The sequence below is a fragment of the Streptomyces sp. NPDC036822 genome, assembly GCF_055609145.1.
Genome location: NZ_JBVJPY010000017.1, coordinates 1 through 54,870, shown reverse-complemented (window position 1 = coordinate 54,870; position 54,870 = coordinate 1). Strand labels below are relative to the sequence as shown.

At 72.1% G+C, this 54,870-nt stretch carries 57 protein-coding genes, 1 rRNA gene, 1 pseudogene and 1 riboswitch (1 of these 60 only partly in view); of the genes and pseudogenes, 23 read left to right on the top strand and 36 right to left on the bottom strand.

The window, feature by feature from the left end; all coding sequences use genetic code 11:
- A protein-coding gene (locus tag ACZ68P_RS29405; RefSeq protein WP_365715033.1) for a DUF4442 domain-containing protein crosses the window boundary here: on the bottom strand, positions 1-92 show its beginning. It extends 361 nt beyond the left edge of the window; the window shows 92 of its 453 coding nt (coding positions 1-92); it begins with the start codon at positions 90-92; its stop codon lies beyond the left edge, outside the window.
- 106 nt (positions 93-198) lie between these two features.
- Here ACZ68P_RS29405 and ACZ68P_RS29400 point away from each other — a divergent pair, with 106 nt between their 5' ends.
- Both ACZ68P_RS29400 and ACZ68P_RS29395 read left to right on the top strand, forming a co-directional pair.
- Positions 199-1,260 (top strand): DUF8017 domain-containing protein, encoded by a 1,062-nt coding sequence (locus tag ACZ68P_RS29400; protein WP_471011496.1) that lies wholly within the window; start codon positions 199-201, stop codon positions 1,258-1,260.
- 87 nt (positions 1,261-1,347) lie between these two features.
- A complete protein-coding gene (locus ACZ68P_RS29395) occupies positions 1,348-2,736 on the top strand; it encodes an MFS transporter (protein WP_471011495.1) in 1,389 nt (462 codons plus the stop codon).
- A 49-nt stretch (positions 2,737-2,785) separates the two neighbouring features.
- On the opposite strand, the gene ACZ68P_RS29390 is transcribed toward ACZ68P_RS29395, so the two are convergent.
- The 4 genes from ACZ68P_RS29390 to ACZ68P_RS29375 form a co-directional block, all read right to left on the bottom strand.
- Positions 2,786-3,577, bottom strand: a complete 792-nt coding sequence (locus ACZ68P_RS29390; RefSeq protein ID WP_471011620.1) for a spermidine synthase — start codon at positions 3,575-3,577, stop codon at positions 2,786-2,788.
- 459 nt (positions 3,578-4,036) lie between these two features.
- Positions 4,037-5,215 (bottom strand): elongation factor Tu, encoded by a 1,179-nt coding sequence (tuf, locus tag ACZ68P_RS29385; RefSeq protein ID WP_471011494.1) that lies wholly within the window; start codon positions 5,213-5,215, stop codon positions 4,037-4,039.
- 93 nt (positions 5,216-5,308) lie between these two features.
- Entirely contained in the window at positions 5,309-5,455 is a 147-nt protein-coding gene (locus tag ACZ68P_RS29380; RefSeq protein ID WP_471011492.1) for a hypothetical protein, read from the bottom strand.
- A gap of 85 nt (positions 5,456-5,540) precedes the next feature.
- On the bottom strand, positions 5,541-6,239 hold the full coding sequence (locus ACZ68P_RS29375; protein WP_471011490.1) for a DNA alkylation repair protein: 699 nt from the start codon (positions 6,237-6,239) through the stop codon (positions 5,541-5,543).
- A gap of 68 nt (positions 6,240-6,307) precedes the next feature.
- Between ACZ68P_RS29375 and ACZ68P_RS29370 the strand changes: the two genes are divergently transcribed.
- Positions 6,308-7,078, top strand: a complete 771-nt coding sequence (locus ACZ68P_RS29370; RefSeq protein ID WP_471011489.1) for a TVP38/TMEM64 family protein — start codon at positions 6,308-6,310, stop codon at positions 7,076-7,078.
- A 57-nt stretch (positions 7,079-7,135) separates the two neighbouring features.
- Here the strand turns inward: ACZ68P_RS29370 and ACZ68P_RS29365 are convergent, their stop codons facing one another.
- On the bottom strand, positions 7,136-8,305 hold the full coding sequence (locus ACZ68P_RS29365; RefSeq protein ID WP_471011488.1) for a thiolase family protein: 1,170 nt from the start codon (positions 8,303-8,305) through the stop codon (positions 7,136-7,138).
- A gap of 118 nt (positions 8,306-8,423) precedes the next feature.
- Between ACZ68P_RS29365 and ACZ68P_RS29360 the strand changes: the two are divergent.
- The 3 genes and pseudogenes from ACZ68P_RS29360 to ACZ68P_RS29350 all read left to right on the top strand — a co-directional run.
- Positions 8,424-8,876 (top strand): annotated as a pseudogene (locus ACZ68P_RS29360) (winged helix-turn-helix transcriptional regulator); the annotation flags it as partial.
- 271 nt (positions 8,877-9,147) lie between these two features.
- Positions 9,148-10,020 carry an undecaprenyl-diphosphate phosphatase gene (locus ACZ68P_RS29355; protein ID WP_471011486.1) on the top strand — a complete coding sequence of 291 codons (873 nt, stop codon included), beginning with the start codon at positions 9,148-9,150 and terminating at the stop codon, positions 10,018-10,020.
- A gap of 281 nt (positions 10,021-10,301) precedes the next feature.
- On the top strand, positions 10,302-10,517 hold the full coding sequence (locus ACZ68P_RS29350) for a hypothetical protein (protein ID WP_471011483.1): 216 nt from the start codon (positions 10,302-10,304) through the stop codon (positions 10,515-10,517).
- Between the two features lie 64 nt (positions 10,518-10,581).
- On the opposite strand, the gene ACZ68P_RS29345 is transcribed toward ACZ68P_RS29350, so the two are convergent.
- Positions 10,582-11,175, bottom strand: a complete 594-nt coding sequence (locus tag ACZ68P_RS29345; RefSeq protein WP_471011481.1) for a flavin reductase family protein — start codon at positions 11,173-11,175, stop codon at positions 10,582-10,584.
- Positions 11,176-11,255: 80 nt separating this feature from the next.
- Here ACZ68P_RS29345 and ACZ68P_RS29340 point away from each other — a divergent pair, with 80 nt between their 5' ends.
- A complete protein-coding gene (locus ACZ68P_RS29340) occupies positions 11,256-11,693 on the top strand; it encodes a nuclear transport factor 2 family protein (RefSeq protein WP_471011478.1) in 438 nt (145 codons plus the stop codon).
- 56 nt (positions 11,694-11,749) lie between these two features.
- Positions 11,750-13,633 carry an apolipoprotein N-acyltransferase gene (lnt, locus tag ACZ68P_RS29335; protein WP_471011477.1) on the top strand — a complete coding sequence of 628 codons (1,884 nt, stop codon included), beginning with the start codon at positions 11,750-11,752 and terminating at the stop codon, positions 13,631-13,633.
- Here lnt and ACZ68P_RS29330 read toward each other — a convergent pair.
- Positions 13,557-14,462 carry a Gfo/Idh/MocA family protein gene (locus ACZ68P_RS29330; protein ID WP_471011475.1) on the bottom strand — a complete coding sequence of 302 codons (906 nt, stop codon included), beginning with the start codon at positions 14,460-14,462 and terminating at the stop codon, positions 13,557-13,559. The genes lnt and ACZ68P_RS29330 overlap by 77 nt on opposite strands.
- A 73-nt stretch (positions 14,463-14,535) precedes the next feature.
- Complete coding sequence (locus tag ACZ68P_RS29325; protein WP_471011473.1) at positions 14,536-15,732, bottom strand: FAD-dependent monooxygenase; 1,197 nt, start codon at positions 15,730-15,732, stop codon at positions 14,536-14,538.
- Positions 15,733-15,826: 94 nt separating this feature from the next.
- On the opposite strand from ACZ68P_RS29325, the gene ACZ68P_RS29320 reads away from it, so the two are divergent.
- The 3 genes from ACZ68P_RS29320 to ACZ68P_RS29310 all read left to right on the top strand — a co-directional run bounded on the left by ACZ68P_RS29320 (position 15,827) and on the right by ACZ68P_RS29310 (position 17,694).
- A complete protein-coding gene (locus ACZ68P_RS29320) occupies positions 15,827-16,438 on the top strand; it encodes a TetR/AcrR family transcriptional regulator (RefSeq protein WP_471011470.1) in 612 nt (203 codons plus the stop codon).
- A 211-nt stretch (positions 16,439-16,649) separates the two neighbouring features.
- On the top strand, positions 16,650-17,111 hold the full coding sequence (locus ACZ68P_RS29315) for a DinB family protein (RefSeq protein WP_471011618.1): 462 nt from the start codon (positions 16,650-16,652) through the stop codon (positions 17,109-17,111).
- Positions 17,112-17,223: 112 nt separating this feature from the next.
- Complete coding sequence (locus ACZ68P_RS29310; protein WP_471011468.1) at positions 17,224-17,694, top strand: hypothetical protein; 471 nt, start codon at positions 17,224-17,226, stop codon at positions 17,692-17,694.
- A gap of 28 nt (positions 17,695-17,722) precedes the next feature.
- Here ACZ68P_RS29310 and ACZ68P_RS29305 read toward each other — a convergent pair whose 3' ends face one another.
- From ACZ68P_RS29305 to ACZ68P_RS29275, 7 genes are all read right to left on the bottom strand, one after another.
- Positions 17,723-18,196: a hypothetical protein gene (locus ACZ68P_RS29305; RefSeq protein WP_365715051.1), complete on the bottom strand. Its 474-nt coding sequence runs from the start codon at positions 18,194-18,196 to the stop codon at positions 17,723-17,725.
- Between the two features lie 105 nt (positions 18,197-18,301).
- The gene (ung, locus tag ACZ68P_RS29300) at positions 18,302-18,985 is read right to left on the bottom strand and encodes a uracil-DNA glycosylase (protein ID WP_365715052.1); all 684 of its coding nucleotides are present in this window, start codon (positions 18,983-18,985) and stop codon (positions 18,302-18,304) included.
- A 128-nt stretch (positions 18,986-19,113) separates the two neighbouring features.
- Positions 19,114-20,691: an ABC transporter substrate-binding protein gene (locus ACZ68P_RS29295; RefSeq protein WP_471011466.1), complete on the bottom strand. Its 1,578-nt coding sequence runs from the start codon at positions 20,689-20,691 to the stop codon at positions 19,114-19,116.
- A 148-nt stretch (positions 20,692-20,839) separates the two neighbouring features.
- A complete protein-coding gene (locus tag ACZ68P_RS29290) occupies positions 20,840-21,607 on the bottom strand; it encodes an SDR family oxidoreductase (protein ID WP_471011464.1) in 768 nt (255 codons plus the stop codon).
- A 35-nt stretch (positions 21,608-21,642) separates the two neighbouring features.
- A complete protein-coding gene (gene fabG, locus ACZ68P_RS29285) occupies positions 21,643-22,404 on the bottom strand; it encodes a 3-oxoacyl-ACP reductase FabG (RefSeq protein WP_365721994.1) in 762 nt (253 codons plus the stop codon).
- Between the two features lie 168 nt (positions 22,405-22,572).
- Positions 22,573-22,956 carry a DUF3037 domain-containing protein gene (locus ACZ68P_RS29280; protein ID WP_471011461.1) on the bottom strand — a complete coding sequence of 128 codons (384 nt, stop codon included), beginning with the start codon at positions 22,954-22,956 and terminating at the stop codon, positions 22,573-22,575.
- A complete protein-coding gene (locus ACZ68P_RS29275) occupies positions 22,953-23,798 on the bottom strand; it encodes a HipA family kinase (protein ID WP_471011459.1) in 846 nt (281 codons plus the stop codon). Before ACZ68P_RS29275 ends, ACZ68P_RS29280 begins: the two co-directional genes overlap by 4 nt.
- A 114-nt stretch (positions 23,799-23,912) precedes the next feature.
- On the opposite strand from ACZ68P_RS29275, the gene ACZ68P_RS29270 reads away from it, so the two are divergent.
- The 3 genes from ACZ68P_RS29270 (at position 23,913) to ACZ68P_RS29260 (ending at position 26,117) form a co-directional block, all read left to right on the top strand.
- Positions 23,913-24,512: a CGNR zinc finger domain-containing protein gene (locus tag ACZ68P_RS29270; RefSeq protein WP_471011456.1), complete on the top strand. Its 600-nt coding sequence runs from the start codon at positions 23,913-23,915 to the stop codon at positions 24,510-24,512.
- 229 nt (positions 24,513-24,741) lie between these two features.
- Entirely contained in the window at positions 24,742-25,509 is a 768-nt protein-coding gene (locus tag ACZ68P_RS29265) for an MBL fold metallo-hydrolase (RefSeq protein WP_471011454.1), read from the top strand.
- 173 nt (positions 25,510-25,682) lie between these two features.
- Complete coding sequence (locus ACZ68P_RS29260) at positions 25,683-26,117, top strand: Rieske (2Fe-2S) protein (protein ID WP_471011451.1); 435 nt, start codon at positions 25,683-25,685, stop codon at positions 26,115-26,117.
- On the opposite strand, the gene ACZ68P_RS29255 is transcribed toward ACZ68P_RS29260, so the two are convergent.
- A complete protein-coding gene (locus tag ACZ68P_RS29255; RefSeq protein WP_471011448.1) occupies positions 26,104-26,763 on the bottom strand; it encodes a cysteine hydrolase family protein in 660 nt (219 codons plus the stop codon). The genes ACZ68P_RS29260 and ACZ68P_RS29255 overlap by 14 nt on opposite strands.
- A gap of 127 nt (positions 26,764-26,890) precedes the next feature.
- Here ACZ68P_RS29255 and ACZ68P_RS29250 point away from each other — a divergent pair, with 127 nt between their 5' ends.
- Complete coding sequence (locus ACZ68P_RS29250; RefSeq protein ID WP_471011445.1) at positions 26,891-27,358, top strand: pyridoxamine 5'-phosphate oxidase family protein; 468 nt, start codon at positions 26,891-26,893, stop codon at positions 27,356-27,358.
- 73 nt (positions 27,359-27,431) lie between these two features.
- Here the strand turns inward: ACZ68P_RS29250 and ACZ68P_RS29245 are convergent, their stop codons facing one another.
- Complete coding sequence (locus tag ACZ68P_RS29245; RefSeq protein WP_471011443.1) at positions 27,432-28,337, bottom strand: LysR family transcriptional regulator; 906 nt, start codon at positions 28,335-28,337, stop codon at positions 27,432-27,434.
- 74 nt (positions 28,338-28,411) lie between these two features.
- On the opposite strand from ACZ68P_RS29245, the gene ACZ68P_RS29240 reads away from it, so the two are divergent.
- On the top strand, positions 28,412-29,488 hold the full coding sequence (locus ACZ68P_RS29240) for a DMT family transporter (RefSeq protein WP_471011441.1): 1,077 nt from the start codon (positions 28,412-28,414) through the stop codon (positions 29,486-29,488).
- Positions 29,489-29,539: 51 nt separating this feature from the next.
- Here the strand turns inward: ACZ68P_RS29240 and ACZ68P_RS29235 are convergent, their stop codons facing one another.
- On the bottom strand, positions 29,540-30,871 hold the full coding sequence (locus ACZ68P_RS29235; protein WP_471011438.1) for an aminotransferase class I/II-fold pyridoxal phosphate-dependent enzyme: 1,332 nt from the start codon (positions 30,869-30,871) through the stop codon (positions 29,540-29,542).
- 35 nt (positions 30,872-30,906) lie between these two features.
- Between ACZ68P_RS29235 and ACZ68P_RS29230 the strand changes: the two genes are divergently transcribed.
- Positions 30,907-31,569 carry a pyridoxamine 5'-phosphate oxidase family protein gene (locus ACZ68P_RS29230; protein WP_471011436.1) on the top strand — a complete coding sequence of 221 codons (663 nt, stop codon included), beginning with the start codon at positions 30,907-30,909 and terminating at the stop codon, positions 31,567-31,569.
- Between the two features lie 121 nt (positions 31,570-31,690).
- On the opposite strand, the gene ACZ68P_RS29225 is transcribed toward ACZ68P_RS29230, so the two are convergent.
- Positions 31,691-32,701: an EamA family transporter gene (locus ACZ68P_RS29225; RefSeq protein WP_471011434.1), complete on the bottom strand. Its 1,011-nt coding sequence runs from the start codon at positions 32,699-32,701 to the stop codon at positions 31,691-31,693.
- Between the two features lie 41 nt (positions 32,702-32,742).
- Positions 32,743-33,378 carry a Clp protease N-terminal domain-containing protein gene (locus tag ACZ68P_RS29220; RefSeq protein WP_471011432.1) on the bottom strand — a complete coding sequence of 212 codons (636 nt, stop codon included), beginning with the start codon at positions 33,376-33,378 and terminating at the stop codon, positions 32,743-32,745.
- Positions 33,379-33,574: 196 nt separating this feature from the next.
- Between ACZ68P_RS29220 and ACZ68P_RS29215 the strand changes: the two genes are divergently transcribed.
- Positions 33,575-33,796 (top strand): hypothetical protein, encoded by a 222-nt coding sequence (locus ACZ68P_RS29215; RefSeq protein ID WP_471011429.1) that lies wholly within the window; start codon positions 33,575-33,577, stop codon positions 33,794-33,796.
- A 77-nt stretch (positions 33,797-33,873) separates the two neighbouring features.
- Entirely contained in the window at positions 33,874-34,302 is a 429-nt protein-coding gene (locus tag ACZ68P_RS29210) for a type II toxin-antitoxin system Rv0910 family toxin (protein ID WP_471011426.1), read from the top strand.
- A gap of 205 nt (positions 34,303-34,507) precedes the next feature.
- On the opposite strand, the gene ACZ68P_RS29205 is transcribed toward ACZ68P_RS29210, so the two are convergent.
- On the bottom strand, positions 34,508-35,179 hold the full coding sequence (locus ACZ68P_RS29205) for a PadR family transcriptional regulator (protein WP_471011424.1): 672 nt from the start codon (positions 35,177-35,179) through the stop codon (positions 34,508-34,510).
- A gap of 161 nt (positions 35,180-35,340) precedes the next feature.
- Between ACZ68P_RS29205 and ACZ68P_RS29200 the strand changes: the two genes are divergently transcribed.
- Entirely contained in the window at positions 35,341-36,150 is an 810-nt protein-coding gene (locus ACZ68P_RS29200) for a PhzF family phenazine biosynthesis protein (protein WP_471011421.1), read from the top strand.
- A gap of 128 nt (positions 36,151-36,278) precedes the next feature.
- On the opposite strand, the gene ACZ68P_RS29195 is transcribed toward ACZ68P_RS29200, so the two are convergent.
- Positions 36,279-37,061: a CPBP family intramembrane glutamic endopeptidase gene (locus tag ACZ68P_RS29195; protein WP_471011419.1), complete on the bottom strand. Its 783-nt coding sequence runs from the start codon at positions 37,059-37,061 to the stop codon at positions 36,279-36,281.
- A 264-nt stretch (positions 37,062-37,325) separates the two neighbouring features.
- Entirely contained in the window at positions 37,326-38,825 is a 1,500-nt protein-coding gene (locus ACZ68P_RS29190) for a glutamate-cysteine ligase family protein (RefSeq protein ID WP_471011416.1), read from the bottom strand.
- Between the two features lie 480 nt (positions 38,826-39,305).
- Between ACZ68P_RS29190 and ACZ68P_RS29185 the strand changes: the two genes are divergently transcribed.
- A complete protein-coding gene (locus ACZ68P_RS29185; RefSeq protein WP_471011414.1) occupies positions 39,306-39,905 on the top strand; it encodes a hypothetical protein in 600 nt (199 codons plus the stop codon).
- A 428-nt stretch (positions 39,906-40,333) separates the two neighbouring features.
- Positions 40,334-40,540 (top strand): DUF5999 family protein, encoded by a 207-nt coding sequence (locus tag ACZ68P_RS29180; protein WP_391138449.1) that lies wholly within the window; start codon positions 40,334-40,336, stop codon positions 40,538-40,540.
- 100 nt (positions 40,541-40,640) lie between these two features.
- Here ACZ68P_RS29180 and gcvP read toward each other — a convergent pair whose 3' ends face one another.
- Positions 40,641-43,526: an aminomethyl-transferring glycine dehydrogenase gene (gcvP, locus tag ACZ68P_RS29175; RefSeq protein WP_471011412.1), complete on the bottom strand. Its 2,886-nt coding sequence runs from the start codon at positions 43,524-43,526 to the stop codon at positions 40,641-40,643.
- 179 nt (positions 43,527-43,705) lie between these two features.
- Positions 43,706-43,804, bottom strand: a riboswitch (glycine riboswitch).
- 114 nt (positions 43,805-43,918) lie between these two features.
- Here gcvP and ACZ68P_RS29170 point away from each other — a divergent pair.
- Complete coding sequence (locus tag ACZ68P_RS29170; protein ID WP_471011410.1) at positions 43,919-44,281, top strand: PRC-barrel domain-containing protein; 363 nt, start codon at positions 43,919-43,921, stop codon at positions 44,279-44,281.
- Positions 44,282-44,428: 147 nt separating this feature from the next.
- Here the strand turns inward: ACZ68P_RS29170 and ACZ68P_RS29165 are convergent, their stop codons facing one another.
- From ACZ68P_RS29165 to rrf, 11 genes are all read right to left on the bottom strand, one after another.
- The gene (locus ACZ68P_RS29165) at positions 44,429-45,841 is read right to left on the bottom strand and encodes a DNA polymerase IV (RefSeq protein WP_471011409.1); all 1,413 of its coding nucleotides are present in this window, start codon (positions 45,839-45,841) and stop codon (positions 44,429-44,431) included.
- A 97-nt stretch (positions 45,842-45,938) separates the two neighbouring features.
- Positions 45,939-46,577 (bottom strand): MerR family transcriptional regulator, encoded by a 639-nt coding sequence (locus ACZ68P_RS29160; RefSeq protein ID WP_471011408.1) that lies wholly within the window; start codon positions 46,575-46,577, stop codon positions 45,939-45,941.
- A gap of 249 nt (positions 46,578-46,826) precedes the next feature.
- The gene (locus tag ACZ68P_RS29155) at positions 46,827-47,300 is read right to left on the bottom strand and encodes a bifunctional nuclease family protein (RefSeq protein WP_315894873.1); all 474 of its coding nucleotides are present in this window, start codon (positions 47,298-47,300) and stop codon (positions 46,827-46,829) included.
- A gap of 53 nt (positions 47,301-47,353) precedes the next feature.
- Positions 47,354-48,097, bottom strand: a complete 744-nt coding sequence (ftsR, locus tag ACZ68P_RS29150) for a transcriptional regulator FtsR (RefSeq protein ID WP_471011406.1) — start codon at positions 48,095-48,097, stop codon at positions 47,354-47,356.
- A gap of 30 nt (positions 48,098-48,127) precedes the next feature.
- A complete protein-coding gene (locus ACZ68P_RS29145; protein WP_471011616.1) occupies positions 48,128-49,060 on the bottom strand; it encodes an FHA domain-containing protein in 933 nt (310 codons plus the stop codon).
- Positions 49,061-49,142: 82 nt separating this feature from the next.
- On the bottom strand, positions 49,143-50,039 hold the full coding sequence (locus ACZ68P_RS29140; protein ID WP_471011403.1) for a DUF881 domain-containing protein: 897 nt from the start codon (positions 50,037-50,039) through the stop codon (positions 49,143-49,145).
- A gap of 10 nt (positions 50,040-50,049) precedes the next feature.
- On the bottom strand, positions 50,050-50,382 hold the full coding sequence (locus ACZ68P_RS29135; protein ID WP_015032176.1) for a small basic family protein: 333 nt from the start codon (positions 50,380-50,382) through the stop codon (positions 50,050-50,052).
- The gene (locus ACZ68P_RS29130) at positions 50,379-51,308 is read right to left on the bottom strand and encodes a DUF881 domain-containing protein (protein ID WP_471011401.1); all 930 of its coding nucleotides are present in this window, start codon (positions 51,306-51,308) and stop codon (positions 50,379-50,381) included. Before ACZ68P_RS29130 ends, ACZ68P_RS29135 begins: the two co-directional genes overlap by 4 nt.
- Positions 51,309-51,408: 100 nt before the next feature.
- Positions 51,409-53,904, bottom strand: coding sequence for a sugar phosphate nucleotidyltransferase (locus ACZ68P_RS29125; RefSeq protein WP_471011398.1), 2,496 nt, complete (start codon positions 53,902-53,904; stop codon positions 51,409-51,411).
- Positions 53,905-54,020: 116 nt separating this feature from the next.
- Positions 54,021-54,629, bottom strand: coding sequence for a CDP-alcohol phosphatidyltransferase family protein (locus ACZ68P_RS29120; RefSeq protein ID WP_471011396.1), 609 nt, complete (start codon positions 54,627-54,629; stop codon positions 54,021-54,023).
- 149 nt (positions 54,630-54,778) lie between these two features.
- Positions 54,779-54,870 (bottom strand): 5S ribosomal RNA (gene rrf, locus ACZ68P_RS29115); the annotation flags it as partial.

The window sequence follows — 54,870 nt, the reverse complement described above, 5'->3', positions numbered from 1 at the left end:
GAAGTGGTCTCCAGGAACTCGAGGTTGAGGGTCCTGGCCATGGGAACCGTCGCGGCGAGCATCTCGCCGACGGACATCTGGTCTGCGCTCATGCGGCGATGTTACCCACGAGTAGCAGGGAAGGCCATCCCCGTACGCGCAGGCCTGGGCGGGGGCGGGCGTAGCCGCGTCCCCGCCGCACCTCTATGGTTACTGGCCATGTGGCCAGGACAGCAGCCGCCCGGGGGCGAGCAGAACCCGCAGGACCAGAACCAGAACCCGTACCAGCAGCCGGGTTACCCGCAGCAGCCGAACCCGTACCAGCAGCCGCCCACGGGGCAGCCCGGGTATCCGCAGCAGCCGCCGCAGGGCTATCCCCAGCAGGCGGGGCAGCCGGGCTACCCGCAGCCGAACCCGTACCAGCAGACGGTGCAGTACGGCATGCCGGGCCCCGCCCAGCCGGGCGGTCCCGACGGCGGCAGGAAGAAGCAGACGACCCTCATCGCCATCGTCGCCGCGACCGCCGTGGTCGTCGCGGCGGGGGTCACCGGATTCCTCGTCCTCGGCGACGACGGCGAGAAGACCACCGCCGGAGGCGACCCCAAGCCGTCCGCGCCGGCCTCCCAGTCCGCCTCTGCGTCCTCCCCCGCGATCGACAACCCGCGCGACGACGCCGAGCTCCAGCCGACGATCCCCGGGTGGAAGGTCGTCCACAACCCGAAGTACGGCACGCTGTTCGACGTACCGCCCGAGTGGGAGCTGCTGAAGCCCGGCTCGGTCACGTTCTTCGAGGACGAGAAGAAGAACGACGGCAGCCCTGTCGTCACGATGTCGGCCCCCGCTCGCTACAAGAGCAAGTGGTGCGCGTTCGACACCGACAAGAACGGCACCGAGGAGACCTGGGGCCTGAGCAGCGTCGGCACCAAGGGCGGCCAGGGCGCCAAGAACACCGACGAGGCGGCGTTCAACGAGGCGGGCAACTGGGTGTGGGCGGGCTATGCCCAGCACATGCCCAAGGGCACCATCAAGATCGCCAAGGCCGTGCCGTACAAGACGAAGTCCGGACTCACGGGCAGCATGTCGACGGCCACCGCGCCCGGCATCAAGAAGCGGAACAAGTGCGAGTCGGACGGCAAGTCCATCGCGTTCTCCTTCAAGAACTCCCAGGGCGACTTCTCGTCGTGGGTGCTCTACGCCGCGGACAACGTCAAGGACGAGCTGCCGGACGCCGTGATCCAGCAGATCCTCTCCACCGTGCGCCTGGCACCGACGTCCTCCTGACCCGACACCGGCGTCGGCCCGGGCGGCCGGCCGCGGGCGCGCGATATCGGTTTGGCAGGAGGGGGTGGCGGCAGGGATAGTCCCGGAGTGAGTACTCCCGCCGCCCCTCCGCCTCCCCCCGCGCCGTCGCGCTCGCGCCGCCCCGAGTGGGCCGGGCGCAACTACCTCCTGCTGACCGCCGCCGCGATCATCACCAACCTCGGTACCCATGGTGCGCTGATCGCGGCGGCGTTCGCCGTCCTCCAGTCCGGTGGCGACGGCGGCGACGTGGGACTGGTGGCGGCGGCCCGCACCCTCCCGCTCGTGCTCTTCCTGCTCATCGGCGGCGCGGTGGCCGACCGCATACCCCGCCACCGCGTCATGGTCGCCGCCAACGCCCTCAACTGCGTCTCGCAGGCGGTGTTCGCCTTCCTCGTCCTGACGGGCGACCCCGCGCTGTGGCAGATGATGCTGCTGACCGCGCTCTGCGGAACGGGCCAGGCCTTCTTCAGCCCCGCCGCCGAGGGCATGCTGATGTCCAGCGTCAGCGGCGAGCAGGTCAGCCGGGCGTTCGCCCTCTTCCGGATGGCCATGCACGGCGCCGGCATCGGCGGGGCCGCACTGGGCGGCGCCATGATCGCCGCCGTCGGCCCCGGGTGGGTCCTCGCCATCGACGCGGCGGCCTTCGCCGTCGCCGGTGCGCTCCGCGCCTTCCTCGACGTCGGTCACATCGCCGAACGGAAACCGGGCGGCGGTCTCCTCTCCGATCTGCGGGAGGGCTGGCAGGAGTTCGTCGGGCGCCCGTGGCTGTGGTCGATCGTGGCCCAGTTCTCCATCGTGGTGGCCCTGATCGGCGCCGCCGAGTCGGTCTACGGGCCGCTGGTCGCCCGCGACCACCTGGGCGGGGCACGGCCCTGGGGGCTCGCGCTCGCCGCGTTCGGGGTGGGCACACTCGTCGGCGCGCTGCTGATGATGCGGTGGAAACCCCGGCGGATGCTGCTCGTCGGCACGCTGGGGGTCTTCCCGATCGCGCTGCCCTCGGCCGCACTCGCGGTGCCGCTCGACGTGGTCGGGCTCTCGGTCGCCATGTTCGTCAGCGGCGTGGCCATCGAGGTGTTCGGTGTCGCCTGGATGACGACGCTGCACCAGGAGATCCCGGAGGACAAACTGTCCCGGGTCTCGGCGTACGACTGGTTCGGCTCGACCGCCATGCTGCCGCTGTCGACGGCGCTCGCGGGTCCGGCGGAGAGCCTCTTCGGGCGCAGCGAGGCCTTGTGGGGCTCGGCCACGCTGATCGTGGTCGTGACGGCTCTGGTGCTGCTCGTCCCGGACGTACGGAACCTGACGCGCCGTACGAAGCGGGTCACGGCCCCGGGTCACGGGCTCGACGGAGGCGTGGCTCCCGCGCCCGTCGCCACACACGCACCGCAGTCCGCGCCCGCACCGGCGCCCGCACCCGCACCCGCACCCGCACCCGCACCCGAGCCTCGGCCGTAGACGGCCACGGAGGTCCGGGGGCGGGGCCGCCCGGCGTGGCCGCGCCCCCTCATCCGATGCCGAAGGCGCCGTCCGGCGGTACGGGAGAGGGCACCGCGTTCTCGTCGTGGACCGGCCGGGCGTCCCCGGTGAGGCGGGCGAGTGAGGCACCGGACTCCACCCGCGCCGGAAAGACGTCCCCGGCCGCACGCCGTGCCAGGCGGGCCGTGTCGATCTCCGCTCCGGAGGCGACGAGAACGGCGTTGCCGAAACGGCGGCCCCGCAGCACGGCCGGTTCGGCGATCAGCGCAAGCTCGGGGAAGACGGCGGCGAACGTGGCGAGTTGCGAGCGGAGGAAGGGGAAGGGCGCGCCGTCGGCCAGGTTGGCGACGTAGACCCCGTCCGGCCGCAGCACCCTGCGGGCCGCTCGCGCGTACTCGGCCGAGGTCAGGTGGGCGGGCACCCGTGAGCCGCCGAAGACGTCGGCGATCAGCACGTCCGCCGACGCGGCCGGGGCGGACTCCAGCCAGGCGCGGGCGTCCGCGCCGTGGACGGTGACACCCGAGCCGTCCGGCAGCGGGAGGTGCTCGGCAACCAGGGCGAGCAGGCCCCGGTCGGCCTCGACCACGTCCTGGCGGGAGCCGGGACGGGTGGCGACGACGTAGCGGGGCAGGGTGAGCGCTCCGCCGCCGAGGTGCAGGACGTCGAGCGGGGCGGCCTCGTCGGCGGCGGTGTCGAGGACGTGGGCGAGCCGCCGGGCGTACTCGAACTCCAGGTGCGTCGGCTCGTCGAGGTCGACGTACGACTGGGGCGCGCCGTCGACGGTGAGCAGCCAGGCCCGGCGCCGGTCGATGTCGGGCATCAGCCGTGCGGTGCCCTGGTCGACGTCACGGATGACGGGGATCTGCTCGTCGGCGCTCTCGTTCACGCCCTCATTGTGCCCACAGCGCGGCCACGGCCGGTGCGTGGGCGGGCGGCCTGCGCCCGTCCGGCCCGGGCGGCGTGGTCCCGGCGGGCGGGGTCGAGCCCGCCCCGCCCGATGGCCTGCCGGGAGGCGGCGTCCGGGGTGACGACCTGGCTCACCGCCCGACGGGCGGCCCACCGGCCCGACAGAACCCGGGCTCACCGCCCGACAGGCCGTCCACCGGCCCGACAGAACCCGGGCTCACCGCCCGACGGGCCGTCCACCGGCCCGACAGAACCCGGGCTCACCGCCCGACGGGCCTCGCTGTCGGGGACCGTGCCTCGCGGGCCCCGACAGCCCGCCGAACGGCCCCGACCGGCGGGCGGCTTCGGCCGCCCGCCGGTCGTCGTGCCATCGTCAGCCGACGGACGTGACCGTGCCGGCCCCGACCGTGCGGCCGCCTTCCCGGATGGCGAAGCCGAGGCCGGTCTCCAGCGGCACCGCGCGGCCCAGCTCAACGGTCATGGTGACCGTGTCGCCGGGGCGCGCGACCGCCGTCCCGCCGAGGTCGACGTCGCCGACCACGTCCGCCGTGCGGATGTAGAACTGCGGCCGGTAGCCGGTGGAGACCGGGGTGGTGCGGCCTCCTTCCTTGGCCGACAGGACGTACACCTGGGCGGCGAACCGCCGGTTCGGCACGACGCTGCCCGGCGCCGCCACCACATGGCCGCGGCGGACCGCGTCCCGTGGGACGCCGCGCAGCAGCAGGGCCACGTTGTCCCCCGCCTCCGCGGACTCCATGGGCTTGCCGAAGGTCTCGACGCCGGTGACGACGGTCTCGGTGTCCGCGCCCAGGATTTCCACGCGGTCGCCGACGCGGACCGTGCCGCGCTCGACCGCGCCCGTGACGACGGTGCCGCGGCCGGTGATGGTGAGGACGTTCTCGACGGACATCAGGAACGGCGCCTCCACATAGCGCACGGGCATGGGCACATAGGTGTCCACCGCGTCCAGCAGCGCCTCGATCGCCCCCGTCCACCGCGGGTCGCCCTCCAGGGCGCGGAGGCCGGAGACGCGCACGACGGGGACGGAGTCGCCGCCGTAGCCGTGGGCGGTCAGCAGCTCCCGCACCTCCAGCTCCACCAGGTCGGTCAATTCGTCGTCCCCGGCGTCGGCCTTGTTGAGGGCCACGACGATGTGGTCGACGCCGACCTGACGGGCCAGCAGGACGTGCTCCGCGGTCTGCGGCATGATCCCGTCGAGCGCCGAGACGACGAGGATCGCCCCGTCGAGCTGGGCCGCGCCGGTGACCATGTTCTTGACGTAGTCGGCGTGGCCCGGCATGTCGACATGGGCGTAGTGGCGGGTGTCGGTCTCGTACTCGACGTGCGCGAGGTTGATGGTGATGCCGCGCTGGGCCTCCTCGGGCGCGCGGTCGATGCGGTCGAAGGAGACGTAGGACGTGGGGCTGTCGGTCCCGCGCTCGCTGAGCACCTTGGTGATGGCGGCGGTCAGGGTGGTCTTGCCGTGGTCGACGTGGCCCATGGTGCCGATGTTGAGGTGCGGCTTGGTGCGCACGTATGCCGTCTTGGACATGGTTTCGCTCATTCCTTGAGCTCGAAGCGTGAGGGGACCCCGGGGCCGGACCGACCCTCCCCCTGCGGGGTCCGCCGGACGATCCGGGGAGGGTCAGCCTCGGGCGCCGTCGAGCGCCGCGGCGGAGTGCGCGAAGAACGCGACGAACGCGTCAGGAGCGAAGAAGGCGAGGGGAACGACGGCAGCCTTCGGCGCGGCCGCGACTGCGGGCCGTGCTGCGAGGAAGGCGTACCGGAACATGTCCACGATCATGGCCGGACGGGCGGTCGGCGTCGAACGATTTTCGCGTCGCGAGGGGCCTATGTGGCCGCTGAGGCGCCTGTTGTCAGAGGTTCTTGAGGGCTTCGCGTACGGAGAGGGGCGAGAGCCGTATCCGGTGGTCCTCGACGAAGGCGCGCACCTCGCCGGGGGCGCTCTTGGCGTACTCCCGCAGCGCCCAGCCGATCGCTTTGCGGATGAAGAAGTCGGTGTTCCAGGACCGGCGGATGCAGTATGCGAAGAGGCGCCGGGCGTCGGTCGCGTCCCTGAACCGGAGTTGGTGCAGGAGGGCCGCCCGCGCGACCCACAGGTCGTCGTCGTCGATCCAGACGTCCATGCGGTCCGCGAGCGCCGGGTCGGCGGCCACGAGCCCGCCGACGACGTGGGCGGCGAGGGGGTCGACGGTGTCCCACCAGGAGACGGTCGTGACGAGCTGCCGGGCGACCGGCAGGAAGTCCGACGAGCAGCTCTTGACGTACCGGCGCAGATAGTCGACGGCGAAATAGTGGTACTCGCGCTCGGGGAGGGCGAAGCAGCGCAGGGCGACGGCCGTGCAGTCCTGCTCGTCGGGGCGCGGGAGACCGTCCAGCACGGTGCGGGACAGGGCGCGCCGTTCAGGGGTGCGCAGACCGAGGAAGGGCGCGACCCCCTTCATGTACGCGATCTGCTCCTGCGCCCGGAAGGGGTCCGCGGCGGTGGGGTAGATCTCCGTCAGACGGCCCAGCACGGCGTCGGCGAGGGCGCTGTCGGGCACGGCGGGGGTCATGCGTCTCACCCTACGGCGGATGACGGACATCACGGCGATCACAGGGGCTCGTCGGTTACGCTCCCCGGATGCTCGACCCCGTCACCCGGCCGCCGGGCTCTCTCGCGCTTCGCTGTTCCCGGGCTCTGCTCTCCCCCTGGTCGCGCCTCTCCCTGCTCGCTGTGGTGCTCGCGAGCGCGGCGACGACGGTGGTGCTGTACGAGCCACAGCGACTCCTCGCCGAGGGCTGGCCGCCGCAGGTGAGCGGCGCCGGGGCCGCGGTGCTGTTCGGCCTGGCGTACGGGCTGTGCACGGCGGCGTTCGTGCCCCGGCCGATCCTCAACCTGGCGGCGGGCGCGCTGTTCGGCACCCAGGCGGGGCTGGTGGCTGCCGTCGCGGGGACGGTCCTCGGGGCGGGGATCTCCTTCACGCTCGGGCGGGTGCTCGGGCAGGGGGCCCTGCGGCCGCTGGTGCGGGGCCGCTGGCTGAAGGCGGCGGACGGACAGCTGAGCCGGCACGGATTCCGCTCGATGCTGGCGATCCGGCTCTTCCCCGGCGTGCCCTTCGCCGCTGCCAACTACTGCGCCGCGGTCTCCCGCATGGGGTACGCGCCCTTCCTGCTCGCCACCGGCCTCGGATCGATCCCCAACACGGCGGCGTACGTGATCGCGGGCAGCCAGGCCGGCTCCCCGACCTCGCCCGCCTTCCTGATCTCGATGGGGTTCATCGTCGTGTCCGGTCTCGCCGCGGCGCTCGTCGCCTGGCGCAAGCGCCACAGCCTGCGCGCGACGGCGGCGGCCCCCTCCCCCGGCCGCGAGGCCGAACGCCCGCTGGCGGGCGCGGGAGTGGACCGCGCATAGCCGCGCTCACGGCCCGGCGGGAGGTGCCCGGCGCCGGGCCGCTCGTCCGTCGGGCTCTCAGAGGGCCTCGACGATCATCGCGTTGGCCAGGCCCCCCGCCTCGCACATCGCCTGGAGGCCGTAGCGCGCGCCCCGGGCGCGCAGGGCGTGGACGAGTGTGGTGGTCAGGCGGGTGCCGCTGGCGCCGAGGGGGTGGCCGAGCGCGATCGCCCCGCCGTGCACGTTGATCCTGGCGGGGTCCGCGCCGGTCTCCTGCTGCCAGGCGAGCACCACGCTCGCGAACGCCTCGTTGATCTCGAAGAGGTCGATGTCGTCCAGGCCCAGACCCGTGCGCCGCAGCACCTTCTCCGTCGCCGGGATGACGCCCGTCAGCATGAGCAGCGGGTCGGAGCCCGTCACGGCGAAGCCGTGCAGCCGTGCGAGCGGCCGCAGGCCGAGCCTTTCGGCGGTCTCCGCCGCCATGACGAGCACGGCCGAAGCCCCGTCGTTGACCGGGCTGCTGTTCCCCGCCGTCACGGACCAGTCGATCTGCGGGAAGCGCTCGGCGAAGACCTGGTCCCGGAAGGCGGGGCGCAGGCCGGCCAGGATCGCGGGCGTGGTCGCGGGCCGGACCGACTCGTCACGGCGGAACTCTCCGTAGGGCGCGACCTCGGCGTCGAAGAGCCCCGACTCCCAGGCGTGCGCGGCCCTGGCGTGCGAGGCGACGGCGAACTCGTCCATGGCCTCCCGCCCGATGGACCACTTGGCGGCGATCAGTTCCGCGCTGATGCCCTGGGGGACCAGGCCCTCGGGATAGCGCTCGGCGACCCCCGGCCCGAACGGGTCCGCGCCGGGCGGCACGTTCGACCACATCGGGACGCGGCTCATCGACTCGACCCCGCACGCGACGACGATGTCGTACGCCCCGGAGATCACGCCCTGCGCGGCGAAGTGCACGGCCTGCTGCGAGGAACCGCACTGCCGGTCGACGGTGGTGGCGGGCACGGACTCGGGGAAGCCCGCCCCCAGCCAGGCGTACCGGGTGGTGTTCATGGCCTGTTCGCCGACCTGGTCGACGGTGCCGCCGATGACGTCGTCGACGAGCGCCGGGTCGATGCCCGCGCGTTCGATCAGCGCGGAGAGGGTGTGGGAGAGCAGGGCGACGGGATGGACGTCGGCCAGCGCGCCACCTGCCTTCCCCCGGCCTATGGGTGTGCGGACCGCTTCGACGATGACGGCGTCGCGCATGATGACGGCTCCTCGTTCACCAGGTGAGTTGGAAAATCGAACCAACACGTGCCGGTAACATAGCCCAGTCGGTTGGGATGTCAAACCCACTCCCGCGGTTCTGCTCTAGGCTGGTCGCATGAAGGCCGCCCCCCGCCCTTGCTCGATCGCCGACGCCCTCTCGCTGGTCGGGGAGAAGTACTCCCTGCTCGTCCTGCGCGAGATCTCGCTCGGCGTGCGCCGCTTCGACCGGATCGCCCGCAACACCGGTGCGCCGCGTGACATCCTGACCGCGCGTCTGAAGCGCCTGGTCGAGGCCGGAATCCTGGAGAAGGTGCCGTACAGCGAGCGGCCGCGGCGCTTCGAGTACCGGGCCACACCGGCCGGCGAGGAGCTCGGGCCCGTCCTGCTGACGCTGATGGCCTGGGGGGACCGGCACGTGAACATGGAGGACCGGCCGGTGCTCCTCGAGCACAGCTGCGGCGAGATGCTCAGCCCGAGGATCGTGTGCGCCTGCTGCGGCGGTGAGGCGGACGCCACGAACCTGACCACGCACGTGCGGGCGCCGGGCTGGACGGCGGCGGGGCCCACCGAGAGCCCTCTCCCCGCGACGAGCCCGGCGACGGGCGCCGAGCCGAGCCCCGAGCAGAGCGCCGCCACGAGCCCGTCGGCGGGCTGATCCCGACCCCTGGCCGGGCACCCCGGAGACCTGAGAACGGGCCCGTCATCTGAGGACGGTACGCTGCGCAACGACCGGCGGTCGATCTCCGATCCGACCGCCGCGGCCCCGTGACGTCACGCGCGCGGGGCCTCAGCGTGACCCCCTCTGACCGCACGAGCACATTCGGGACGGCCCTAGCCCCATGAGTTGGTTCGAATCATTCATCCTCGGACTCGTCCAGGGGCTGACGGAGTTCCTTCCCATCTCCTCCAGCGCGCACCTCCGGCTCACGGCGGCCTTCGCGGGGTGGCACGACCCGGGCGCGGCCTTCACGGCGATCACCCAGATCGGCACGGAGACCGCCGTCCTGATCTACTTCCGCAAGGACATCGCGCGCATCGTCTCGGCCTGGTTCCGCTCGCTGCGCGACAAGTCGATGCGCGGCGACCACGACGCCCAGATGGGCTGGCTGGTCATCGTCGGCTCGATCCCGATCGGCGTCCTCGGCGTCACGTTCAAGGACCAGATCGAGGGCCCCTTCCGCGATCTGCGGCTCATCGCCACGACCCTCATCGTCATGGGCATCGTCCTCGGCGTCGCGGACGGGCTCGCCGCCCGTGACGAGATCGGCGGACGCCACCGCGCGATCCGCGAGCGCAAGACGCTCAAGGACCTCGGTGTGCGGGACGGCCTGATCTACGGTCTCTGCCAGGCGATGGCACTGATCCCGGGCGTCTCCCGGTCCGGCGCGACGATCTCCGGCGGTCTGCTCATGGGATACACCCGCGAGGCGGCGGCACGCTACTCGTTCCTGCTCGCCATCCCCGCCGTACTCGCCTCGGGCGTCTTCGAGCTGAAGGACGCCGGCGAGGGCCATGTCTCCTGGGGCCCGACGATCTTCGCGACGATCATCGCGTTCGTCGTCGGCTACGCCGTCATCGCGTGGTTCATGAAGTTCATCACGACCAAGAGCTTCATGCCGTTCGTGATCTACCGGATCCTGCTGGGCATCCTGCTGTTCATCCTCGTCGGCACCGACGTCCTGAGCCCCCACGCGGGCGAGTCCGCGGGCTGATCCCCGGCCTCTTCGGGCCCCTCCCGCCGGCCGGGCCGCAGGCGGGTCCGTCCGGGCGGGAGCCGGGCTGCGCGCCGGGCGGGACGGGGCGCCGGACTAGGGGTTTCCGGCGACTCTGCTCAGGTGCGCCCCACCCGAACGGACCTGACGATCCTCCCGCCCCTCCCGGCGCGCGGCGAGGGTGTACGCGCGACGGTTCGAGGTGCGGCGTTCGCACCCCGTGTGCCCGGAACGCTCCCCGCCACCAGGCGATCTTCGGGGAGCCGTCGCACCCTGGAACCATGGCCTGGCACCCACCCGTCGTCGTGCACCGCCCCTCCCCCGGCGGCGGCCGGCGCGTCACCGTGCGCGGACAGATCGTCGGACTCGCGCACAACGACACCGACCTCGTCGAGTTCCTGCGCCGCGCGGGGCTCGAGGACGCGGACATGATCCTGGACGACCCCCACCTGGTCGAATGGCGGGACGGCCGCCCGCACCGCTGGGAAGCCGCGTAGACGGAAGGCCGTCCCGCCCGGGGCCGCGACGACGGCAGGTCCGGGCGGACGCGTCGGCGGCGGGCTACCGGGCGTACGGCACGCGGGCGATCTCGCGGATGCCGCCCAGCGTCCCCCACTCGTTCCTGCCCAGCCGGGTCAGCGGCCGCATCCGGGTGATCTCGGGGTGGCCGTCGACCATCACGGCCTCGTCGACCGCCGCGTGCACCACCCGGCCGAAGACCACGGTCGAGTCGCCGATCCGCAGCGTGCTGTGCAGCTCGCACTCCAGGGCCACCGGCGCCTGGGCCACCCGCGGCGGCTTGACCCGCAGACTCGGCTCGCGCTCGATCCCGCACACGTCGAACTCGCTCGTCCCGTGCGGGAAGTCCGTCGCCGTGGCGTTGATCCGCTCGAAGAGCGGCTCGGGGGCGAGGTTCACCACGAACGCGCCCGTCTCCTCGACGTTGCGCAGGGAGTCCTTGCGGCCCACCGAGGTGAACTGCACGACCGGCGGCGTCACCGACGAGATCGTGAAGAAGGAGTGCGGGGCGAGATTGTCGATCCCGTCCGCGGAGGTCGTGGAGACCCACGCGATCGGACGGGGGACGACGGTGGCGGTGAGCAGTCGGTAGAAGCTGTTCCGGTCGCTGAGGCCGGGATCGAAGTCGATGCGCATCCGGAAAGTATCGCCGGGATCCCGCCACGACCCCTCGCACGGCCCTTGGCCCCGGGCTCCGCCTGCCCGACACTGAGCCGATGACACAGCGCGTGGATCTCGCGACCGTGATGGACCGGCTGGCCATCGACGACCTCGTCACCGGTTACGCGGTGGCGGTGGACGACTCCGACTGGGCGGGGTACCGGGCACTGTTCACCCCCGAGGGCCGCGCCGACTACCGGGGCTCCGGCGGCATCGAGGGCCCCGCCGCCGAGGTGGCCGACTGGCTCGCCGAGACGATGCGGCTCTTCCCGGTGCGCCAGCACCTGATCGTGAACCGGCGCGTCCACATCCAGGACCTCGGCGGCTACCCCGGCGACAGTGCGGACGTGCGCGCGGACTACGTCAACCCCATGCGGTTCGAGTCCGGCGAGGACTTCGTCTGCGGCGGGCGCTACTCCTTCGGCCTGCGGCGTACGGACGCCGGCTGGCGGCTCCGTACCGTGGCCGTGGACGAGAGATGGCGCCGGTTGTAGCGGCACACGCGCACACTGGAGTCGTCACCCGACGGCGCGGGACCTGGAGGCGCGGGATGCGGTTTCCGTTCGGCCGAAGCGACCCCGGACCCGGCCGCGCCCCGGAGCCCGACCGCGGCGCCGGCCGTACACCGAACCCCGACCGCGACCGCGACGCGAGCCGTACGCAGGACCCCGACCACGGCCCCCGCCGTACGCCCGACCGCGACCGCCCCGCAAGCCGTACGCCGGACCCTGGCCCCTCCGCTGCCCTTGACGCCGCACGCGGCCCCCGCCGTACGCCCGACCCGGACCTCGCGCCCGACCCCGGTCCTCCTTCCGACCCCGTCCCTCCTTCCGGGCCCTGGACCCCGCCGCGGCCCCCGCGGTTCGCCGCCCGGCCGTCCGGCGCGGCCCGGGCGGCCCTCGCGGTGCTCTTCGGGGCCCTGCCCGCGCTCACCTTCCCCGCCCCCGCCCTGTGGTGGCCGGCCTACGTCGTGCTCGTCCCGTGGATGCTGCTGCTGCGCACCGCCCCGACCGCGCGCCGCGCCGCCCTGGAGGGCTGGCTGGGCGGCGTGGGCTTCATGCTGGCCGTGCACCACTGGCTGATGCCGAGCCTGCACGTCTTCCTTCTCGTCCTCGCCGTTCTGCTCGGGCTGCTGTGGGTCCCGTGGGGCTGGCTGGTGCGCGCGATGCTCGGGGACGGGCCGTCCGGGCCGCGTGCCGTCGCCGCCCTCCTCGCCCTGCCCTCGGGCTGGCTGCTCATCGAACTCGTACGGTCCTGGGAGGGGTTGGGCGGCCCCTGGGGACTGCTCGGGGCCAGTCAGTGGCAGGTGGCGCCCGCGCTGCGCCTCGCCTCGGTCGGCGGGGTCTGGCTGGTGAGCCTCCTGGTGGTCGCGGTCAACACGGTCGTGGTGCTCCTGATGTCGACGGCGGCCGGGCGCCGCACGGGCCTGGTGGGGCTCGTGGCGTGCGGCCTCGCCCTGAGCCTCGTGTGGTGGAAGGCCCCGCCGCCCCAGGAGCGCGGGACGGTACGGGTCGCCGTCGTCCAGCCCGGCGTCTTCGACGGGCCCGGCGGCGCCGAGCGGAGGTTCGCCCGCGGAGAGGAGCTCACGCGCGGCCTCGCCGGCCGGGACCTCGATCTGGTCGTCTGGGGAGAGAGCAGCGTCGGCGCCGACCTGACGACCCGTCCGGACCTCGCCGCCCGGCTGACCACCCTGTCCCGCACCGTGGACGCGCCGCTCCTGGTCAACGTCGACGCCCGCCGTGCGGACCGCCCGGGCATCTACAAGAGCAGTGTGCTGATCGGGGAGGGAGGGCCGACCGGCGACCGGTACGACAAGATGCGGCTGGTGCCGTTCGGCGAGTACATCCCGGCGCGGGCGGTGCTCGGCTGGGTGACGTCGGTCGGCAAGGCGGCGGGCGAGGACCGGCGACGGGGCACCGCGCCGGTGGTGATGACGCTGCCGGCCGGGGACGGCCGCCCGGCGCTGCGGATCGGTCCGCTGGTGTGCTTCGAGTCGGCGTTCCCCGACATGAGCCGCCTGCTGACCCGCGAGGGCGCCGGTCTGCTGATCGCACAGTCGGCGACCTCCACCTTCCAGGAGAGCTGGGCCCCCGCCCAGCACGCCTCGCTGGCCGCGCTGCGCGCCGCGGAGTCCGGCCGGCCGATGGTCCACGCGACGCTGACCGGCATCAGCGCGGCGTACGGCCCCGACGGCCGGCGGATCGGCGAGCCGCTCGGGACCGACCGCAGCGCCGCCGCCGTCTACGAGCTGCCGCTCTCGGACTCCGCGACCGGGTACGTCCGCCACGGCGACTGGCCGCTCTGGAGCGCCGTCGCCGTCCTCGCCGTGCTCTGCGCCGTCGAGGGCATGGGCGTGCTCAGGAGGCCTGCGCGAGGGACTCACGCACCACGCGCTCGCACAGCTCGTGGGTCAGCAGGGCGTCCCGCGCGCTGAGCGGCGTGCCCGCCCGAACCGCGTCGAGGAAGGCGAGCACCACCTGCTCGATGCCGCGCTGGCGGGCCACCGGGAACCAGTCGCCCCGCCGCCGGATCGACGGCTGGCCCTTGTGGTCCACGACGTCCGAGAGGTTGAGGACCTGGCGCTTGGTGTCCTGTCCCGAGACCTCCAGGATCTCCTCGGTGGAGCCGTTCATACGGTTCATCATGCCGATGGCGGTGAAGCCGTCGCCGGAGAGCTGGAGCACGACGTGGTGCATCAGTCCGTCGCGGATGCGGGCCCGTACGTCCGTGTGCTCGACCTCTCCGGGCAGCAGGAAACGCAGGGTGTCGACGACGTGGATGAAGTCGTCCAGGACGAGGGTGCGCGGGTCCTCGGGCAGCCCGATCCGGTTCTTCTGCATGAGGATCAGCTCGCGCGGGTGGTCGAGGCACTGCGCGTACGCGGGGGCCAGGCGGCGGTTGAAGCCGACGGCCAGGCTGACGCCGTTCTTCTCGGCCAGCTCCACGATCCGTTCGGACTCGGCGTACTCGTAGGCCAGCGGCTTGTCGACGTAGGTCGCCACCCCGGCTTCGAGGAGCCGGGTGGCGATCTCGGCGTGCGCGGCGGTCGAGGCGTGCACGAAGGCGGCGTCGAGGCCGGCGGAGAGCAGCGAGTCGAGGTCGGTGTAACGGCGGACGGGCGGCACGTGGTAGGTCTCGCCGATCCGGTCCAGCGTCGCCGGCGTGCGGGTCTGGAGGTGGAGTTCGACCCCGGGAAGGGCGGCGAGGACCGGGAGGTAGGCCTTCCGCGCGATGTCGCCGAGTCCGATGCAGCCAACCTTCACGAGGTCTCCTTCGCCGTGCCGCGCATGCCGGTGTCCGTCCGCCGGTCCCTGTCTGCCGTTCGCGCCGGTCAGCTTACGCGGGGCCGGTGTGCGGGCGGGCGGGGGCGGTGGCGGGCGGCCGCCAGTCGGCGATGCCGTCGAAGCCGCGCAGGACGAGTCCGGGGCCGAAGCGGGAGACGGCGGCGATGAGCGCGTCGCGCGCCGCGACGGCGGGGCGGGCGGAGAGCAGGGTGAGCCTGCCGGTGTGCGCGGCCTTGCGGACGATCGCCGTGGTGCGCGGGAGCCGGTCCACGGTGTACGCGGCGAGGGCCCGGCTCGGCGGCAGGCCGCGTCCCGCGTGGTGGGCGAGGACGATCGCGTCCTCGATCGCCTGGTTGCCGCCCTGCCCGAGCGTGGGCTGCATCGCGTGCGCGGCGTCTCCGAGGAGGGCCACCCGGCCGTGGTGGAAGGCGGGCAGCGGCCGGGGCATGTGGTGGACGTCGTGGCGCAGGACGCCGTCGGCGTCCGCGGCGGCGAGGATGTCCGGGACCGGGTGGTGCCAGTCGCCGAAGAGCCGCGCGAGTTCGGCCTTCTCGCCGTCGGGCGCGTGGGCGCCGGCGGATGCGGCCGCCATGGCGTAGGCGTAGGTCCGGCCGTCCTTGAGCGGCTGGGTGCCCCAGAGGCGGCCGGCGCCCCAGGTCTCGTGGGGGGCGAAGGGGCGGGCAGGGGTGGGGACGACGACGCGCCAGGTGGTGAAGCCGGAGTAGGCGAGGCCGGTGTAGTCGGGGAAGAGTGTGCGGCGCAGGGCCGAGTGGATGCCGTCGGCGCCGAGGACCAGCTCGGCCTCGACGTCGCCCGCGGGGGTGCGGACGACCGCGGGCCGGTGGTCGTCGCCGGGGTCGGCGAGGGAGGCCGTGACGCCTGTGCGGACGACTCCGTCCGGGAGGGCGGAGGCGAGGAGGTCGACGAGGGTGGCGCGGTGGAGCAGGACGAGCGGTCCGCCGAAGCGTTCGGCGGCGGCCTGTGCGCTGGTGCGGGCGAGCCAGCGGCCGTCGGGGGCGCGCATGCCTCCGTCGCCCTGCCAGGCGGACAGCTCGCGGACGCGGTCGCCGAGACCGATGACGTCGAGGGCGCGCTGGGCGTTGGGGGCGAGGCCGATGCCGGCTCCGACCGGGGTGAGGGCGGCGGCGCGCTCCAGGACGGTGACGTTCCAGCCCTGCTGGTGGAGGGCGACGGCGGCGGTGAGGCCGCCGATGCCGGCTCCCACGACGACGGCACGGTGCTGTTCCATGGCTTCTCCCTCGGCAACTACACCTGTAGTGACCTGTCTACCGTACCCCAGTCTGACTACAGGTGTAGTAGGGAGGGCTGGATAGGTTAGACGCATGACCGCACGCACCCCCGAAGCGCCTCCCCCGCCCCCCTCCTCCTCCCGCGCCGAGCGGATCGGAGACGCCGCCCTCGACCTGCTCGTCGAGCGGGGGATGCGCGGCCTCACCCACCGCGCCGTGGACGAGAGGGCGGGGCTCCCCCAGGGATCGACGTCCAACCACGCCCGCACCCGCCAGGCGCTGCTCGAAACGGCGGTACGGCGCCTGGTCGAGCGGGAGGCGGGGGTGCTGACCCCGCACGAGATGCCCTCCCCCGCAGGCGGCGCGGACGCCCTGCTCGACGCCCTCTCGCTGGCCCTGCACCGCTATCTCACCGACCACCGCGGTCTACTCGTCTCCCGCTACGAACTCGCCCTGGAGGCCACGCGCCGCCCCGAGCTGCGCAGCTTCTTCGACTCCGCCGGCGCCGCGTTCCACGGCCCGCTGATCGCGGTGATGACCGACGCCGGCTCCCCGGCGCCCGAGCGGCACGCGCTCTCCCTGATCGCCTGGTGCGAGGGCCTGATGTTCTCCTGCGCCGCCGGTTCGTTCCACGCCTCCGTGCCCAGCCGCGCCGAACTGCGGACCGGCTTCGCGGAGTTGCTCCGCGGCATGCTCTCGGAGTGAACCGCGCGGGTGCGGTTGGCGCCGGACCCGCGCCTGGGCGACGATGCTTGGCATGACCTCTGTGGACAGCACCGAAAGCACCCGACGCACGGCCGGCACCGAAGGCACGGCGATCACGCCCGACACGACGGGCCCGGCGGACTCCACGAACCCCGATACCGGCGCATCCGGCGAACGCACCTCGCCGTCGACCCTCGCCGGCGAACGCGAGATGCTGGAGGGCTGGCTGGAGTTCCACCGCGAGACGCTCGCGATGAAGTGCGAGGGGTTGGACGACGCCCAGCTGCGTACGGCCTCCGCGCCGCCCTCGGACCTGAACCTCATGGGTCTGGTCCGGCACATGGCCGAGGTGGAGCGCGGTTGGTTCCGCCGCGTGCTGGCGGGCGAGGACGCCGGACGGATCTACAGCACCGCCGAGGACCGCGACGGCGACATCCACGTCACGGCGGCGGACACCTGGCAGGAGGCCTACGCCACCTGGCAGGGTGAGATCGCCCGGGCCCGCACCCTGGCGGCGGCGCACGGACTCGACGACATCGGCACGGGCGAGCACCGCAGCGGCGAGCGCTTCAACCTGCGCTGGATCTACACCCACATGATCGAGGAGTACGCCCGTCACAACGGTCATGCCGACCTGCTGCGGGAGCGGATCGACGGAGCCACCGGGGACTGACCGCGCGGCGGTCCGAACCCGGCGGTCACCGGGATCGCGACCGTCACCCGTGCGGGGCATTCCCGGCCGGTAGGGGCGCGAAGATCGCCGTGCGGCCAGCAGAGTTGCGCGGGTGCATGGAACGAGAACGACAGCGAAGGTCCTGGTCGGGGTGGCGGTCGCCGTCCTCTCCGGCTGCGTCTCGGTGGTGACGCCGCCACCGGCATCCGAACCGCCACGGGAATCCGGGCTGCCCGCCCAGGACGTGGCGCCGCAGATCGTCGAGGGGCCGCAGATCGTCGAGGGGCCGGCCCGCGAGGCCCTCGAAGCGGCGCTCCCCGCTCCCGGGCCGCCCGGGCCCCGGACCACCGACGCTGCCGCCCCGGGGCCGCCGAAGCGGCCCGGCGGCTCCTCCCGGGGAAAGGACGACGGCCGGTCCTCGTCCCCGCCCCGGCAGAAGAGGGACAAGCAGGCCGCGAAGCCGCCCGCCCTGCCGGAGCCGCCCCGCTCCCGCGAGGAGGTCTGCGACCTCGGCGAGCGGTTCGGGGGCTGGCGACCGGGCAGCGACGAGGCCAGGGCGTGCCGGGGCACCTACCGGCCCTGACGTACGGCGGCCGCAGTCGACGCGCCGCTCACATGGTGCGCAGCCGGACGGCCAGACGGTCGATCGCGGCCCGGACCCCGTTGCCGTACCCGTCGTCGTCGAGGGCTTCCGACGCGGCGCGGGCCCGCTCCAGATGGGCCCGTGCCGCGTCGGGCCGTCGCAGCTTCACGTAGTCGGCGGCCAGATTGAGATGGAGCGAGGGATACAGGGCCCGGAGCGCCGCCGCCGAGTCGTGCCGCGCCAGCCGTTCCTCGCCCAACTCCTCGGCCGCCAGCAGGGCCCGCAGGTCCCAGGCCAGCTCGGTGTCCGGGTCGTCCTGCGCGTCCGCCGTGTAATGGGCGAGGGTGCAGCGGTGCAGCGGGTCGCCGTCCGGGCCGATCCGCTGCCACAGCTCCACGAAGCGGTTGCGGGCCTCCTCGCGGTCGCCGCCGTGCAACAGCATCAGCGCCTGCCCGATCCTCGTCATGACGCCGTCGTCCGCCACCTGCTGCTGCTCCGTCACTGCGGCCTCCACGCGCTCTCGGTCCACGAGCTCCGACGCTAGCCGCAGCCGCCGCCGATCCGGCACAGGCTCGGGCGGGCCCCCGAGCCTGTCAGCCGGGCGGGCTCAGCCCAGGTCCGGGATCCGCCAGTCGATCGGCTCGTGACCCTGGGCCGCGATCGCCGCGTCTATCTGCGTGAAGGGCCGGGACCCGAAGAACTTCTTCGCCGACAGGGGCGAGGGGTGCGCGCCCTTCACGACGACGTGCCGCTCCTCGTCGATCAGGGGAAGCTTCTTCTGGGCGTAGTTGCCCCACAGGACGAAGACGGCCGGGTCCTTGCGCGAGGCCACCGCGCTGATCACCGCGTCCGTGAACTTCTCCCAGCCCTGGCCCTTGTGCGAGTTGGCCTCGCCGGCCCGGACGGTGAGGACCGCGTTGAGCAGCAGGACGCCCTGCTCGGCCCACGGCATCAGATAGCCGTTGTCCGGCACGGGGTGGCCGAGCTCCTCCTTCATCTCCTTGTAGATGTTGCGGAGGGAGGGCGGGGTCTTGACCCCGGGCCGCACGGAGAAGCAGAGGCCGTGGCCCTGCCCCTCGCCGTGGTAGGGGTCCTGGCCGAGGACGAGGACCTTCACCTTGTCGTAGGGCGTCGCCGCCAGGGCGGCGAAGACCTCGTCACGCGGCGGGTACACCGGCCCCTTGGCACGCTCCTCCTCGACGAACTCGGTGAGCTGCTTGAAGTAGGGCTTCTGCAGCTCTTCGCCGAGGACGCCGCGCCAGGACTCGGGCAGCATGTCGGTGTCGGTCACGTCAACAACCTCCGGTAGGTCACGTTCTCTACGATCACAGAACCTACCGGTGGCCACTGACAACGCCGCCCACGCAGGCCGCCGCCCGGCCCCCGTCGGGGGCCGGGCGGCGGCCTGCCGTGCCGTTCCTACCAGCTGGCCCGGCGGTTGAGCTCCCACATCTGCATGACGGTCTGCGGGTCGAGCGCGCGCTCGCCGCCGCCGATGTCCTCGCTGGCCGCGATGTAGAGCTTGCCCTGCCACAGCGGCAGCAGCCGGACGTCCTGGACCATGAGCTCCTGGGCCTTCTTGAACTCGTCCGTGGCGGCCCCCCGGTCGCTCTCCCGCCGCGACTTGGGGAGAAGCTGATCGGTGATCTCGGGGCGCAGGTACGGCGTACCGAGCACGTTCTGCTTGCCCACGAAGGGCGCCACGAAGTTGTCCGGGTCCGGGAAGTCGGGGAACCAGCCACGGCCGAAGACCGGGTACTGGCCCTTCTGGTAGCCCGCCTGGAACTCCTTCCAGGGCTTGCCGCGCAGCGTGACCTTGAAGAGGCCGGACGCCTCCAGCTGCCGCTTGAGCTCGGCGAACTCCGGCGCCGTTGCGGAGCCGTACCGGTCGGTGGTGTACCAGAAGTCGAGCTCCACCGGGTCGGTGATCCCGGCGTCCCGCAGGATGTCCCGGGCCTTGTCGGCACTGGGCTCGCCGAAGCGGTCGAAGAACTCGGTGGTGTGGCCGGCGATGCCCTTGGGCACCATGGAGTAGAGGGGCTCGGCGGTGCCCTGGTAGACCTTCGCGACGAGTTCCTCGCGGTCGACGAGCTGGGCGATCGCCTTGCGGACGGGAGTCTTGGCGACGGTGGCGTCCTGAGCGTTGAAGACGAGGTACCGGATGTCGGCGCCGGTCGACTCGATGAGCTGGAGGCCCTTGTTCTCGTCCTTGTCCTCCTGCAGCTCGACGACCTCGGCGGCCGTCAGACCGCGGTAGGTGGCGTCGATCTCCTTCGCCTTGAGCGCGGCGACCATCGGCTCGGACTCCTGGAAGTACCGGATGGTGACGCCGCCGTTCTTCCGGTCGGCGAACCCCTTGTAGGTGGGGTTCTTCGTCAGCTCCGCCTTCTCGCCCTCGGTGTACTCGTCGAGGACGTACGGGCCGGAACCGACCAGCTTGCCGTCCTCGCGGAGCTTGTCCGCGGGGTACTCCGCCGGGTCCACCAGCGACATGGCGGGGGTGGCGAGGACGAACGGGAAGGTGGCGTCGGGCTTGTTCAGCCGGAAGACCACCGTACGGTCGTCGGCGACCTCGATCTTGTCGAGAGAGCCGAGCATGCCGTTGGGGCCGCCCTCGACGTTGATCTTCCGGATGCGCTCGATGGAGTACTGGACCGCCTTGGCGTCCAGTTTGTGACCGTTGGAGAACGCGAGACCTTCGATCAGTTTGCACTCGAAGATCCGGCTGGACGTGTCCTTGAATTCACAGTCGGCCGCGTCGGACTGCGGAGTGGTGCTTCCGGTCGGGAAGCTCACCAGCGTCTGGAAGACATTCCGGAACAATTCCCAGGAGTTGTCCCAGGCGGCGGCCGGATCAAGCGTGGTCGGAGAACTCGTCGTACCGACGACGATCCTCTGCTCCCCGGCGGAATCAGCATCCGAGAACACGCTGCATCCGGTTACCAGGGATATGGACGCAAGGGCTGCAGCGGCCTGCAGACTGGTCCGGTTGAACACGTGCACGCTCCTCGTTCAGCCATGGGTCGGCCGACCATACCGCAGCACCCCGCCAGGTCAATGTTCGACCCTGGCGGGGCACTTGACTCATTCACTGCATAACCGGTGCTAAACCGGTCACATATTCCGGAGAGTGTCCGGATATCGGTCACCCGACTCCGGCGTTGAGGAAAATCCCACCGTCGACCACGAGAGTCTGGCCGGTGATCCAGTCCGACTGGTCGGACGTGAGGAAGGCCGCCGCTCCGCCGATGTCCTCGGGGACGCCGAGCCGGCCGAGCGGGTAGGCCGCAGCGGCCTCCGCCTCCCGGCCCTCGTACAGGGCCTCGGCGAACTTCGTCTTCACGACCGCCGGGGCGATCGCGTTGACCCGCACCGCCGGCGCCATCTCGTGCGCCAGCTGAAGGGTCAGATTGACCATGGCCGCCTTGCTCATCCCGTACGCGCCGATGAACGGCGAGGCGGAGATGCCGGCGACCGAGGCGATGTTCACGATCGCGCCGCCGTGATCCTTCTGCCAGTGCCGCCAGGTCTGCTGGGCGAATCCGAGCGCGGAGATCACATTGGTCTCGTAGACCTTGCGCGCCACGCCCAGGTCGAGTTCGGCGATGGGGCCGAAGACCGGGTTCGTCCCGGCGTTGTTGATCAGGAAGTCGACCCGCCCGAAGGCCTCCATGGTCGCCTCGACGGCGGCGGCCTGGTGGGCCTCGTCGTGGGCCTTGCCGGCGACCGCGATGACCCGGTCGGCGCCGAGCCGCTCCACGGCCTCCTTGAGGGCCTCCTCGCCCCGGCCCGTGATGCAGACCCGGTCGCCGCGGGCGACCAGCGCCTCGGCGACGCCGTATCCGATGCCGCGGCTCGCCCCGGTGACGAGGGCGACCTTCCCCGAGAGCTCGGGAAGTTCCTTGGTGCTCATGTCCGTCTCCTTGTTCCGCTCGCGTGCCGGCGAGATCAGTTGAGCGGGCCGCCGGCCACGTACAGGACCTGGCCGGAGACGAAGCCGGCGTCGTCGCCCGTGAAGAAGGCGATGGCGTTGGCGATGTCGTCGGGGTTGCCGACGCGCTGGACCGGGATCATGGAGGCGGCCGCGGCCTGGAACTCCTCGAAGCCCATGCCGACGCGCTCGGCGGTCTGGGCGGTCATCTCGGTGACGATGAAGCCCGGGGCCACGGCGTTGGCGGTGATGCCGAACTTGCCGAGCTCCTTGGCGAGGGTCTTGGTGAAGCCCTGCAGGCCGGCCTTGACGGCGGAGTAGTTGGCCTGGCCGCGGTTGCCGAGCGCCGAGGAGGAGGACAGGGAGACGACCCGGCCGAAGCCCGCGTCCACCATGTGCTTCTGGCAGGCCTTGGCCATCAGGAACGCGCCCTTGAGGTGCACGTTCATGACCGTGTCCCAGTCGGACTCGGTCATCTTGAAGAGCAGGTTGTCGCGGAGCACGCCCGCGTTGTTGACGAGGATCGTCGGCGCGCCGAGCTCGGCGGCGACACGCGCGACGGCGGCCTCCACCTGGGCGCTGTCGGAGACGTCGCAGCCGACGGCGATGGCCGTGCCGCCCGCCGCGGTGATCTTCTCGACGGTGTCCTTGCAGGCCGCCTCGTCGAGGTCGAGTACGGCGACGGCGCGGCCTTCCGCGGCCAGCCGTACCGCGGTCGCGGCGCCAATGCCCCGCGCCGCGCCGGTGACGACGGCTACGCGCTGCTCGGTGGTGGACATGCTGATTCTCCTCGCCCTTGGATCATCCGTGGTCTGCGGCCACACACTGCGTCCCGCTGATGAGCGACCGCTTAGTACCTTCCGCAGACGAGACGCTAGAAGCCCTGGCACCCGGTGTCAACGGCCCACCGGGTGCACCCGATCACTCCCCGCCTCGACGGACCCGGTTCAGCGCACGAGGAGATCGAGCAGCCTTTCGACCTCGGCTTCCGGATCGGCGGTCAGACCGGTGTGGACCGGACCGGGCTGCACCACCGTCGAGCGGGGGGCGATGAGCCAGCGGAAGCGGCGCCCGGCGTCGTCGCCGGCCGCCTGTCCGGCGTCGTCGCCGCCCCGGCAGACCCCTTCGACACCGTGCAGCGCGGCCCGCACGCCGGTCACGTCGGCCCGCGGGTCGAGCGCCGTCAGCTTGTTCTCGTCGAGATGGGTGCGGGCGGCCACGAAGGACCGGGCGCGGCAGTAGACGACCACGCCCGCGTTGAAGAACTCCCCACGCTCCACACGGGGCACCACGCGCAGCACGGCGTACTCGAAGACATCGCGGTCGGTCACGTGGTGCGGTCCTTCTGGGTGGGGTGCGGCCGAGGAGGCAGGCGGTCGGCGAGCCAGCCGGGCGCCTGCGCGGGCTTGCGCTCGGTGCGCGGCCCGAGGGTGATCCTCTCGTGGATCGACGCGGCGCGCGGGAGCAGCGCCTCCACGTAGGCGCGGCGCAGCGCGTCGGGCGTCTCGAAGCCGGGCTCGTCGAGCAGCCATGCGTCGGGCACGTCGGCGGCGACCTCCTCGAGCAGCTCGCGCGTGACGAGCGGAGCGAGTTCGGCGGCGGCGGAGGCGACATCGGGCCCGAACGGGGCGAGGGCGTGGTCGGAGGCGTCGTACGGTTTGGCGGCGGACGCCTCGGCCCCGGGCCAGTTGTGGTGCCAGATCATGGTGGCGCCGTGGTCGATCAGCCACAGGTCGCCATGCCAGACGAGCATGTTCGGATTGCGCCAGGACCGGTCGACGTTGTTGATCACCGCGTCGAACCAGACGACCCTGCCGGCCTCCTTCGGGTCCACCTCGTACGCGAGCGGGTCGAAGCCGAGCGAGCCGGGCAGGTAGTCCATCCCGAGGTTGAGACCGCCGCTCGCCTTGAGCAGCTCCTGCACCTCCTGGTCGGGCTCGGAGAGCCCGATGACGGGGTCGAGCCGGATGGCGACCAGCTCGGGCACGCGCAGCCCGAGGCGGCGGGCGAGCTGCCCGCAGACGACCTCGGCGACCAGCGTCTTGCGGCCCTGCCCGGCGCCGGTGAACTTCATGACGTACGTGCCGAGATCGTCGGCCTCGACGATGCCCGGGAGCGAGCCGCCTTCACGCAGGGGCGTGACGTAGCGGGTCGCTGTCACTTCTGTAAGCATCTCGTCAGGCTAGCCCGTGCGGTGGACGCATGATCCACGGATACGGCGCAAGGGACGGACCCTCCGGCTCCCGGACGCGGCATCACGGATGAAGCCAGGCGGTACCGTGAGGGCATGAAGGACACCGCGACCGTGGAGACCGTTCTGCCGCCGGCGCCCGGCGCCGAGGAGTATCCCGCCCTCGACCTCGCCAACACCGCCATCACCCTGCCCGGCGGGCATTTCGCGGACCTCCTCGGCACGCCCGCCACGGCCGGCCGGTGGCTCGTCGTCCACGGCCTGGCGCCCGTGGACGCGGGGCTGCAGGAGATGTGCGCGGCGCGGATGCGGTCCCTGCGCGAGCAGGTACGGGCCCTGCTCGCCGCCCGGATCGGAGGCCACCCCGCACCGCCCGACGCCCTGGCGGCCGTCAACGACGCGCTGACGCGGGTGCCCACGGCGTCCCCGCTGGCCTGGGACCCCACCCAGGGGTTGCACCGGACCACCCCGCACCCCGTCGACCAGATGCTCGAGCAGGCGCTGGGCATCCTGGCGGCCAACGCCGCCGATCTGCTCACCGGAGCCGACGCCGAGCGTCTCGCCGCCTGCGACTCCGCACCCTGCAACCGCTTCCTGCTCCGCTCCGGTCGCCGCCAGTGGTGCTCCACCCGCTGCGGCGACCGGGTGCGCGCGGCCCGCGCCTACGCACGGCGCACCCGGGCCGCTACCGACTGAGCCCCCGGGCCGGCGCCATCATCGTCGGCCGGCGACTTCGAGGCCCCTCCGCATCCGCGGAGGGGCCTTTCGTGTACCGAGGGGCCTCTCTCACGCCCGGGGCACTCGCATGCCCAGGGCCTCGCATGCCGAGGCACCCCTTCCCGTTCTCACGTTGAAGTTTGCACATATCCGTGAGAACGCGCTAGGTTCACTCACGGATAATCACTCTCCCAAACGTGAGGCTCTCATGTCCGGCACGCCCGCTGCCCCCGTCCACGTCCCCGTCCAGGTCTTCGGCGGTCCCACCGCCCTGATCGAGTACGGCGGACTGCGCTTCCTGACCGACCCGACCTTCGACGCTCCGCGCGCCTACGACTCCGGCCTGGCCAAGACCGCGCCGGCCTCCCTCGCCCCCGCGGACCTCGGTCCCGTCGACGTGGTCCTGCTCTCGCACGACGAGCACGACGACAACCTGGACGTGTCCGGCCGCGCCCTGCTGGCCGGCGTGCCGCTCACGCTCACCACGCCCGGCGGTGCGGGCCGCCTGGGCGGAGCCGCCCGGGGCCTGAAGGACTGGGAGTCGGTCGAGCTGGAGCGCCCCGGCGGCGGCACGGTCACGGTCACGGGCGTTCCCGCCCTGCACGGCCCCGGCCGGCGGGAGGAGCTCGAACCGATCGTCGGCGAGGTCGTCGGCTTCGTGCTGACCGGCGACGGCCTGCCCACGGTCTACGTGAGCGGCGACAACGCCCAGCTCGGCCCGGTCCGGGAGATCGCCGACCGGTTCGGCCCCGTCGACACCGCCGTCCTGTTCGCCGGCGCCGTCCGCCTGCCCGTCCTCGACCACCAGCTGCTCACCCTCGACAGCGCGCAGGCCGCCGAGGCCGCCCGGATCCTCGGAGCGCGCCGGATCGTCCCCGTCCACTTCGACAGCTGGGCCCATTTCACCGAGGGCCGCGACCGGCTGGTCGACGCCTTCACCGCCGCGGGCCTGATCGACCGCGTCCTGCTGGGCTGACCGCCCCACCCGGGGAACGGGCGCCGCACTCCGCGCCCCGGAGGCGAAACTTCCCGGCTCGGTGAATCGTTGCCTGACATTGCCGGGCTGTTCGTGAACGTTCGGGGCCGCTCGCGCGTACTCCCTCCCGACAAGGTGATCGGGTCGGTCGGATCGGCAACAAGGGGAGCGTAATGAGCACAGTGGCACGCCGGACAGTGGTCTCCGCGGCGAGCGGCGCGGGCCTGGTGGCGGTGCTCGCCGCCTGCGGCGGCGGCTCGGACGGCGACGGCACGGGCGGCAAGGCGGGCGGCGGCGCGACCGACGCGCCGGCGGACGCGGGCGCACCGCTCGCGAAGACCGCCGACATCCCGGTGGGCGGCGGCAAGGTGCTCGCCGACCAGGGCGTGGTGATCACCCAGCCCACCGCCGGTGAGTTCAAGGCCTTCTCGTCGAAGTGCACCCACCAGGGCTGCGCCGTCAGCGGGGTGAGCGACGGGGTCATCACGTGCCCCTGTCACCAGAGCCTCTTCGACGCCTCGGACGGCAGCGTGAAGGGCGGCCCCGCGACCGCGCCGCTGCCGCCGACGTCGATCAAGGTCGAAGGGGACGCGATCACGCTCGCGTGACCCGCCGCGGGCTCTTCCAGCACCGCAGCACCTCCCCGGTGGTGGTGATGGTGGAGACGAGCGCGAGCGTGTGGCGGATCATCGCGGGGGTGTAGTCGGCCGGCACCCCCGCGATGGCATCACCGGGCACGACCACGGTGTAGCCGAGGTTGACGGCGTCGAAGACGGCGTTGGGTACGGCCACGTTGGCCGAGACGCCGGTGATGACGAGGGTGCGGCAGCCGAGGTTGCGCAGCAGCGGGTCGACGTCCGTGCCGGCGAGCGGCGAGAGCCCGTGGAGCCGCCGCACGACCAGGTCCTCGTCCGCGACCTCGATCGGCGCGGCGATCCGCACCGCCGTGCTGCCGCTGAGCTGCTGCACGGGGAGCCGGGCCGCGGCGCGGAAGAGCCGGGCGTTGCTGTTGGCGCCCCGCCCGTCGGGCCGGCGCTCGGCGATCGCGTGCACCACCTGCACGTCGGCCTCGTGCGCGGCGGCGACCAGGCGCGCCACGTTCGTCAGTGCTCCCGAGGAACGCGCCACGGCGGCGAGTTCGGGCAGGGCGCCGGCCGGGCCGACGACGCCCTGCTGGCATTCGACGGTGAGCAGCACCGCGCCCGCCGGATCGAGCTGGTCCTGGAGCTGTGCACGCTGAGCCGTGCCGGTCATACTTCCCCCTGGGATCTTGGCGGGACCTCGCTTCCCTCGGGCGGGGGAGGCTGGCCACCCTTGCCCCCGGAGGAAAGAGCCCCCATGATTTCTGACACTTCATCAGAACACCAGAAGGGGGCGGGCGATGGCCGTCGCACAGCGCCGTGGACGCCGGATCATGATGAGCCCGGCCGAGCTGGACACCTTCCTCACCGAACAGCGCACCTGCCGGGTCGCGACCGTCTCCGCCGACGGCATGCCGCATGTCGGTGCGCTGTGGTTCGCCTGGGACGGCACCTCGCTCTGGCTGTACTCGATCACCCGGAGCCGGCGCTGGGCGCAGCTGCGCGCCGACCCCCGGATCGCGGTGGTGGTCGACGACGGCGAGGAGTACGGAGAGCTGCGCGGCGCGGAACTCTCGGGCACCGCGGTCTTCGTCGGAGAGGCCCCGCGCACGGGCGAGCCGTGCCCCGAACTGGAGGTCCCCGAGCGCCTCTTCGCGGCCAAGAACTTCGGCCTGGACACGATGCCGCACGACGGCCGGCACGCCTGGCTGAAGCTGACTCCCGACGCGGTGGTCTCCTGGGACTTCCGCAAGCTGGGCGGGCTCTGACGGCCGGAAGGCCGCGCGCCCGGCCCGGAGGAGGCACGCCCCCGGAAACCGGGGAGCGGGGCGGAGGGCCGGCTCAGCTGCTCTGCGCGGACCCCGCCTCCCGCAGCGCCCCCACCGCCGCCCGGATGGACGGCCGTCGGGCGGCGTCCGCGCGCCACGTCGCGTAGATGTGCCGACGCATCTTTTGTCGTACCGGAACGAAGGCGACCCCCTCGGGCGGCCGGCCGCGGCCGAGCCGGGGAGTGACACAGACCCCGAGCCCGGCGGCGATCAGCACGAGCTGGGTGTGGTGCTCCCCCGCGAAGTGCGCGATGCGGGGCTCGATGCCCTGGGAGCGCAGGGTGAACAGCAGCCAGTCGTGGCAGAACTCGCCCTCCGGCCACGACACCCAGTCGTCGTCGCCGAAGTCCTCCAGGTCGACCTCGGCGCGCCCGGCCAGCGGATGGTCCGCGGGCATGGCGACGTCGGCTGCGTCGTCGAGGAGGTGGAGACGCTCGAGGCCGCCCGGCACCGGGGCGCGTTTGTTGCTCCAGTCCAGCACGATCGCCAGGTCGGCGTCGCCGCGCAGGACCTCCCGGATGCCGCGCTCCGGCTCCATCTCGGCGGTCCTCACCCGCAGGTCGGGGTGGGCGGCGCGCAGCGCGCCGAGCGCGCCGGGGAACAGCCCGCGGGCGGCCGTGGGGAACCCGACGACCCGCACCTCGCCCACCACCTGGCCGCGCTGCGCCTCGATGTCGGACTGGGCGAGCTCCACCTGGGACAGGATCCGGGCGGCGTGCTCGGCGAGGAGCAGTCCGGCGTCGGTGAGCCGCACCCCCCGCCCGTTCTTGGCGAGGAGCTGCTGTCCGACCTCACGCTCCAGCTTCGACAACTGCTGCGACACGGCCGAGGTGGTGACGTGCAGCCCGTCGGCCGCGCCACCGACCGAGCCGTGCCGCGCGACGGCGTCCAGGGTCCGCAGGCGCTCCAGGTTCAACATGTAAGCAATTCTAATGGAACACCTCGAACAAGTCTCGCTTGTTCTACGAGATGGGAGCCGTCACTCTGAGAGGCATGAGCTCCGTCGCCCCGTCCCGGGCCCTCCGCCGCGCCCCCCGTCGCACCCGCGCGCTGGACTGGCGCGTCCGCTTCGGCGTCCTCGCCCTGATCTGGGGCTTCAGCTTCCTGCTCATCAAGGTCGGGACGGAGGGGTTCGCCCCGTTCCAGGTGACCTTCGGCCGCCTCCTGTTCGGTACGGCGGTGCTCGGCGTCGCCATGGTGATCAAGCGCGAGCGGCTGCCCCGGGGTGCGCGCACCTGGCTCCACCTCTCGGTCGCCGCGTTCCTCCTGAACGCACTGCCGTTCTCGCTCTTCGCGTACGCCGAGCTGACGATCCCCTCGACGCTCGCGGGCATCTGCAACGCCACCACTCCCCTGTGGGGCATGGTGCTCTCGCTGGTCGCGCTCTCCGAGGACCGTCCGACACGGGTGCGCGCGGCGGGCCTGGGCATCGGCTTCATCGGCGTGCTGACGGTGCTGGGCGCCTGGCAGGGCTTCTCGGGCCTCGACGTCACCGGCACGGCGCTGGCCCTGCTCGCCTCCTTCAGTTACGCGGTGGGGTGGATCTACGTCCGCCGCACGCTGACCGGGACCGGCGCCTCCCACCTCTCCCTCGCGGGCTCGCAGGTGGGTCTCGGCACCCTGCAACTGGCGGTCGTGACGCCGCTGTTCACCTCCCTCCCGGAGTCGGTCGAGATCGTCCCGCTGCTGGCCGTGATCGCGCTGGGGGCGCTGGGCACGGGGTACGCGATGCTGCTGCAGTACGGGATCGTGGCCGAGGTCGGCCCGACGACGGGCGCGATGGTCACGTACTTCATCCCCGTCATCGCCACGGCCGCGGGTGTCGCGGTGCTGGGCGAACAGCTGGCCTGGAACACCCCCGTCGGCGCCGTCATCGTCCTCGCGGGCGCGGCCCTCACCCAGGCCCGTGCCCCTCGCCGTCCGGCCGGGAGGCCCTCCCCGGAGCAGGCCGCGCCCGCCCGGGCTCCGATACCGACGAACCCGCCGGCCTCCGTGGCCGCCGCTCCTCGGCCCGTCGCCCCGGCTCCGGCGGCGGCGCAGGCGGCCCCGGCCGCGAGCGCCTGCCCCTAGGGGCTGTCCCGTCAGAAGTGCGGCGACCGCGAGAAGGACCGGCGGCCCCCGTCAGCCGTAGCTGCGGGCGGGCGCCGGTCCCGCCGCGGTCGCGATGGCGTCGGCCAGGCCCTCGATGTCGTCCAGGGCCAGCCCGGAGACGGTCAGCCGCACCGCCGGCCCGGCGTCCATCCGGAACCGGGCGCCCGGGGCGACGGCCCAGCCGGCGCCGAGCAGACGGGCCACGGCGCCCGTCTCGTCGGCGACCGGCACCCAGACGTTCATCCCGCTGCGGCCATGGGCCTCGACCCCTCGTCGCCCGAGGGCGTGGACGAGCCCGTCCCGCCGCCGCGCATAGGCACGGGCGACCGCCGCCGTGTCCACGGCCCCACTGGCCCACAGCTCCGCGACGGTGCGCTGGAGCAGGCGGCTGACCCAGCCCGGACCGAGCCGCTGACGCCCGAGGACCCGGTCGACGGTCTCCGGGTCGCCGGTCAGCGTGGCGATCCGCAGATCCGGCCCGTAGGCCTTGGCGACCGAGCGCACCATCGCCCAGCGGTCGGTGGCCCCGGCCAGCGGGTGCAGCGGCAGGTCGACGAATCCGTGACCGTGGTCGTCCTCGACGAGCAGCACGTCCGGGTGGACGGCCAGGACGCGGCGCAGCGCCGCGGCGCGGGTCGCGCTGAGCGCCGCGCCGGTCGGGTTCTGCGCCCGGTCGGTGACGATCAGGGCCCGGGCACCGCCCCGCAGCGCCCGCGCCACGGCGTCCGGCAGCGGGCCCTCGTCGTCGACGGCGACCGGCACCGGCCGCAGCCCGAGCGCCGGAACGAGGTCGAGCAGGCTGCCCCAGCCCGGGTCCTCGACGGCGACGGCGTCCCCCGGCCGCAGGTGGACGGCCAGAACCCGCTCGATCGCGTCGAGCGATCCCGAGGTGACGGCGATCGGCCCGTCGGGCACCCCGTCCGCGTCCAGCGCGGCCCGCGCGAGCCGGGCGAACTCCTCGTCGACGGGCGCCTCGCCGTACATCCCCGGCCGCTCGGCGTCCTGCCGAGCCGCCCGCGCGAGCGCCGGGCCGAGCACCGGCAGGAGCGACGGATCGGGGTTGCCCCCACTCGCGTCGTGAACGCCGGCGGGGGCCTCCACGCGGATGGACCCGCGGGCGGTCGTCGCGGGCTTCGGCCGCACCCGGCTGCCCCGCCGCCCGTCGGTCTCGATGACCCCCCGCTCACGCAGGGTCCGGTACGCGGCCGCGACCGTATTGGGATTCACCCCCAACGTGAGCGCCAACTCCCGCATCGGAGGCAGGAGTCGCCCGGGCTCCAGCGCCCCGGCGGCCACCCCCCGCTCCACGCTGGCGGCGATGTCCGATGCGCGTCGGCCTTCGATCCGATACTCTCCTAGCACAAAACAGATTATGCACTAGTGCAATGGAGAGCGCAATGACGGAAACCTACGAGCGGACCGAGCGGACCTTCCCCACCCGCGGCCGCGAGCGTGCCTCGTACGACCGGGCGTTGGTGCACTCGATACTCGACGAGGCGTACGTCTGCCATCTCGGCTTCGTCCGCGACGGCGCCCCGGTCGTCCTCCCGACGCTGTACGGCCGCATCGGCGAGCGTCTCTACGTCCACGGTTCGACCGGCTCCCGACCGCTGCGCATGGCGGGCAAGGACACCGAGGCCCCGGGGCTGCCGGTCTGCCTGACCGTCACCCATGTGGACGGCCTGGTGCTCGCCCGGTCCGCCTTCCACCATTCAATCAACTACCGCTCCGTCGTCGTCCACGGCACCGCGCGCCCGGTGACCGACCCGGAGGAGCGGCGCATCGCCCTGGACGCCCTGGTCGACCACGTCGTCCCGGGACGGTCCTCCGACTCGCGCCCCGCCGACGCCAAGGAACTCGCCGCCACGGCGGTCCTCCGCCTCGACCTCAACGAGGTCTCCGCCAAGGTCCGCTCGGGCGGCCCCAACGACGACCCCGAGGACGTCGCGCTCCCTTACTGGTCCGGCGTGGTCCCGGTCCGGAAGACCCACGGCACCCCGGTCCCCGCCGACGACCTGGACCCCGCCATCGGCCTGCCGGCGTACCTCTCCGGCATCTGAGGGCAGCCCCTGCCGATCGGCCCCCGGGACGCCGGCGAGTGGGGCGAAGCCGGCCGGCCGCAGCCACCGGCGCCACCGCCGAACCGGCGCCCCACGCGCGAGCGCGGCAACGAGGCCCCCGTTACGCCTCGGCCCGATCGACGGATCCGGCCGTCTCCCGGTCGTCCGGCGGCCCGGCCGCGAGGGTGGCCGCGCCGGCGCCGGCCACCGGCTGCGCCGAGGCGGCCTTCGGGGTCGAGGACTGGGCGATGAACGCGCCGACGAGGACCACCACTCCGCCGATGATCTGCGGGGCGGCCAGGTGCTCGCCGAGCAGCACCCAGGCCAGGACGGTCGCGATCACGGCCTCCAGACACGCGACGACGCCGGCCACCTGGGGCGAGAGCCTGCGCACCGAGACGACGCCGGTGACGTACGCGAGCACGGTGGCGATCAGCACGATCCAGCCGAGGAGCAGCCACGCCGGCGCGGCGGTGCCGTTCATGTCGGCGGTGCCGCCGAGGACGGACCACTCCATGCCCCACGGCCGGGCGACGACCGTCAGGACCAGGGTTCCGAAGAGCAGTCCGTACGCGATGACACCCAGCGGATCGACCGGGTCGGACTCGTCTCCGCCCTGGTCGGAGAGGACGAAGTAGCCGACCTGGCAGCAGGCGGCACCGAGCGCGAGGAGCAGACCGAGCAGGTCGAAGGTCAGCCCGGACCAGATCTGCACCACGCAGGCGAGTCCGCCGACGGCGAGGACGACGCCGAGGGCTGCGGCGCGGGTCACCGGCCGGCGCTGGACGAAGCGGACCCACCCGAGCACGAGGGCCGGGGCCAGGTACTCGATCAGCAGCGCCACACCGACGGGGATGCGGGACAGGGAGGCGAAGTAGAAGGCCTGGACGCCGGCGACCGCGAGGAGGCCGAAGCCGGCCAGGAGCGCGGGCTTGCGCCGCAGGAGGTCCCGGTGCCGCCAGGCCACGGGCAGCATGACGAGCGCGGCACCGGCCACCCGGAGCCACACCACATGGAGCGGGTCGAGTCCCGCCTCGATGAGCGGCTTGGCCGCCACACCTGAACCACCGAATGCGAAGGCCGAGGCCAGGGCGAGTCCCAGGCCGGCGCTTCTCCCCTGAGACGCGTGCATCAGGCCATCATGACAGGACGGCGTCAGGCGTGTAAGCCCCGTTACACCTGTTGAGACAGCTCCCCGATCCGGGCCGTCAGAGCCCGCGCGTCCACCCGCGCCCTGCGGAGCACCTCCGCGGCCCGGCTCTCCTGGTCGGCGGCGACGGCGGCGAGCAGGTCGATGCCCCGGGCGCGCGGCTCGCCGCGCCGGGCGGCCCGCTCGAAGGCGCTCGCCATGGCCGCCGCGGCCGACGGCGACCATCCCGCCACACCCGACCACGCCGCCACGCCGTCCGGCTTCGCCGCCCCCGGCCACTCCGTCGCTGCCGGCCCGGCCATCGCGGGCGTCAGGGCCGTCACGCCGCTCGCTTCCGCCACCGCGCCCCTCCGCACGACATGTCCGGCACCCGTCTCCTCGACCGAGCGCCGCCAGCGCGTCCCGTAGCCGATGGAGCGCTGGACGAGGTAGCCGAGCACGCGGGCGAGCTGCGGCGGTCCGTCGAATGCGGCGCCGACCTCGGGATCGGACTCGATGAGGGAGTGCAGCAGGTGCGCGGTGTCGATCTGCCGGTCACCGCCCCGCAGCGCTCTGCGGCGGGCTCCGGCCACGACCGTGGCGAGTTCGACGGTCAGCACGGAGCCGAGGCCCACGCGCTGGACCGCCGACTGTCGGGGGCGAGGGACGGGACTGTGCACCCTCCCACCTCATCAGGCCACGGCGGCCGGAACATCGCCGCCGAGAACCATGTGCGCATCCCACCGGAGTGGGGCACCGGCGGGCGGTTTCTCCTCCTTGGGGATGAGATCACGCGGATTCGACGTCAGGGGCGCGAGCCGCCTTGCCTCGGAGCCGGGACGCAACCACGACCCCTTCCCGTGACGTCTCCCGTACATGTTCTGGATGGTCGCCCTGCTCGCGCTCGACGGGCAGCAGTACGTCTATCGCGTGTACGCACCGCGCGACGCGCTTCCGGCCGATATCTTCTGGGCCGCGTTCCACTGCCACGAGGAGGGCGGGGGACCCCGGGTCTCGGACTGGTTCGACACGGCGGAGATCCGGTGGATCGGCGACGCCGAAGGCACCGGCAAGGAACTGACTGTTCATCAGTATTGAATGTTCACGGCCGTACGGCTACGTTCCGCGACACCGGATCCCAACGAGCACACGGGGACGTGTGAAGGGGTGGTCGCATGGCCGAAGTCACCGCGCAGACACGGATCGAGGCGCCGGCCGAGAAGGTCTGGGCGCAGCTCACCGACTTCTCGTCGTACGGCGAGTGGAACGCCACCCACACGAATTTCCCGCACGGCGGCCCGTCCCGGCTCGAAGCGGGTGCCACCTTCGCCGAGAACATGAAGCTGATGGGCTTCCCCGCCGAGGTGACCTGGACGGTGGAGGAGCTGGAGACGGCCCGGGTGCTGGCCATCCGGGGCAAGGGCCCGATGGGTGTCACCGTCGGCACGCGCTACTCGCTCGTGGCGGACGGGGGCGCCACGACCCTCCGCATCGACGGTGAGTTCACCGGCGCGGCGGTCTCCCTGATGGCCGGCAAGCTGAAGGACTCGGCGACGGCGGCCCTGAACGAGTCCCTGCGCAAGCTGACCGGACTGGTCGCCTGACGCGGGCCGCTCGGCACGGACGAGGGAAGGGCCCCGCGGCGGTTCGCCTCGGGGCCCTTCCCCACTCCCGGGCGACGCCTCCCGGCGTCGCCTCCCGGCGTCGCCGCTCGGTGCTCGCCGCTCGGTGCTCGGCACTCGGTGCTCGGCACTCAGCGCTCACCTCTCGGCAATGGCCGCTCGGCGGTCATCGCTCGAGGCTCGTCGCTCAGTGCTCGTCGGCCAGGATCAGATACAGCTTCTTACGGGCTTCGTTGATGACCTCGACGGCCTTGTGTCGCTGCTCGGCACTCCCGGTCTTCCACACCTGCCCGAAGGCCTCCATCAGGCCGAAGCCGGCCTGCCGGATCTCGTTGACCGCTTCCCAGTCCACACCGCGTCCGGCCTCCTCCCACGGGGCCTCCGGCCCGGAGTCGGCCTCGGCGCGACCGGCGTCGGTGAGCGTGAACAGCTTCTTGCCGCCGTCGCTCGCGCTTTCGATCAGCCCCTCGTCCTCGAGCAGCTGAAGCGTCGGATAGACGGAGCCGGGGCTGGGTTTCCAGGCACCCCCGCTGCGCTCGCCGATCTCGCGGATCATCTCGTAACCGTGCATCGGCCGGTCCTTGAGCAGCGCGAGGATCGAGGCACGCACGTCTCCGCGCCGCGCCCGTCCCCGGCCGCCGCCACCACGACCGCGTCCGCCGCCCCCGAAGGGGCCTCCTCCGAACGGCCCGCCACCGAATCCCGGCCCGAACGGGCCGAAGGCGGGCCGACGGCGCTCGAAGTCACCGGGGCCGAACTCTCCGCGGCCGAACTGGCCGCGTCCAAAGTCGCCCCGCCCACGAGGGCCGGGACCGCAGTCACCGTGTCCATGTCCGTGTTCGTGTCCATGAGTACGCATCGCAACGCTCCTTCCGTCGGGTTACATCGTCGAACTGTCGCGATGCTTCAACGATATATCGGAACTGTTCTTTTGCCAACCTCTGCCCGGACGCGCCTGCGGTCCACCGTCGGCGAATTGGCCTTGGCCTGCCGCTTCACGGCCCCGGTACGGTCCGGGGCATGCGGATTCGAATCGTGGACGCCTTCACCGACCGGCCCTTCTCCGGCAACCCGGCGGGGGTGCTCCTGCTGGACTCCTTCCCGGACGACCACTGGCTCCAGAAGGTGGCAGCGGAGGTCAACCTCTCCGAGACGGCCTTCGCCCACCCGCTCCCCGAGGGCGGCGACGCGGACTGGGCGCTGCGCTGGTTCACGCCGACCACCGAGGTCGACATGTGCGGCCACGCCACGCTCGCCACCGCGCATGTCCTGCACACGACCGGCGCGGCGACCGGGACCGTGCGGTTCGCGGCCCGCTGCGGCATCCTCAGCGCCACGGCCGAGGAGGACGGCACGCTCACGATGGACTTCCCCACCTCCTCGCTGACGGCCGTGCCGGTGCCGGACGGTCTGGAGAGGGCGCTGGGCGCGGAGATCGTCTCCGTCCACGACACCGCCGCCCACATCGGCGACCTGGTCGTCGAGGTACGGGACGAGGCGACCGTGCGCGCGCTCACGCCCGACTTCGCCGCCCTGGTCCACCTCTCCGACCGGGGGGTGATCGTGACCGCCGCCGCCGAACAGCCCGAGCGCGGCTACGACTTCGTCTCCCGCGGCTTCTTCCCCGGCGTCGGCATCGACGAGGACCCGGTCACCGGAAGCGCCCACACCGCGCTCGCCCCGTTCTGGTCGACCCGTCTCGGCCGCGACGAACTGACCGGCCTGCAGGGCGGCGCCCGCACCGGCCTCGTCCGTACGCGCCTGCGCGGCGACCGCACCCTCCTGACCGGGCACGCCGTCACGGTCATCGAGGGAGAACTGCGCGCCTGACGGCGACGCCCCCGCACCCGCCCGTCGGGCGCACCACGATGGGGCGACGTACGACGAAGGGGCGCACGCTCACGGCCGTGCGCCCCTTCGTCGTTCCCGGCTTCCCGCCGTCGCCGGCGGCACCCCGCCTACGGGGTCGGCAGCCAGTCCACCTTCCCGGCGAGCAGCCCGTATCCGACGAAGGCCACGATGTCGAGCAGCGCGTGGGCCACCACGAGGGGTCCGACCCTCCCCCAGCGGCGGTAGAGCCAGACGAAGACGACGCCCATCACCATGTTCCCGACGAAGCCGCCGATGCCCTGGTAGAGGTGGTACGAGCCGCGCAGCACCGAGCTCGCCACCAAAGCCGCCATCGGCGTCCAGCCCAACTGGGCGAGCCGGCGCAGCAGATAGCCGACGACGATGACCTCCTCCACGACGGAGTTCTGCACCGCCGAGAGGATGAGCACCGGGTACTTCCACCAGACGTCCGGCAGGGATTCGGGCACCACCGTCAGGTTGAACCCGGACGCGCGTGCCACCAGGTAGAAGGCGAGCCCCGCGCTCCCGATCCCGGCCGCCACCAAGGTGCCTCGCCCCAGGTCCGGCCACGGCCGGGTCCGGTCGAAGCCGATGGCCCCGAGGCCCGAGCGCTCCCGCGTCAGCAGATGCGCGACGAGCAGGACCGGGACCAGGGCGGAGGCGATGCCGAAGAGCTGCCAGGCGAGGTCGAGCCAGGGCCGCCCGGGCGCGTACGAGCCGTTGAGCGTCGCCGCCTGCTCCTTCAGCCCGCCCGGCTTGGTCAGCGACCCGATGAAGCTGATGAGGGCGGAGACACCGCTCGCTCCGAGCGACAGCGCGAGCACGAGGGCCGTCTCGGACCGCAGGAGCCGGCGCGAGAGCCCCTCGGGGGGTAGGGAATCTGCCGCCACGCGTTGCTCCGACACCACACCTGTCTCCACTTCCCCATCGCTTCCCGGGTAGGGAGATCATGCGTGACGGCCCGGGCCGAGCGCCATTCCCGCCGCCACCCGCACCGAAGGACGCTGCCACCGGTCACGTGCGAGACTCCCCGCCTCCCGCACTCCGGGCCGCCCGGGCCGCACGCCGGGCCCGGTCGCCGCAGCCGACCCGGCGGCCACGGCCGCCACGGCCGCCTCGGCCGCTGATCGCAGCAGGCCGCCGAGCAGCACACGTCACGCGCGCCACCCCGGCCACGTGTGCACCGGCTCGCCCTCCCGCATCAACTCGGCGTACCGCCGGGTCATGGCAGCGAGCGCCGCCTCCCGGTCGAGACCGGAGTCCAGCGCCCGGTGGAAGGTGTCGGTCTGCCAGGACGCGCCGTTCACCCGCTTCCGGCAGCGTTCCTCGATCACCCCGAGGTAGAAGTCGCGGTCCGCGGGCTCGACGTGCCAGGCGTCGAGCCCGGCCGCGGCCAGCGGCAGCAGTTCGTCCAGGACCAGCCGTGCCGCGGGCACAGCCGCCACGCCGCCCGCGCGGCCCGGCCGGGGCCAGCGCAGCTCGGCCTCGATGCCGTGCCGGCACGCGAGATCGAAGTTGTCCGCCGCGTCCTCGAACGGAAGCCGCTTCCACACCGGGCGCGCCTCCTCGGCCAGCGAGCGCACCAGGCCGTAGTAGAAGGCCGCGTTGGCGACGACATCGGTGACGGTCGGGCCGGCCGGCAGGACCCGGTTCTCCACGCGCAGGTGCGGGACCCCGTCCACCCAGCCGTACACGGGACGGTTCCAGCGGTAGACCGTGCCGTTGTGCAGGACCAGCTCCTTGAGCTGCGGGACCCCGCCACGGTCCAGGACGAGCAGCGGGTCCTCCTCGTCGCAGATCGGCAGCAGCGGGGGGAAGTACCGCAGGTTCTCCTCGAAGAGGTCGTACGCGGAGTCCACCCACCGCTCCCCGAACCAGGTCCGCGGCCGCACCCCCTGCGCCTGCAGCTCCGGCGGCCTGGTGTCCGTCGCCTGCTGGAAGAGCGGCGGCCGGGACTCCCGCCACAGCTCACGTCCGAACAGGAACGGAGAGTTGGCACCGACCGCGATCTGCACCGCCGTCACGGCCTGCGCCGCGTTCCACACGGCGGCGAAGCGCGGCGGGGTGACCTGGAGGTGCAGCTGTACGGAGGTGCAGGCCGCCTCCGGGACGATCGACGTCGACGTGCACGACAGCCGCTCCACGCCGTGGATGTCGAGGACGAAGTCCTCGCCCCTGGCGGCGACGATCTGATCGTTGAGAAGGGTGTAGCGGTCGACGTCCGAAAGGTTCTCGAAGACGAGGTCGCGCTGGGCGAGGGTGGGCAGAATTCCGATCATCACCACGCCCGCGTCGACTTCCCGGGCTTTGCGATCGGCATATCCCAGACCCGTACGCAGCTCCTCGGCGAGCCTGTCGAATACCCGCCCGGCGAGCTGGTGCGGAGCGATGTTCACTTCGAGATTGAACATTCCGAGTTCCGTCTGGAAATCCGGGCTGGCGATCCGCTCGAGCACCCGCCCATTGACCATCCGGGGCATGCCGTCACGGCCGGCGAGATTGAGCTCGATCTCCATGCCCATGAGATTTCGCGGCCCGTCGAACCTCTTCTCCGCCAGAAGCCTCGCGAGGCCCGCGAGACACTGCTGGAGCTTCCTGCGGTACCGCTGCCGGTCGGACAGGCCGAACCCGTCCGCCACGACCTTCTCACCCATCGAAGCGTCCTTCCCCGCATGGGCGGCCGCGGCGACGGCCGCGCGTGTCACGGACGATGATGCCCCGAGGGACTGATCCGTAACGCCTGCGCGGCGACCGCGTTGGACGATAGGCTGAGAGGAGTTCCGTCCGGCACACCCCTCGGGCATGCAGCATAGGACATATTCCAGCGACATAATCGCCGGAACCATGCGATCGATAATCGGCCGTCCGTAGCCAGGACAACACCGCAGGCAGACGCCGCGGAACCGCCGGGAAGCCAGGGAATCGCCGCGTAAATGGGTCCGGATGAAGCCTTGCCCGCAATATCCCCGTCAGCTAGCGGAAACACTGCGTGAACACCTCTCGTATAAACTCCGCGGACGAGGCAGAGTGTTGGCGCTCGGCCATGGCCTCTTGGCCCCTTCCGGCCGGCAGCTGACAGCGCCGTCGTACCTGCCCACGCGTCACCGTGTCTCCTGAGCGAGAGGCGACCCATCATGCTCCGACCCTCACCGGCCCCTGCGCCGGCCCTGCGAAGTGTCCTCGCGGCCCTCGGTTCCCCCACCGCCGTCCGCGAGGCGCGAACGCCCGCCCTCCGGGCCGCCCTGGGCCCGCTGAGTCCCGAACTGCCCCTGCCCGTACACGTCCTCGACGTGCGGGACGAGGTGGCCCCGCCGGGGCGGACTCCGCGGACCCGGCTCACCGGCTGGCGCTTCCTCATCCGGGGCACCGACCGGGCCGTCGCGGCCGCGGACACCATGCTCACGCCCGACGGCTGGACGTTCTCGCACTTCTTCGAGGGGCCGTACGTCGCCGCGACGGAACGCGCGCTCCTCCAGGCCGACGCGCTGCCCACGGCGTACCAGCCCCGGCTGCTGTCCGTCCCGGAGCTGTACATGCTGACGCTGTGGCTGCACGGCGACACCGAGGCCGACGGCGCCTCGGCCTCGCCCGCGCCCACCGATCTGCTGATCCCGCTCGCCCCCGCCCCGCCGGGCATCGCCGCCCACCGCCCGCACCGGGTCGCGGACCTGCTGCCCCTCCTGAGCCTGCGCCTCGCACCGCCACCGCTGTACGGCACTCCGGCGCCGGCCTGATCCAGCGCACGCGCACCCGTGCCCCGCGACCGATCCGGTCGCGGGGCACGGTTCGTGGGAGCACCGTCCGAGCGGGACCTCTCGACGGCGCGGCCCCTCGGCCGGGTCCGGTCGGGGCCGCTCAGACGTCCACGGTTCGTCCGGACGTGCCCGCCGGGCCGCGTCGAACACCCCCGTCGAACGACCCGACCCGGACGGACTAGCCCGCTGGGGCTATGCCGAACCACCCGAAGTGACCTCCGAGTTGAGTTGAACCGCCCGCGCGGGTGATACGTCTTCATGCAGTAGGAAGAGCTGCCGCGAAATACCTGCGGATCGACGTCCGTGGGGGAACACTGGACCAACCGAACCGACAACGGGGGGCGGCCATGAGCACCGCGTCGAGCCGCAGGACGACATTCACCACGACCCAGCGAAAGAACCCACCCATGTGTCAGCACCAGCCAGCCTGTCCCACCGCCGACTCCGCCGACCGGGAGGCGGCGCGTCTGATGGCACACCACCCGGAGCAGGGCTGGAGCCTGCTGTGCAACGGAGTCCTGCTCTTCGAGGACACCGGTGAACTGCTGCCCGACGGGCAGATCATCGCCCCGCACCGCCCGCTCAGGGCGGCCCAGGTGACGACCGCCGCCTGACGGGAGGGCAGTCCCGCGGAAGGCGGTCCCACAGCACACGCACGAGGAACACGACAAGGGCCGGCCCGGAGGAGTCCTCCGAACCGGCCCTGACTCATGCTCAGTTGTCGTACGCGTCCAGCGGCGGGCAGGAGCAGACCAGGTTGCGGTCCCCGAACGCCCCGTCGATCCGGCGGACCGGCGGCCAGTACTTGTCCGCGGCCGAGACGCCGGCCGGGAAGACCGCCTCGTCACGGGTGTACGCGTGGTTCCACTCGCCGCCCAGCGCGGCCGCCGTGTGCGGCGCGTTGCGGAGCGGGTTGTCGTCGGCGGGCCACTCGCCCGACGCGACCTTCTCGATCTCGCCGCGGATCGCGATCATCGTGTCGCAGAAGCGGTCGAGCTCGGTCAGGTCCTCGGACTCGGTCGGCTCGATCATCAGCGTGCCGGCGACCGGGAAGGACATCGTCGGCGCGTGGAAGCCGTAGTCGATCAGACGCTTGGCGATGTCGTCGACGCTGACACCGGTCGCCTTGGAGATCGGGCGCAGGTCGACGATGCACTCGTGGGCGACCAGACCGGCCGGGCCGGTGTAGAGCACCGGGTAGTGCGGCTCCAGGCGCTTGGCGATGTAGTTCGCGGCGAGGACGGCCACCTGCGTGGCGCGCGTGAGGCCCTCGCCACCCATCAGGCGCACGTACGACCACGAGATCGGCAGGATCCCCGCCGAGCCCCAGGGGGCGGCCGAGATCGGGCCGACGCCCGTCTCCGGTCCCGCGGCGGGCTGGAGCGGGTGGCTGGGCAGGTACGGCGCGAGGTGCGCGCGCACGCCGACCGGGCCGACGCCGGGGCCGCCGCCGCCGTGCGGGATGCAGAAGGTCTTGTGCAGGTTGAGGTGCGAGACGTCGCCGCCGAACTTGCCGGGCTTGGCGAGGCCGACGAGCGCGTTGAGGTTGGCACCGTCGACGTACACCTGACCGCCGGCGTCGTGCACGGCGCCGCAGATGTCGGCGACGTGCTCCTCGAACACGCCGTGCGTGGACGGGTAGGTGATCATCAGCACGGACAGCTCGTCGCGGTACTGCTCGATCTTCGCGCGCAGGTCCTCGACGTCGACCTCGCCGTCGTCGGCGGTCTTGACGACGACGACCTTCATGCCCGCCATCACGGCGCTGGCGGCGTTGGTGCCGTGCGCCGACGACGGGATCAGGCAGACCGTGCGCTGGAGGTCGCCGTTGGCCCGGTGGTAGGCGCGGACAGCGAGCAGACCGGCGAGCTCGCCCTGCGAACCGGCGTTGGGCTGGAGGGAGACCTTGTCGTAGCCGGTGACCTCGGCGAGACGCTCCTCCAGCTCGGTGATGAGCGTGAGGTAGCCCTGCGCCTGGTCGATGGGGGCGAAGGGGTGCATCTGGCCGAACTCCGGCCAGGTCACCGGCTCCATCTCGGTGGTCGCGTTCAGCTTCATGGTGCAGGAGCCGAGCGGGATCATGCCGCGGTCCAGCGCGTAGTCGCGGTCGGCGAGCCTGCGGAGGTAGCGCAGCATCGACGTCTCGGAGCGGTGCGCGTGGAAGACCGGGTGGGTCAGGTACGCGTCGGTGCGCAGGAGCGCGGCGGGCAGCCTGTCCTCGGCGGTGACGTCCAGGGCCTCGATGTCGGCGTCGACCCCGAAGGCGCTCCACACGGCGCCGATCTGGGCGCGGCCGGTGGTCTCGTCGCACGAGACCGACACATGGTCGGCGTCGACGCGGTAGAGGTTGACGCCGGCCTCACGGGCGGCGGCGACGGCCTCGGCGGCCTTGCCCGGCACGCGGACGGTGAGGGTGTCGAAGTACGCGTCGTGCACGACCTCGACGCCGCCGGCGCGCAGTCCCTCGGCGAGGACGGTGGCGTACCGGTGAACGCGCTGCGCGATCTGCTTCAGGCCGTCGGGGCCGTGGTAGACGGCGTACATGCCGGCCATGACGGCGAGCAGCACCTGGGCGGTGCAGATGTTGCTGGTGGCCTTCTCGCGGCGGATGTGCTGCTCGCGGGTCTGCAGGGCCAGACGGTAGGCCCTGTTCCCGTCGGCGTCGACGGAGACGCCGACGAGGCGGCCGGGGAGGGAGCGGGCGTGCTTGTCCTGGACGGCCATGTAACCGGCGTGCGGACCGCCGAAGCCCATGGGTACGCCGAAGCGCTGGGTGGTGCCGACGGCGATGTCCGCGCCCAGCTCGCCAGGCGAGGTGAGCAGGGTCAGCGCGAGCAGGTCGGCGGCGACGGTGACGATCGCGCCCAGCTCGTGGGCCGCGTCGATGACCGGCTTGATGTCCCGGACGGCGCCGGAGGCTCCGGGGTACTGGAGCAGGACGCCGAAGACGCCGCGCTCGGCGACGTCGGCGGGAATGCCGTCGCTCAGGTCGGCGACGACGACCTCGACCCCGGTGGGCTCGGCACGCGTCTCGATGACGGCGATGGTCTGCGGCAGGGCGTCGGCGTCGACGAGGAAGACACCGTTCTTGACCTTGCCGACCCGGCGGGACAGGGCCATGGCCTCGGCGGCCGCGGTGCCCTCGTCCAGCAGCGAGGCACCGGACGTGGGCAGGCCGGTCAGGTCGGCGACCATCGTCTGGAAGTTGAGCAGCGCCTCGAGGCGGCCCTGGGAGATCTCCGGCTGGTAGGGCGTGTACGCCGTGTACCAGGCGGGGTTCTCCATCACGTTCCGGAGGATGACCGGCGGGGTGAAGGTCCCGTAGTAGCCGAGGCCGATCATCGGGGCGAGGACCTGGTTGCGGTCGGCGAGCTCACGCAGCTCCGCGAGGACCTCGGCCTCGGTGCGGGCGGCGGGCAGACCGAGCGCCTCGGCGCTCTTGATCACGTCCGGCACGGCGGCGGCGGTCAGCTCGTCCAGGGAGCCGTAGCCGACCTGCGCGAGCATCTTGGCACGGGCTTCGGCGTCGGGCCCGATGTGCCGCTGTTCGAACGGGATGCCCTGTTCGAGCTCGGAGAGCGGGATGCGGTGAGCGGTCATGTACGGAGGCCTCCTGGTCGTCACGACCTGCGAGAAGCACCACGGCGCGGGTGCCCGGACGGCCTCCCCCTCTGTCATCTCAACCTGAGAGCTTCACCGGCACGCCGAAGGGGCACGCCGGCTTTCACCGTCGGTGAGAGCGGATGCCGTCTGACGCCCGCCCTGCTTTCCAGAGTGACCTCGTCCGTGCGGTACAGGGGCCTGAGAGATTCCGGGGAGGATTTGCTCCTTCGGCGCCTCCGAAAGGTTTCTCCGGAGGACTCTCCCGCACGGGGTCGACAGCCACAGCCAGCCTACCAGCGCGCTTCCCCCTGCCGTCGCTCAAGTGGCCGACATCTCGGATGTGCACTTTCGTAGTCTCTGTAGAGCAGTCGCGACCAGTTGGAGGGACCGTGCAGACCGACATCGATCCGCGCAGCCTGATCGGCCGCAAGGCGTTCGACCGCGACGGCAACAAGATCGGCACCGTGGACGAGGTGTACCTCGACGACGCGACCGGAGTGCCCGAATGGGCCGCGGTCCGCACCGGCCTGTTCAGCCGGGACGCCTTCGTCCCCCTGGAGCCCAGCGAACTGCTCGAGGACGGCCTGCGCATCCCGTACGAGCGCGCCCTGATCAAGGACGCACCGGACTTCGGCGTGGGCCGCCACCTCTCCCCGGAGCAGGAGCTCCAGCTCTACCGCCACTACAACATCGCCCTCCCCCCGGTCCCCGACCGCGACTTCGGCCACTTGGCGGGCCAGGAAGAGACCTGACGGGACCGCCGTCCGGCCCGACCGCGCACGCCCCCTGGCGACGGGCGTCGGGTCCGGTGGCGCATGTCCCGCGGCGAGGGGCGTCGAGCCCGGCCGCGCGCCAGGCCGGCCTTACGGCGGCCCTCCGGTCCGATCGCCGGCGGGCCGCTACGCCACGGCCGCCGGCCCCTCCCCGCGTCCGACCAGGGGCAGCGGATCCGCCGGCTCCAGCTGGGGGTCGTCGACGGGAAACGTCCGCACCCGACCGGGCGCCGAGCCCGGTTCCTCGAAGCGCACGGTGACCCGGCCGACGCCGCTCCCCTGCACCCACCCCGCCCCGTGGACCGCGTGCCGTACGTCGTGCCCGGGCGACCACCGTCGCTCGGGCGGCGCCTCCGTGCCGTCCGTCCCGGCCTCGGACGGCTCCCCCGGCTCCGGCAGCCGGTCCGGCGACGCCTCCGCTCCTCCGGGCGCCTCCCCCGCCGCTTCGGCTTCGGCCCGCGCTTCCGCCTCCGCCTGGGCGAACAGGTCCTCCTGGGTGAAGTCCGCGAGCCCGCTGACCCCCACCCCCAGAAGCCTCACCCCGCCCGTGGTGTCCACCCCTTCGAGGAGCCTTCCCGCGGCCTCCCGCACCACCACCGGATCGTCGGTGGGCCCGCGCAGCGTCTCGGACCGCGTCAGCGTCGAGAAGTCGTACCGCCGCACCTTGAGCACGATCGTCCGCCCCGAGTGCCCGGAGCCCCGCAGCCGCCCCACGCACCGCTCCGCCAGCCGCTCCACCTCCATGCGGATCCGCAGCCGGTCGTGCAGGTCCACGTCGAAGGTGTCCTCCACCGACACCGACTTCGCGTCCCTCTCGGCCACCACGGGCCTGTCGTCGTACCCCTGCGCCATCCTGTACAGGGAGGCGCCGTGCGACCGCCCCAGGAGCCGTACAAGCTCGTCCTCGCCCGCCTCCGCGAGGTCGGCCACCGTGGTCATGCCCGCGCGCCGCAGATGTTCCCCCGTGGCCGGCCCGACGCCCGGCAGGATGCGGACCGACTTCGGCCCGAGCAGCTCCCGCTCCGTGCCCGGCTCGATCAGTACCAGCCCGTCCGGTTTCGCCTCCTCCGAGGCGATCTTCGCGATCATCTTGGACCCCGCGAGGCCCACCGAGCCCGTCAGCCCGGTCGCCGCCAGGATGTCCCGCCGCAGCCGCTCCCCCGCCCGGCGCGCACCCGCACTGTCGTCGGCCTGCGCCCCGGCCTCCAGGTCCACGAAGGCCTCGTCCAGGCTGAGCGGCTCCACCAGCGGCGACAGCCGCCCCAGCAGCTCCATGACCTGCTCGCTGATCGAACGGTAGAACGCGAAGCGCGGCACGAGATAGGCGGCGTTCGGCGCGCGCCTGCGCGCTTGCGCCATCGGCATCGCCGAGTGGACACCGAAGCGCCGCGCCTCGTACGACGCGGTGGCGACCACTCCGCGCGGCCCGAGACCGCCCACCACCACGGGCTTTCCGCGCAGGCTCGGCTTCGCCGCCTGCTCGGCGGCCGCGAAGAAGGCATCCATGTCGAGATGCAGGATCGTCGGCGCGGCTCTCACATCTCCGATGCTGCCCTACGCCACTGACAATCGGGCCGTACGGCCGTACGGAGCGCGGACGGCGTGCCCGCCACCGCCGGCCGACCCGCGCCGGGGCTCAGACGGCCCGGTCGCGCCGTCGCCGGGCCAGTTCGTCCCCGGGGTTGTGACCGATCAGCGTCTCGCCCGTGTCCACGCGCTCCCCGTGCAGCTGGGACAGCGCGGACTCCACGTCCCGCCAGACCACGCCCACCGCGATCCCGAAGACGCCCTGCCCGCCCTGGAGCAGGGAGACGACCTCGTCGGGCGAGGAACACTCGTACACGGTGGCGCCGTCGCTCATCAGCGTCATCCGCTCCAGATCGCGGAAGCCGTGGGCGCGCAGGTGCTGCACGGCGGCCCGGATGTTCTGCAGCGCGACCCCGGTGTCCAGGAAACGCTTGACGATCTTGAGGACGACGACGTCGCGGAAGCTGTACAGCCGCTGCGTCCCCGAGCCGTACGCGGCCCGCACGCTCGGCTCGACGAGGCCGGTACGCGCCCAGTAGTCCAATTGGCGGTACGTGATCCCGGCCGCGGCGCACGCGGTGGGACCCCGGTACCCCACGGTCTCCGCGTCGGCGTCCGTCTCCGCATCGCCCTGACCCGCGCCCGCGTCCGTACCGAAGTCGCTCACACCGCCGTGAAGCGGATACGGACCGCTCTCCCCGGGCGCACGCCCGAGGGAGCCCCCTGCCGTACCGTCGCCGCTGCTCATCACGCCGACCCTCCGTCCTTGACCTGCCCACACGAAGGTAGGCAGTCACTCGGGGTGCGTCAACGATCGCCACACTCGGCACGCCGAGTGATAATCACCCTGAGAGTGGTTTCCCGTATCTCTCTTCGGGGAACGGCTAGTCGGATGCGCTGACGCACCATCGGATCAGCGCCCCGCGGAGCGACTCCCCGCCGCCACGGCACCCCACCGGATCGGCACCTGTCGAGGCGCCGCGCCGGACCCGGCGCCTCACTGGCTGCTGGAACCGAAGTCCTCGGGGGAGATCTGGTCGAGGAACTCGCGGAACTTCTCCACCTCGTCCTCCTGCTCGTCCGGAATCGCGATGCCGGCGTCGTCCAGGACACCGTCACTGCCGAAGATCGGCGTCCCGGTGCGCAGGGCCAGCGCTATCGCGTCGGACGGCCTGGCGCTCACCTCGACGCCGCTGGCGAAGACCAGCTCCGCGTAGAAGACCCCGTCTCGGAGATCGGTGATGCGGACCTCCGTGAGCTCCTGGCCGACGGCCTCCAGGACGTCCTTGAAAAGGTCGTGCGTCAGCGGCCTCGCAGGGGCCATGCCCTGCTGAGCGAAGGCGATCGCGGTCGCCTCACCTGGTCCGATCCAGATGGGGAGGTACCGATCGCCTCCCACTTCACGCAGGAGCACGATCGGCTGGTTCGAGGGCATTTCCACCCGGACACCCACAACGTCGAGCTCGTTCACACAGCAACCCTAGGACGTGCTCGACCGGTTTGGGTAGTCGGGGCCCCGCAAGATCAAGGCAGCCGGAGTCCGAGGGCGGTCTGGACCAGTGCCGCGTGCAGCCTCACGGACAGTCCTGCGAGCTCCTTCGCGGTGGCCTCCGCATGGGCCCTGGTCTGCGGATTACGGTGCCGGCGCAGCGGCGCGACCATCTGTTCGACCAGTCCGGCCTCACGGTCGGCGGCCGCCTTCACCGCCCTGAGATGACGCGGTTCGAGACCGAATCTGCCCAGATCCGCCACGAGCCTGGCGACCGTGACCGCCTCGGCGTCGTAGCCTCCCTCGGCCCCCGGGGCGATCAGGCCGTACGACTCCCACTCCGCGAGCTCCTCCTCGCTCACCTCGGCGGCGGCGAGCAGCTCGGCCCGCCCCAGCCGCGCGGCGGTCGGGCGGTCGCTCTCCGGCTCCCATGGCCCGTCCGGCAGGTCCCGCTGGGGGCTCGGGGACGGCAGCTTGATCTGCTCGCCGCGGGCGAGGGCGTCGAGGTGCTCCCGGATGACCTTCAGAGGAAGATAGTGGTCACGCTGCATCCGCAGGATCTGGGCGAGCCGCTCCACGTCCTGCGGGCTGAACTTCCGGTACCCGGAGGCCGTCCGACGGGGCTCGACGAGCCCCTCGGCCTCCAGGAACCGGATCTTGGAGATCGTCACTTCGGGAAACTCGTCGCGCAGCCGGCTCAGCACCGCGCCGATGCTGAGCAGCCGGTCGCCCGCGGTGGCGGTGCCGTGTCCGGCACCGCCCGTCGGTGTTCGCAGCATGGACCTTCCCTGAAGGCTCTCTCCGAGGCGTTACACGGCCCGCTGGCTCGAGTAGAAGACCAGCCGGTACTTGCCGATCTGCACCTCGTCGCCGTTGGACAGCACGGCCGAGTCGATCGGCTCACGGTTGACGTAGGTGCCGTTGAGGCTGCCGACGTCGGCCACCGTGAAGCTGCCGTCCTGCGCCCGCCGGAACTCGACATGGCGCCGCGACACGGTCACGTCGTCCAGGAAGATGTCGCTCTGCGGGTGACGGCCGGCCGTGGTCAGCTCGCCGTCCAGCAGGAAGCGGCTGCCGGAGTTCGGGCCGCGGCGCACCACCAGGAGCGCGGACCCGGTCGGCAGCGCCTCGACGGCCGCCAGCGCCTCGGGCGACAGGGACGGGACCGCGGTCTGGCCGGTGGCCTCGGAGTCGTACGCCTCCAGGCCCGAGATCGAGATCGTCGAGGTGGTCTCGGACGCGCGCTCCACGGGCACTCCGCCCCGCAGCGGCGTGCCGCAGTGGGAGCAGAAACGGCTGTCGGCGGCGTTGCGGTGACCGCACCTCGTACACACCGGCATGGACGCATCCTCCTGCCGCGGCTGACCCGCGGAGGTCTGGGTCGCATACGGGTCGGGGGCGGACCCTCCACCCGTACCTGAGGTCGATCGTTCTCCGAAACCTATGCGGCCGGCACCGGCGGGGTCAACAGACGACGCGCCCTGTCCGCCCGGAATGTCACCACCGACCTCGTCACGGAAGAGGGGGCGCTCGCCACCCTGTTCCTCACTCTGGGCGTGGCGCGGCGCGCGGTGCTTGGCGTTGCCGCCGTCCTCGCGTGCGCTCTTGCCGAACAACTTCGCAAACAACTTCACGGGCGATTCCCCTTGACCGAAACAGACCCGCCCGTGGGGCAGGACGAACCCTTGATGACCACACCTGCCGAACCGGACATCCTCACAACGTCCGTATCCTCCGGACAGTTTCCACCACGCACCACGCTTGTGGTGCGGCGACCCCCCGCAACCTCTTGCCCTTGTCGCGCGACCGCCATGTGCCCCCGCCTCACTGCGAGGACGACTGAGCGTAGTCAGGCCGCTTCGCAGGCCGCAAGGCGTCCACGACGATCTTCTCGGACCGGGCCACCGTGGCCGTGGCCTGCTCCTTCTCGAGGGTCTGGACGACTCCACCGGGGATGTTGAGCGCGGGCTCGAGATCCTCGGGCTTGCCGATGACCTTGAAGACGTACGGAGCGGTCACCTTCGTTCCATCGATCTCTATGGAACCGTCGCCGCCCGAGAAATAACTGTCCGCGACCACGCGGACGTCGTTGACCTGGATCGCCTCGGCGCCCGCGGCCCGCAGCTCCTGGATGGCGTCGAGCAGCATGTCCGACTCCACCGCCCCCGCACCGTCCGCGATGGTCAGCGTGATGCCGGGCCCCTCGGCCGCGACCGTGCCGGCCAGGATGCCGAGCTGCCGCTCCTTCTCCTGCGTCTGCTTGCGCGCCTCTTCCGCCTGGTCCGAACTCGACTCCAGCTCCGAGCGCTGGCTCTCCAGCCGCGCCTTCTCGTCCTCGAGGCGCTGCGTGCGGTCGTCGAGCTCGTCGAGGATGCGGACCAGGTCCTCCTGCCGGGCACCGCGCAGCGCGCTGTTGTCACTGGTCGAGCGCACCTGGATGGCGAGGCCCAGACCGAGGACGAACAGCAGGAGGGCGACGATGAGTTGGGCCCGGCTGACCCGCGGGGGCCACAGACCGGCCTTCAGCCGCTGCCGCCCCGTCGTCTCCTCCGGGGCAGCCGACTCCGCCAGTGCGGGCAGCGGCGTCACGCCCGGAGGCATACCGCTCTCGGGCTCGTCACGCCGCGGCACGCCGGCGTGCGGCTCGTGGTTGCGCGGCTGTCGGGTCCCGGGCTCGTCGTCCCGGGGCGTCCTGTTCTCGGGCGTCTCGTCGTTGCTCATCGGCCTCTCCTCACGCCCGGAACACATGGCGCCGGATGGCCGCCGCGTTGGAGAAGATCCGGATGCCGAGCACGACGACCACACCGGTCGACAGCTGCGCGCCGACGCCCAGCTTGTCGCCGAGGAAGACGATCAGCGCGGCCACGACCACGTTCGAGAGGAAGGAGACCACGAAGACCTTGTCGACGAAGATCCCGTCGAGCATGGCCCGCAACCCGCCGAAGACCGCGTCGAGGGCGGCGACCACGGCGATCGGAAGATAGGGCTCGACCACCGCCGGAACCTCGGGCCGGACCAACAGTCCGACCACCACTCCCACGATCAGGCCCAGTACGGCGATCAAGATGTGCCCTTCCCTGTGTCGGCCGTGGCCTGCCCGGTGGCCTCGGCGGCCCCGGCTCCCCTCGGCACTGCTGTTCGTACGATCAGGCTCGGCGCGGCGGGCAGCCGCACCTCGGCCTGGGCCGAGATACTGGTCCGGATCCCGAAGTTCTCCTGCAGCGCGTGCAGGTACTGGCCGTCGGCGCTGTCCTGGAAGGCGGTGCTCAGCCGCTGCCCGTCCCCGACCGCCAGCACGGTGTACGGCGGCACCAGCGGCTTGTTGTCGACCAGTATGGCGTCGCCCGCCGCCCGGATCGCGGACAGGGACGTCAGCCGCTGACCGTTGATCGCGACGGCCTCCGCCCCGGACTCCCACAGACCGTTGACGATCCGCTGCATGTCCCGGTCGCGCACCCGCCCGGTGTCGGTGAACCCGCTGCTCTCCCGCGGACCTCCGCCGCCCTGCTCGGTCCCCTTGGCGTCGTCGACCACGAGCTTCACACCCGACCCGTGCACCGGCGTCGCCCCCGAGAGGAGCGCCACCAGCTCGGCCTGGTCCCCGCCGTGCTGTTCGAGCGCCTTGCGCTGCCGGTCCCCCACCTCCGCGCGGATCTTCTCGACGTCCTGCTCCAGCTTGTCGGCCGCCGACGTCTCCGCGTCGATCCGGCCGATCAGCTCCTGCCGCTCCTTGGCGACGACGGGCGCCGAGATCCGCGCCTCCGCCGCGCCCACGGTCACCACCGCCGCGGCCAGGACGAGACCGGCCGCGAGGCCGAGCTTGGCCCGCAGGGTCCGGGGCAGACCGCCGCCCTCCGCCTCACGCCGGGCCGACGCCTCGGCGTAGCCGTCGTCGAGCGCGTGGTCCATCACGTTGTTCAGCAGCGACATGGACGCGTCCGGACGCGGGGGCGGTGATCCGGTGCTCCGATCAGGGGACTGCTGCGACATGCCGCACATCGTCGCACGTCGCACGGCCTGCCGCCGAATGGCCCCACCGGGAAGCCGGGAGGCGTCCGTACGACACCTCCCGGCTCACCCGTCCCGTACGTCAGTGACCTGCGCTGTCGACCACGCCCGCCCACTCGTCGAGCAGGGCCTGGGCGGAGGCGTCGTCGGGGCCCTCCGCCCACAGATGGGTGACGGCCTCGGCGGGGTCGGGAAGCACCATCACCCAGCGCCCGTCCGCCTCCACGACGCGCACTCCGTCGGTGGTGTCCACGGACCGGTCACCGGCCGCCTCGACCACGCGCCGCATCACCAGGCCCTTGACGGCCCACGGGGTGGCGACATCACGCTTGAGCACGTGCGCCCGCGGGATCCGCGCGTCGATCTGGCTCAGCGTGAGCTGCGTCCGGGCCACCAGACCGATGAGCCGTACGAACGCGGCGGCGCCGTCGAAGACGCTGCTGAACTCGGGAATGATGAAGCCGCCGCGGCCGTCGCCGCCGAAGATCGTCGTCTCCTCGCGGCCGACCCGGGTCAGATCGTCCGGTGAGGTCGTCGTCCACTCCACCTGCGTGCCGTGGTACGCGGCGACCTGCTCGGCGATCCTCGTGGTGGTCACCGGCAGCGCCACGCGCCCCGAACGCCGCTCGGCGGCGATCAGGTCGAGCATGACCAGAAGGGAACGGTCGTCCTCGATGATCCGCCCCTGCTCGTCGACGAGCGAGAGCCGCTCACCGACCGGGTCGAAGCGCACACCGAAGGCGGCCCGTGCCGAGGCGACGATCTCCCCGAGCCGGACGAGTCCGGCCCGACGGGTCTCGGCGGTCTCGGTGGGCCTCGACTCGTCGAGGCCGGGGTTGATGGTCAGCGAGTCCACCTGGAGCCGGCCGAGCAGGCTCGGCAGCACAAGGCCCGCGCTGCCGTTGGAGGCGTCGACCACGACCTTGAGCCCCGCCTCGGCGATCCCCGTCGTGTCCACGTTCCGCAGCAGGGATCCGGTGTACGAGTCGAAGACGCTCGCCGGGAACGAGAGGTCACCGATCTCTCCGGGGAACGCGCGCCGGTACTCCTGTCTCGCGAAGACCCGGTCCAGCTTGCGCTGCCCGGCCTGGGAGAGGTCCGCTCCCCGCTCGTCGAAGAACATGATGTCGACGGAGTCCGGCACACCGGGCGAGGTCCGCAGCATGATGCCGCCCGCGCTGCCCCGCGCCGTCTGCTGCCGGGCCACCGGCAGCGGTACGTTCTCCAGGTCGCGTACGTCGATGGCACTGGCCTGCAGCGCGGAGATCACCGCCCGCTTCAGCGCACGGGCGCCTCGCGAGTGGTCACGCGCCGTGGTGACCGTCGAGCCCTTCTTCAGGGTGGTGGCGTAGGCGCCGGCCAGCCGGACGGCCAGCTCGGGCGTGATCTCGACGTTGAGGATGCCGGAGACTCCCCGGGCGCCGAAGAGGTGCGCCTGTCCCCGGGACTCCCAGATGACGGAGGTGTTGACGAACGCGCCGGCCTCGATCGTCTTGAACGGGTAGACGCGGACGTTGCCCTGCACGATCGATTCTTCACCGACCAGGCACTCGTCCCCGATGACGGCCCCGTCCTCGATCCGGGCCGCCCGCATGACGTCGGTGTTCTTGCCGATCACGCACCCGCGCAGATTGCTCTGCTGGCCGATGTAGACGTTGTCGTGGATGACGGCCTTGTGCAGGAAGGCGCCGCTCTTGACGACCACGTTCGAGCCGATGACGGTGTGCTCACGGATCTCGGCGCCGGCCTCGACCTTGGCGTAGTCGCCGATGTACAGCGGACCGCGGAGCACGGCGTCGGGATGGACCTCGGCCCCTTCCGCCACCCAGACACCCGGCGAGATCTCGAAGCCGTCCAGATCGACCTGGACCTTTCCTTCGAGCACGTCGGCCTGCGCCTTGACGTAGCTCTCGTGGGTGCCGACGTCCTCCCAGTAGCCCTCGGCGATATAGCCGTAGATGGGCTTGCCTTCCTTCATGAGCTGGGGGAAGACGTCACCCGACCAGTCGACCGAGACGTCGGCCTCGACGTAGTCGAAGACCTCGGGTTCCATGACGTAGATGCCCGTGTTGACCGTGTCGGAGAAGACCTGTCCCCAGGTCGGCTTCTCCAGGAAGCGCTCGACCTTCCCTTCCTCGTCCACGATCGTGATGCCGAATTCGAGGGGATTCGGCACACGCGTCAGACAGACGGTGACGAGGGCGCCCTTCTCCTTGTGGAAGGCGATCAGGTCGGTGAGGTCGAAGTCGGTGAGCGCGTCCCCGGAGATGACGAGGAACGCGTCGTCCTTCAACGCCTCCTCGGCGTTCTTCACACTCCCCGCCGTACCCAGCGGTTTCTCTTCGTTGGCGTAGGTGAGCTCCATTCCGAGCTCTTCGCCGTCGCCGAAGTAGTTCTTGACGAGAGAGGCGAGAAACTGCACGGTGACGACGGTCTCGCTGAGACCGTGTCGCTTGAGCAGTCGCAGGACATGCTCCATGATCGGCCGGTTTGCGACCGGCAGAAGAGGCTTGGGCATGCTTGAGGTCATGGGGCGAAGCCGGGTGCCTTCGCCACCGGCCATCACGACGGCCTTCATGTCGGAAGCGTCCTCCTTGAAGAGACGACGGTCCGGCCGACTTCACCCTGTCCGCTCAGTGGACTCGGGGCGCCCTCGTTGCTGCCGGCGACGTTGCTCGGCAGAGGACAGACGGGCTAATCGGCCGCGGTATCCGCCTTCACGAGTCGACGGACCTGGACCACGTAGAGGATCCCTGCCCACCAATACAGAGTTGTACCCCATCCGGCGAAGGCCCACCCGAAAACTTCAGCGAGTGACGCAAGCCATCCCGTTCCGTCACTGAGCAGCAGCAGCGGGAAGGCGTACATCAGGTTGAAGGTGGCGGCTTTACCGAGGAAGTTCACCTGCGGCGGCGGATAGCCGTGCCGGCGGAGGATTCCCACCATCACGAGCAGCATGAGCTCGCGGGCCAAAAGGGCGGCGGTCAGCCAGAGCGGCAGGATCTCGCGCCAGGTGAGTCCGAGGAGCGTGGAAAGGATGTAGAGCCGGTCGGCGGCGGGGTCGAGAAGCCGGCCGAGGCTGCTGATCTGGTTCCATCGCCGGGCGAGTTTGCCGTCGAGGTAGTCGCTGACGCCGCTCAGCATCAGGACGAGGAGCGCCCAGCCGTCGCTCTTGGGGCTGCCGAACTCGGGACGGAGAATCAGCCACAGGAAGAGCGGCACACCCAGCAGGCGAGCCATGCTGAGGATGTTGGGGATGGTGAGGACCCGGTCCGTCTGAACGCGGGTCTCCTGGACCTCCACCCGGGGGCCTCCTGTGGGGAACGTGCCGATTGATGCCCCCTGACCTTACCCTCAGCCACGGCCGAGCGGAGCACAGGGGTCGCCGGCCTCTCCCCAACGCAAAAATGCCTCAACCCCCTGACAAAGTCAGGGGGTTGAGGCTAAAAATTGTTCGGCGGCGTCCTACTCTCCCACAGGGTCCCCCCTGCAGTACCATCGGCGCTGAAAGGCTTAGCTTCCGGGTTCGGAATGTAACCGGGCG

Excerpts from the sequence above, each read along its gene's own strand:
- ACZ68P_RS29390 (WP_471011620.1), bottom strand. The coding sequence starts at position 3,577 with ATGCCCGACATCGACCGGCGCCGGGCCTGGCTGCTCACCGTCGACGGC.
- ACZ68P_RS29370 (WP_471011489.1), top strand. The coding sequence starts at position 6,308 with ATGCTCGACCCCGTCACCCGGCCGCCGGGCTCTCTCGCGCTTCGCTGT.
- ACZ68P_RS29200 (WP_471011421.1), top strand. The coding sequence starts at position 35,341 with ATGCGGATTCGAATCGTGGACGCCTTCACCGACCGGCCCTTCTCCGGC.
- fabG (WP_365721994.1), bottom strand. The coding sequence starts at position 22,404 with ATGTCCACCACCGAGCAGCGCGTAGCCGTCGTCACCGGCGCGGCGCGG.
- ACZ68P_RS29265 (WP_471011454.1), top strand. The coding sequence starts at position 24,742 with ATGTCCGGCACGCCCGCTGCCCCCGTCCACGTCCCCGTCCAGGTCTTC.
- ACZ68P_RS29260 (WP_471011451.1), top strand. The coding sequence starts at position 25,683 with ATGAGCACAGTGGCACGCCGGACAGTGGTCTCCGCGGCGAGCGGCGCG.
- ACZ68P_RS29325 (WP_471011473.1), bottom strand. The coding sequence starts at position 15,732 with ATGGAACAGCACCGTGCCGTCGTCGTGGGAGCCGGCATCGGCGGCCTC.
- ACZ68P_RS29245 (WP_471011443.1), bottom strand. The coding sequence starts at position 28,337 with ATGTTGAACCTGGAGCGCCTGCGGACCCTGGACGCCGTCGCGCGGCAC.
- ACZ68P_RS29400 (WP_471011496.1), top strand. The coding sequence starts at position 199 with ATGTGGCCAGGACAGCAGCCGCCCGGGGGCGAGCAGAACCCGCAGGAC.
- gcvP (WP_471011412.1), bottom strand. The coding sequence starts at position 43,526 with ATGACCGCTCACCGCATCCCGCTCTCCGAGCTCGAACAGGGCATCCCG.
- ACZ68P_RS29215 (WP_471011429.1), top strand. The coding sequence starts at position 33,575 with ATGTTCTGGATGGTCGCCCTGCTCGCGCTCGACGGGCAGCAGTACGTC.
- ACZ68P_RS29205 (WP_471011424.1), bottom strand. The coding sequence starts at position 35,179 with ATGCGTACTCATGGACACGAACACGGACATGGACACGGTGACTGCGGT.
- tuf (WP_471011494.1), bottom strand. The coding sequence starts at position 5,215 with ATGTCCAAGACGGCATACGTGCGCACCAAGCCGCACCTCAACATCGGC.
- ACZ68P_RS29355 (WP_471011486.1), top strand. The coding sequence starts at position 9,148 with ATGAGTTGGTTCGAATCATTCATCCTCGGACTCGTCCAGGGGCTGACG.
- ACZ68P_RS29380 (WP_471011492.1), bottom strand. The coding sequence starts at position 5,455 with ATGTTCCGGTACGCCTTCCTCGCAGCACGGCCCGCAGTCGCGGCCGCG.
- ACZ68P_RS29160 (WP_471011408.1), bottom strand. The coding sequence starts at position 46,577 with ATGAGCAGCGGCGACGGTACGGCAGGGGGCTCCCTCGGGCGTGCGCCC.
- ftsR (WP_471011406.1), bottom strand. The coding sequence starts at position 48,097 with ATGCTGCGAACACCGACGGGCGGTGCCGGACACGGCACCGCCACCGCG.
- ACZ68P_RS29375 (WP_471011490.1), bottom strand. The coding sequence starts at position 6,239 with ATGACCCCCGCCGTGCCCGACAGCGCCCTCGCCGACGCCGTGCTGGGC.
- ACZ68P_RS29255 (WP_471011448.1), bottom strand. The coding sequence starts at position 26,763 with ATGACCGGCACGGCTCAGCGTGCACAGCTCCAGGACCAGCTCGATCCG.
- ACZ68P_RS29190 (WP_471011416.1), bottom strand. The coding sequence starts at position 38,825 with ATGGGTGAGAAGGTCGTGGCGGACGGGTTCGGCCTGTCCGACCGGCAG.
- ACZ68P_RS29130 (WP_471011401.1), bottom strand. The coding sequence starts at position 51,308 with ATGTCGCAGCAGTCCCCTGATCGGAGCACCGGATCACCGCCCCCGCGT.
- ACZ68P_RS29225 (WP_471011434.1), bottom strand. The coding sequence starts at position 32,701 with ATGCACGCGTCTCAGGGGAGAAGCGCCGGCCTGGGACTCGCCCTGGCC.
- ACZ68P_RS29345 (WP_471011481.1), bottom strand. The coding sequence starts at position 11,175 with ATGCGCATCGACTTCGATCCCGGCCTCAGCGACCGGAACAGCTTCTAC.
- ACZ68P_RS29315 (WP_471011618.1), top strand. The coding sequence starts at position 16,650 with ATGCTGGAGGGCTGGCTGGAGTTCCACCGCGAGACGCTCGCGATGAAG.
- ACZ68P_RS29250 (WP_471011445.1), top strand. The coding sequence starts at position 26,891 with ATGGCCGTCGCACAGCGCCGTGGACGCCGGATCATGATGAGCCCGGCC.
- ACZ68P_RS29180 (WP_391138449.1), top strand. The coding sequence starts at position 40,334 with ATGTGTCAGCACCAGCCAGCCTGTCCCACCGCCGACTCCGCCGACCGG.
- ACZ68P_RS29210 (WP_471011426.1), top strand. The coding sequence starts at position 33,874 with ATGGCCGAAGTCACCGCGCAGACACGGATCGAGGCGCCGGCCGAGAAG.
- ACZ68P_RS29320 (WP_471011470.1), top strand. The coding sequence starts at position 15,827 with ATGACCGCACGCACCCCCGAAGCGCCTCCCCCGCCCCCCTCCTCCTCC.
- ACZ68P_RS29240 (WP_471011441.1), top strand. The coding sequence starts at position 28,412 with ATGAGCTCCGTCGCCCCGTCCCGGGCCCTCCGCCGCGCCCCCCGTCGC.
- ACZ68P_RS29365 (WP_471011488.1), bottom strand. The coding sequence starts at position 8,305 with ATGCGCGACGCCGTCATCGTCGAAGCGGTCCGCACACCCATAGGCCGG.
- ACZ68P_RS29140 (WP_471011403.1), bottom strand. The coding sequence starts at position 50,039 with ATGAGCAACGACGAGACGCCCGAGAACAGGACGCCCCGGGACGACGAG.
- ACZ68P_RS29185 (WP_471011414.1), top strand. The coding sequence starts at position 39,306 with ATGCTCCGACCCTCACCGGCCCCTGCGCCGGCCCTGCGAAGTGTCCTC.
- ACZ68P_RS29350 (WP_471011483.1), top strand. The coding sequence starts at position 10,302 with ATGGCCTGGCACCCACCCGTCGTCGTGCACCGCCCCTCCCCCGGCGGC.
- ACZ68P_RS29125 (WP_471011398.1), bottom strand. The coding sequence starts at position 53,904 with ATGAAGGCCGTCGTGATGGCCGGTGGCGAAGGCACCCGGCTTCGCCCC.
- ACZ68P_RS29340 (WP_471011478.1), top strand. The coding sequence starts at position 11,256 with ATGACACAGCGCGTGGATCTCGCGACCGTGATGGACCGGCTGGCCATC.
- lnt (WP_471011477.1), top strand. The coding sequence starts at position 11,750 with ATGCGGTTTCCGTTCGGCCGAAGCGACCCCGGACCCGGCCGCGCCCCG.
- ACZ68P_RS29290 (WP_471011464.1), bottom strand. The coding sequence starts at position 21,607 with ATGAGCACCAAGGAACTTCCCGAGCTCTCGGGGAAGGTCGCCCTCGTC.
- ACZ68P_RS29270 (WP_471011456.1), top strand. The coding sequence starts at position 23,913 with ATGAAGGACACCGCGACCGTGGAGACCGTTCTGCCGCCGGCGCCCGGC.
- ACZ68P_RS29230 (WP_471011436.1), top strand. The coding sequence starts at position 30,907 with ATGACGGAAACCTACGAGCGGACCGAGCGGACCTTCCCCACCCGCGGC.
- ACZ68P_RS29275 (WP_471011459.1), bottom strand. The coding sequence starts at position 23,798 with ATGCTTACAGAAGTGACAGCGACCCGCTACGTCACGCCCCTGCGTGAA.